We start from the raw sequence: 57,671 nt of genomic DNA on the forward strand, positions 1-57,671 counted from the left end.
ATTTAGAATGAACGGTATTAGGCTATTTTATTTAAGGCTTACTTGGCTTTGATTGCCCAACCACAAGGCTGTGGATATACACGTCTAATTATTTTCTTATTCTGTTTTTTAAGCAAAATATGACAAGTTTCAATAATCAAACCAAAGGCCATCGCAAAATACACATATCCTTTGTTCAAGTGAATCGCAAAACCTTCTGCCATCAACATACCGCCTAGCATAACTAAGAACAATAGTGCCAATGTTTTCAAACCAGGATAACGCATCACGTAATCGTTAATTTTCTCAGCACACAGCACCATCACTACCGCTGACGCTAAAATAGCCGCAACCATTAGTGGTACTTCGCTGGTTAAACCAACCGCAGTGATCACCGAGTCCATTGAGAATACCGCATCGACTGCGACTATCTGCAATAGCACCAGTGCAATACCGGCTCTTACTGTACTTGCTTGTTGCTGATGAGCATGGCTAAAACACATCCATAATTCTTTTAAGCTTTTGGCTAATAAGAATGCACCACCACCAATCATGATCAGATCTCGTCCAGAAAAATCATAACTCAACACATTAATTAATGGTTGTGTTAATGACATTACCCAGCTAATAGAAAACACTAATCCGATACGCGCAGCAACTGCTAATGCAATACCTAAATTACGCGCCATTTTACGCTGATGTAATGGTAGACGTTCACAAAGTACAGAGATGAAGACAATATTATCGACGCCTAATACCACTTCAAGTGCAAATAGGGTCGCAAATATCATTAACGCTTCAGGTTGAAGAAATAACTCTAGCATTGAACAAACTCCATAGAAAAGGAGTTAGGAATTAAAGAACAACTCGTGGGGTCGTCCATATGTGTTTTGATACCTCAATAAAGAATGAGGCTGTATTTGAGCAGTAAATACAGTAAATGAAAACCTCTCAAATGTAACCAAATGTAATGGTTTTTTGCTGGGTCACGCTAAGGATATATATCATGAGAATCTTACCAAAGAGCTAATACACGCATCCTTTGAACTCTATAACCAACATTTCTGATAACTGTATCGATGGGTACGATTTAATCATACCTCCCTGATAAACAAATTGATTCCACTTACTTTGCTGTTTATCGAAATAGTAAATTGGGGCGGATAACGCATGATAACCAGAGCTTTGATAAACTTTCGGCTCATAGGCAAAAAGGAAAGAACAATCAACCCTAAGAGAAAGTAAATGACGGTCAATAGCTGCAAGTACAGCCTTACCTAAACCTTGCCCTCGACATTCAGAGCTCACAGCAATACCACCTACGATACCACCTTTGAAACATTTCTGATTTTGATACATTTCCCGATCATAGCCTAACCCACACGCACAAATACGCCCTGACTGCTCAATTACAACAGCACAACGAAACTCAGGGTTAATGTCAATATGACACTCACCATCAAATATTGACGACAAAAATAACTCTAGATCATCTTTGTACTCGTTGATTTCATCTAAAGTTATGACCGATAATTTCAAGGCTATCTCCATTCGCATCACGCCTGCATAACACGTTTATTACTATGCAATTATACTTAAAATTGACACCCTAAAACGAGAAACACCCGACAACCTGAGATGCCGAGTGTAGTAAATTGTGTTGATGCATTTGTTATATTTATTTCGCATAGCTAACTTTATTATTATTTAGGACAAGTTTCTTATTCTTCTGTAGCCTTAAGATTATTTCATTTACTTCTTTCTCTGATATACCGCCTTGAAATTGAAACATAGCATTAATTGAATTTAATAGTGAGGATCTTTTTGTCGGCTTTAATTTCAGGATTCTCTCCACGGCATAATCATAGTTATTTACTGTAGTACTTTTCGTATTTACTTTAATTGGTTCTTTTGCTGATTCCTTACGCTCAACTACGTCAGTTAACCTATTTATTGGGTGTTCAATTTCCTCTTATCCGTTATCTATTCATCACGTGATCGAGCCTAAAAGATATCAAAGAAAATGTTATACGAAATATTGCATCTTCTTTCTTGTTACTAAAAATAAAATCGTCCCCCCCATTAAACCAGATAATGATCCAATAAGCCCAAGACCAATATACAAATTTATTAAAACACCAAATATAACAACAATATAAAACCCATATATCGCTAGCTTTTTCCACATCCATATATTAATAGCTAAAAATACATTAAATAAGCATACAGATCCTAGTAGATAAGCTAATTCTAACGATATCTTTGGAAATGCTGTTATAATCATGTCTGGATTTACAAAATAAACAAATACAGAAAAAAGATTTGTGAGCATCATAAATACCAAAAATGCCGTTAACCAAAAACCGCGTTTTCTCTCTTTAATCACAGCTACCATTTAATTATCTCCCTCAGATTTTATCAAAACTCATAACAACTTATGGTATTAACAACTTGCCCGCATTTATTCTTTGAATACGTGCCGCATTTTTCTCGCAATAATACAAAAACATTATAAATCTGATGATTTATTACATTTAACATCAGATATAAATCACACAATGGGGATTCATCTTTTAGTTGCCTACTTATTACGAAGACAACGCGCTGATGGTAGATTCCCTATCGCGTTCGTAACCTCACTGTAGGGAATGACGGTGGATGGTTCGCATTCATTGTAAGCACAGAATTGTCAGGACAGCCAAATATTTTAGTTCTTAAATAGAGCCTCTAAAAAACAAACCATTCCACCAGCAACAAACTCTTTGATTATAAAAAATGCAGCTGAAGATTTAAATTCTTTGTTAAATCAATGCTATTTCCATATTTCAGGATCAACAAAACCCACAATCCTGACGGTTATTGCGGTATTTTCATCTCATACTAAGAATCTATGTCTAATTAGGATGTAACTGGTGACTCGCTGATTTCCCTTTGCACCAATGCCCACCTGCATGTTGTTTGAATGCACACATTCGGGACCATTTACCGCTTACATTGGCGTAATGTTCCATAAATTGTTCACTATGCTCAAGCCAAGCATCAAGAGTTATTCCCAATTGTTGCAAAATCTTTGGTTGGCTAGATCCAATAAACCCTTTTTTATCATTTCGAATACAGCGACCAGTCCAATCAATAAGTTCGAGATAATCGGCAAAAGCAAAGTTTATTCCGGCTGTTTTTTCCTGAGGTTCAGCACCAACAAAGGGTAATAATTGAAAATAATAATTGTCAGGACAGCCAAATATTTTAGTTCTTAAATAGCGCCCCAAAAAACAAACTATTCCACCAGCAACAAACTCTTTTACTATAAAAATTACGGCTTATTATTTACATTCGGTGTTAAATCAATGCTATTTCCATATTTCAGGATCAACAAAACCCACAATCCTGACGGTTATTGCGGTATTTTTATCTCATACTAAGAATCTATGTCTAATTAGGATGTAACTGGTGACTCGCTGATTTCCCTTTGCACCAATGCCCACCTGCATGTTGTTTAAATGCACACATTCGAGACCATTTACCACTTACATTGGCGTAATGTTCCATAAATTGTTCACTATGCTCAAGCCAAGCATCAGGAGTTATTCCCAATTGTTGCAAAATCTTTGGTTGGTTAGATCCAATAAAACCTTTTTTATCATTGCGAATACAGCGACCAGTCCAGTCAATAAGTTCAAGATAATCTGCAAAAGAAAAGTTTATCCCTGCTGTTTTTGCTTGATGTTCAGCACCAACAAAGGGTAATAATTGAAAGTGACCTTTATTTGATGGTGATTGTTTAGCGGAGGTTTTCGGTTGCTGATATTCACGAATGCGCTGCTGAATTGAAGTAAAATTTGATTGTTCGAGTGATGGTGTAACACCAGCCCTAATCGGATTTAAATCAACATACATCATGCACGATAATAATGCTTGTTCATCTAGCAATGCTTGAGATTTAAATCGTCCTTCCCAAAACGCCCCTTTACATTGATCTTCTTTATTGGCTTTTCGTGCGATTTCTTCATTAAGACAGCGCATAAACCAGCTAATACTGCCTAATCGTTGCTGCCATTCAGTCACTAGTTTTGATAATGCTTGTTGTTTATCTGCGCCTATTTGCCCTTCTTTTAAGAAATCGACCGCAATAGGATGACCATTAAATAACTGCAACCAACGCGATATTACCGCTTCTTGAGTTAGCTTTTGTTGTTGCTCTGTATCTATTTTTAGCACCAAATGATAATGGTTACTCATCACCGCATAAGCACAAACATCAATACAAAACACAGCAGCTAATTTTTTGATTTTATTTACTATCCAACCACGACGATGGTGATAGTTTTTGCCGTTATACGGATCATTACCACACAAATACGCACGACGTACACAACGATTAATTACATGATAAAAGGGCGTGATTTGAGGCTCTATCAATTTCCGTCTTGAGATTGTCATTTGTTTTACCATAAGCAACTTGAAGCTTAAGTGTAGTTACTCATGGTTTATGTGCAAGGATATGGCTGTCCTTTGTTATCTGTTATTCCCTTGATGATACTCTTGATGATATTCGCGATAATTACTTCTAAAGCGGGTCGGACTTGTTCAATACTTGAATAGGTGTCAGCTGCGTGACACATATCCTTTATCTATTAACTGCGCTTCAAATTAATAATGATAGCGACAGGAGATTACTGTCAAATGTACATCATTAACTACGTACACTAATCGGTTGGTGTCATCAATTCTACGTGACCAAAAACCTGCCAAATTTTCTTTCAATGGTTCAGGCTTACCAATACCGTCGAAGGGAGAACGCTTCGCATCAGTAATTAATCTATTGATGCGTTTCAGCGTTTTATTATCCTGACCTTGCCAATACAAGTAATCATTCCAAGCATCGTCAGTCCAAGCTAACATTCGACTCATTCAAGTAAACCTCTTTCCGTTACTTGACCGGCATTGTATTGAGCAATTGATTTGTTTAGATGAGCGGCATTAGCTGGAGAACGAGATAAATAAATCGTTTCCATTAGGCTATTATAATAATCCATAGACATTACAACGGCATCTTCAGAATCTCGACGAGTAATAATTGTGCAGTCAGCATCATTAACTACGCCATCAAGAACTGATTTAAGACCATTTCGAGCTTCAGTAAAAGAAACTATACGCATAATTACCTCTTTGTTGAGTTGTACTTAATATTGAACAAGTCTAACTCACTAAAACTGAAATGTACAATATATTGCACAGGTAACAAAGAGGCAGTTAGCGCCGCATTAAAGTGGGATCAGCACTTATCTATACTTTAAGCGAAGCGAAAACGGTAAGCGTTACAAATCACTCTTAAATGCTTTATTGAACGAAACCGCCTAATGCGTTAACTACTGATGATCTCAAGTGATACTTTGCTCAATTGATTAAAATCCATTCATGGAGCACCGTCGTAATGGATTGCAAAAGTTATGGGTGTCCTATGTTTTTACCACTATGTTTTTTTAGAATATAACGACTGTCATAAACGGCGCAAAACACACGGCTATACTTGAGCGAAGCGAAAATACCGTGTGTTTGGAGTCCGATTTGATGGCTTTGTTAGTTTTTTGATGCATAAAACTGTTGCTGTTCCCCGCATTTGGTACATAGAAGCGTTAAAGAGTTTTTGTCCGTTTTAATTATGATATCTACTGAACCACAAATTACACAACTAGTGTCTTTGCTGCTTTCTTTTGTTGATTTAGAACTATCAAACATCTTATATAACTCATTATTCCAAAGAACTTCTGGAGACTTATAGAATGCAATATCGTCACCACCACCGATGACAAAATCAAATAACACAATGTTTAACTGAGACCGTTCAGTACTATAAGTACGATTATACTTATAAACGTCCCACCCTTCATTGCTAGCTCTTGTCGCCAAATATAAGATCTTGCTTGGGATCGTATTTACCGCATGTTTGCGACTCTCCGCTTTACCCTTTGCATAAAATAAGTGAGCATTTTCTGTTGCTTTCTTTATAAAATAGTATATTTCTGACACAGAAAACTCATTAAGGATTTCTTTTATAACTTCGTTTGTTTTCTTTGGAGCCTCAGGTAATTGAAGTTGTTCTAGGCAAACATCTAAATATGTTACAACTTCTTCTTCAGCTAGCCTAAATACTAGCTCCTTGAGGTCCTCTTCCCACTCAATCTGTATACCATCGCGTAACTCAACATAAACTAACTTGAATAATTCTCCGAGGCTTAACCTATTAGAACCATCTAGTGAAACATTAACAACCCAAAGTACATCTCGATAATAGAATGATTTAAAGTCGTCTGAGGAATCAAACGCCGAAAAAGGAGAACTTGGATCCACAGCAATCGCACCATCGCGGTGTAACTTTAAAATAATTTCATTGTCGAAATCAGATGTGGGAGATAAATCCACGGCACTGCCAGAATTATTCAACGACTTAATATGATTAAGATCTGACTCTGATTGCATTAAAAACAGGGATAACAAATAGCACTTATGACTAAACGATAGCTTTAAATAACTAAGCATAGCCTTTTTATCAAGGTTATACTCTTGAGAAATTTTCTCAAGATCTGCGGCTAGTTTTGCTCTAACGGCTTCAGCTCTTTTCTCAGAACACGGTAAGCAATTACACTCAAGTGGTCTGTTGTAATGATGACCTTCCTTATGATTGCACTCTATACAAAAGTATTCCATAGAGTATGAGCTGCCCGACTTGCTTTTTCGTTTATAAAATAAAGGCAAAGCACAATATGCACATTCAAGTGATTCATGTATAACAGGTGGAAATAACGACACTAATTTATTAGGATGAGCATCTATCCCATATTCTTCCATGAGCTCTTGGTTTTTCTCACCCGAAATGTACCTTTCGTATAGCTCTTCAAGTTCCTCTAAAGTTAAGTGCTTAACTTCTTCAGCCAATTTGATTTTCATGAGATAGCACCATTAACCATTGATATAATGGGGGATTTTAAATTTTTCACGTTCACAGAGCTCGTAAAAAAACTAACAACTTATTATATTAACAACTTGCCCGAATTTGTTCTTTGAACATGCGCCCGTATTTATCTTTTCATAATATAAAAAGTATTATAAATCAGATACATTTTTAGTTATTAATCCCGATAACCATCACAAAATCGGGCACTTACCTTTTAGTTTTTAGTTTTTAGTTTTTGGTTTTTAGTTTTTGGTTTTTAGTTTTTGGTTTTTAGTTTTTGGTTTTTGGTTTTTGGTTTTTGGTTTTTGGTTTTTCTACTAATAGTCATCACAGTGCAAAAGATCTAAAACTTCAATATCGATATTATTTAATATTTCAACACGCTGAGAGTAGATTCCCTATCGCCCTCGCGGGCATTCACTGTAGGGAATGACGGTGGATGGTTCGCATTCATTGTAGGCAAGGATGTCGGGGGGAAGTTTGGTCGTCATAGTAGAAAATAGCTGGGATATTTATATTTACTGTGCCACTGACATTAAAAATGTCAGCGGAAATGGTCACTCTACAACGCGCTGATAGTAGATTCCCTATCTCGTTCGTAACCTCACTGTAGGGAATGACGGTGGATGGTTCGCATTCATTGTAGGCAAGGATGTCGGGGAGAAGTTTGGTCGTCATAGTAGAAAATAGCTGGGATATTTATATTTCCTGTGCCACTGAGCATTAAAAATGTCAGCGGAAATGGTCACTCTACAACGCGCTGATGGTAGATTCTCTATCGCCCTCGCGGGCATTCACCGTAGGGAATGACGATGGATGGTTCGCATTAATTGTAAGCAAAAAATGTCGGGGGAAGTTTGGTCGTTATAGTAGAAAAATAACGGGGTTGAAGTAGTAATGGTCAAATAACGCCCATAAAAAAAAGAGGCGCTGATAATCAGCGCCTCTCATTAAATATTATCGAGTAGTGATACTACCGAGTTGTAACCTTATTTTTTAAGGTCAAAACGGTCAGCGTTCATTACTTTAACCCATGCATTGATAAAGTCATTAGTGAACTTCTCTTCAGCATCAGCACAAGCATATACTTCAGCAATTGCACGTAGTTGAGAGTTAGAACCAAATACTAAGTCAACACGTGTTGCCATCCACTTCTGCTTGCCTGTCTTACGATCAGTACCTGCGAAGATATCTTGGTCAACAGAGGTTGGTTTCCATACTGTTGCCATATCTAGTAAGTTTACAAAGAAATCATTGGTTAATGTTTCTTTACGGTCAGTGAATACACCGAACTCACTACGCTGGTAGTTAGTATCAAGAACACGCATACCACCAATTAACACTGTCATTTCAGGCGCTGTTAGCGTTAGTAATTGTGCGCGGTCAAGAAGTAATTCTTCTAGTGCTACTGTGTATTTTGCTTTTTCAAAGTTACGGAAGCCATCAGCGATAGGCTCAAGTACAGAGAAAGAATCAACATCAGTTTGTGCTTGAGTTGCATCAGCACGACCTGCTGTAAACGGTACAGATACATCGTTGCCAGCTTTTTTAGCTGCCATTTCAATACCAACACCACCAGCAAGTACGATTAAGTCAGCAAGAGACACTTCTTTTGCAAAGTTAGCCTTAATGCTTTCAAGTACGGTTAATACTTTATCAAGCTGAGCTGGCTCGTTCACTTCCCAATCTTTTTGAGGCGCTAAACGAACACGTGCACCGTTAGCACCACCACGCATATCAGAACCACGGAATGTTGATGCTGATGCCCATGCTGTAGACACTAATTCGTGTACAGATAAGCCAGATTCTGCGATTGCTTCTTTCAATGTTGCAATATCTGCATCATTTACAAGATCATATTCAACTGCAGGGATCAGATCTTGCCAGATGAACTCTTGAGTTGGAATTTCAGAACCCAAGTAACGAGCACGAGGACCCATATCACGGTGAGTTAGTTTGAACCAAGCGCGAGCAAATGCTGCTGCGAATTGTTCTGGATGCTCATAGAAACGACGTGAAATTTCTGCATAAACAGGATCAACAAGTAATGATATATCTGTTGTTAGCATTGTACCTTTATGCATACCTTCACCGAAGGCATCTGGGTATTCATCACGGCCGTCTTTAGCTATCCATTGGTGTGCACCTGCAGGGCTCTTCTCTAGTTCCCACTCATGGCTGAATAAGCTATGGAAGAAACCTGTGTGGTTCCATTCTGCTGGCGTTGTTGTCCAAGTAACTTCAAGGCCACTTGAAATAGTATCAGCAGCATTACCGCTACCGTAGCTTGAAGACCAACCTAAACCTTGTTCTGCAATACCTGCAGCTTCTGGTTCTGCACCAACATGTGCGGCATCACCAGCACCGTGGGTTTTACCAAATGAGTGACCACCAGCGATCAATGCAACAGTTTCTTCATCATCCATTGCCATACGAGCAAATGTTTGACGAATATCATCAGCAGCTAGTAGTGGATCAGGGTTACCATCTGGACCTTCTGGGTTTACATAGATTAGACCCATTTGAACAGCAGCTAACGGATTTTCTAGCTCACGAACTGCGTCATCTTTTTCATAACGAGTATCATCAGCTAACCATGTTTTTTCTTTACCCCAATAAACATCTAGCTCTGGTTCCCAGATATCAACACGACCACCAGCGAAACCGATAGTTTCAAAGCCCATTGATTCTAAAGCAACGTTACCAGTAAGAATGATTAAGTCAGCCCAAGAGATTTTATTGCCGTATTTTTGTTTGATAGGCCAAACTAAACGACGTGCTTTATCAAGGTTAACGTTATCAGGCCAGCTGTTTAGTGGCGCAAAACGTTGGTTACCAGTACTTGCACCACCGCGACCATCAGAAGTACGGTAAGTACCTGCGCTGTGCCATGCCATACGAACAAAGAAAGGACCATAGTGACCAAAGTCTGCTGGCCACCAATCTTGAGAATCAGTCATTAAATCACGAAGATCTTGTTTAACCGCTTCTAGGTTTAATGTTTTAAACGCTGCTGCATAATCGAAATCATCACCCATTGGGTTTGATTTAGCATTATGTTGGTGCAATAAACCTAACTTAAGCTGATTTGGCCACCAATCACTTGGAGAGGTACCATTACCTGGGTTAATTGAAGGATTAACCGCTTGCGTATGATTAAATGGGCACTTTGACATTATTATTATCCTAATTGTTCGTATGATTATTGATAATCACTAAATATCATTCTGGTTATAAACATAGCCTAATAAAAAAATATAGTAACGTTCTTTTTATGGGTAAATTTAAAATCTAATTCTTTAAATATATCCACTGTTACTAGCAGGCTCGTTTATTCGTTAGGCTTAATTTATAGCACTTCAACAAATAAAGATAATATTAGTTTTCTATTAGTTCAATAGACCATATCTATTAAACAATTATGACGATAAATTATTCTTATCGTCATAATTAATAAAATTATTAACATCTAAGGGAGTAGCTTAGGTAAAATAGTTTTTTATAATCAATGACTTTATCTGTGCTACAGATCACAAATCTATTATTGATGTTTCAAAACAGATTCATGGTTCATAATAATTAGGGATAATAATGAAAAAGGCTTGGCTCGCGATCACTACTTGTTTATTAACGGTATCATGTTCATCATCACCAACACCTGATTGTATATATAATTGTGCGCCATCGACGAATGTGAGTGATAGCAATATAAATAACAACAACCATCTAAATGGTAATAATAATCATATCGCTCTTACAGAAACACAACGTCAGGCATTATTAAAATATTTTGAGAGCCAAGTAAAAAAGCAATGGGGTGACGATGATTATTTACAAGCAGGTAAACACCGCTATGTGAAATATTTTGATGGTTATCGTACTCGTGCCCATATTGATTTTGATAATGGTAAGATATATGTCTCAACTGTTGCCAATTATGCTCCCCAAGGCACACTTAAAAAGGCGATTGAAGAAACATTGCTTATGCCAGCCGATCCATCACAAGTAGATCTATTTAGTGACCAATCAGTTCCACTCAGTAATAAGCCCTTTTTATTAGGTCAAGTTAAAGACCATCAAAACCAAAATATTCAATGGCCTTGGCGAGCTGGAAAATATGCTGATTATCTTATAGCCAATAAATTAAAAACCAAAAAACTCCAACAAGGTACTGCGTATTATGTTGAAATTGATATGGTTGATGATCATCTTGAACAACGTGAATATCAATATGCAGATATCATTCGCCAAGCAGCTAAACGTTATGATATTGATGAAGACTTAATTTACGCCATCGTCAAAACAGAAAGTAGCTTTAACCCTTATGCCGTTAGCCATGCAGGCGCTTATGGCTTAATGCAGGTTATTCCTAAAACGGCGGGTGCCGATGTGTTTAATCTGGTAAAAAATAAGCCCGGTATTCCAACCAAAGAATATTTATTTAATCCTGCCAATAATATTGATACTGGCGCAGCCTATTTCTATATTTTAAAAAATCGTTACCTAAAAGAAGTTCAACACTCAACAACCAAACATTACACCATGATTTCTGCTTACAATGGTGGTACTGGTGGTGTATTAGCGACCTTTGATCCAGATAGAAAGCAAGCAATGAAAGATATTAATCACTTACAACCTAATCAGGTTTATTGGGCATTAACCAATAAGCACCCAAAAGAAGAAGCTCGGCGTTATTTAGAAAAAGTGCTCAACTTTCAAAAAGAATTTGAATCAATGTAATTTAATTAAGCCGTTCTATAACGGCTTTTTAATACAACCGTGGGAATGTAAAATTAAACTATTACACACTGAAAAAACCCAGTAGCATAATAACCAATTTTAGTTATTTAGCGAAAAAATGCTGGGTCACACTTTATTATTATTAATAAAACAAAACTATTTAAAAATAAATAACCAGTCATATCTATTATACTAACGGACACCACACTTAAAGATAAAGCTTAAATATATCAATAGTATAAATAAAAAATAACAATATAGTACTTATATTAAAAGCATTCATTTTAATTAACTATTAACTAATGGCTTATAGTTATTTAAATGACCCTGTCCCAAAATCTATTTTAATATGACACAACCATAACAATAAACTCACTGTCGCTGTATACTGTATTAAACTACTCTTTCTGAAAAATGTTTTGGATCATGTATGCCCTCTTTATTAGTATTATTCACTCTATCTTCACTCGCACTGATTATTTCTCTACGTTTATGTCGATTTAATGATAGTCCTAACCAACAATCGGCAATACGCTACCACCATAAAAAAATATAACAATAATGTTATGTAATACATAAAAACACACATCATCCGTTGGTGTGTGTTTATAAATAATATTAACAACAATATTACCTAGCGATTTTTTACAATTGCAGCTCGAATATAGCCTTTATTTTGCTGTAAAAGTGCAGTTGCAGCGACATTATCAATCCCAGTTAATATCATCACAATAGCGGTTTTGCAGTGCCCATTACATGCTGTTAATGCTATTTCTGCTTGTTGACGATCACACTCAGTCGCTTGCATGACAATCTGTTTCTGACGCTCAACCAATTTGGCATTAGTTGCTTCAACATCCACCATCAAATTGCCATAAATCTTACCAATACGGATCATTGCCCCTGTTGTTAGCATATTAAGCACTAATTTTTGCGCAGTACCCGCTTTCATTCGAGAAGATCCTGTCACCACTTCAGCACCCACAACCGGCGTGATCACAATATCAGCCGCCGCAGTCATAGAACTTTGTGGATTACAGCTTACACATGCAACGGTGGCATTGATTGAACGCGCATAAGCCATTGCCCCTAATACATACGGGGTGCGACCACTTGCGGCAATCCCAACCAACACGTCCCTGGCGGAAAAATTGATCGTTTTTAAATCTTCAGCGCCCATCTCTGCGTTATCTTCAGCATTTTCAACTGCTTTTAGAATAGCCTGATGCCCGCCTGCGATTAAGCCCACCACTTGCTCTGGTGCACTACCATATGTCGGTGGACACTCACTCGCATCAAGAATACCTAAACGCCCAGATGTCCCAGCACCGATATAAATTAACCGTCCACCATTTTGAAAGGCATTCGCAATCGCATCGACGGCTTGTGCAATCGCAGGTAATGTTTGCTCTACCGCTAAAGCGACTTTTTTATCTTCATCATTGATGACTTTTAGCATGTCAATCGTGGTTAGCATATCGATTGCTTGACTGGCATTGTTGCGACTCTCAGTCACTAATTCCGTTAAATCAATTTTCATGGTAGCTCTCTAAAATAAACGATGAGTAGTAACAGGATACTGTCATATTTTTGTTATGATAACGGCATAACCTTTTCATACATAAAATCTATGACGATTATTGCTAAAATTGCCAACATAAAACCACAACTGTCACCCAGTGCGCAAAAAATTGCCGCCTTCATATTGCAGCAACCCGCATCCATCGTATCATTATCTTCTCTCCAACTGGCACAGCAAGCGAACGTGGGTCAGTCAAGTATTGTTAAATTCACCCAACAACTTGGTTTTAGTGGTTTTCTGGCTTTCAAAGTTGATCTAAAAGAAGAATTAACTCGCCAACAAGCAATCGGTAATGATCCTCAGCAACTACAAAACCAAATTAGCGATAGTGATACGTTAATAACTATTGCACAAAAATTAGCCCATCAAAAAACGGATGCTATTATTGAAACCACAAAGGCCATTGATGAAAATAATTTCAATAATATTATAAAGTTATTTTATTGCGCACAACGTATTCAGCTGATCGGTTATGGTCATTCGGTCGCGATTGTTAACGATTTTAGGTCTAAATTACTGACACTCGGGATGACTGTCATTACCGAACAAGATAATCAGTTCCAAATTGCAATCGCGAATACTCTCCGATCAGGTGATATTCAATGCCATATTTGTAATAATAGTTACCATCAAGACAGCTTACTTACTGCGCAGAATGCAATAACAAATGGTGCCACAATTGTCGCTTTAACCACTTCTGAAATGAGCCCATTACGACAATTGGCACACTTTACACTTGATACACTAGCCATAGAAACATCAATTCAGATCCAAGATCAGCCCGACAATGATTCCATTGCATCACAGGCAGCACAGCAAACGTTAACCGATCTCTTGTTTATTGCTTTAGCGCAATTAAAAGTAACCACCAATAAGAATAACAATGCATAGATTTTCATAAAAAAAGCATGTTCAATGTGTTTATAGCAATGAAAATACGAAAAACGAATGGAACCACAGACATTGCTGAATGTCACACTGTATACTAGCTACCATAACCTACAGCACCAGCGATAACTATAAGCCAGGTAAAATATGACCATTTTACTGATAATCACTGCTGGATTTATCTTTCATGACCACGGATAGAAACTGAATAAGTAATGACTCAAGATACCCCCAACACCACCCCCAATGTCGGCAAAAAAAAGACATTAAAAAAAGTGGCATTATGGACACTCATTGCACTATTAACGCCTGTCATCACCGTCTCTGGTGTACTGGCTTATGGTGTTAAACTTGATTTAAGTGCTCATCGTAATGAAATTAATCAATGGTTAACAAAAAGCCTTGATCGCAAAACTGACATTAAAGGTAATATGGCGTTAACGCTGTCTTTTAGCCCTGAAATTGAGTTAAGCGATGTCACTATTGCTAATCTTAAATCAATGCCATGGCAACCGATGTTCACGTCAGGTTATATTGCGGCCAAAATTTCGGTATTACCACTACTGCAAAACACCCTTAAAATTGATTATCTTAATCTGAAAGATATTTCTCTAAATCTATTACGTGATCAGCAAGGTAATGAAAACTGGGTATTTAATAAGCACCCCGCACCATCAAAAACATCGTCTTCATCTGCATTTAAGCTGATATTAAGTAATAATATCAATGCAGACAAAGTTCGTGTTGACTATGAAGACCAAACTACAAATGCGTATTACAGCGGTTACCTCGATCACCTTGCCCTGACAAAACCTGATAAATGGCTCTTAGTCGCTAAAGGTGATGCTATGGGCAGTGAATATGATCTTTCACTGACAGGCGACTTACAGAAACTGATTAATAATCAACATGGTCAATTATTTGCGAAAGGCAGTTTTGCTGGGGCTGAATTAGATGTTGATGCCAACATTACCCCTTTCAATAGCGGTGATGATTCGACGGCTAATATCAGTTTACATTGGAATAATACCAACCAAATTGCCAATCTGTTGGATATCGATTTACACCATGTTGCACCGTTATCAATAACCACAGAATTGACGGCCTCTAATAAGGGCTTTGCTTTTAAAGATATTCAAGTTCGTAGCCCTATTACGACGGCCAATGGGCATGTTAACGTTAGTTTTGCCCAAGGTGCTCAGCCATTAAATATCATTGATGGTAAATTAGATATTCCCGAAATCGATCTTCGCCCATGGTTACAGCCACAACCACAAATGATGCGTGGCACCATGTATGCGGCGGCACCACAACAATCGCCACTGCAAAAAGCGTTAGATCAATGGTTAGTAAAAACCCGTACCCATTTCGCCTTAACCATTGGTGAGATTAAAGGGCTCGGTACGCCTGTTAACACTATTTCGCTTAATATTGATGGTGAAAAAGGCAAATTATCAGCACCAATGGCGGCAAACATTGCCAATGTTGCATTCAAAGGTAATGCCAGTATTGATGCCACCGAGTGGACGTCTAAAGTTGACGTAACGTTGGGCGCAAAAGATTCATCATTAGGTGAAATGGCAGGCTGGATTTCAGGCTTACCTAATGCGACTGGTCATCTTAAAAATGCGCAACTGCAATTAACAACCGAAGGCACAAAATTACAACAATGGTTAGATAACAGCCAGCTTGGTCTTACCATTAATGATGCCAATGTCGACTGGGGCGCTAAAGCCTCATTTGCGATTGATAAAGCAACTATCCACTCAGGCATGGAGCAACCTTTTAGCTCACATGTAAGTGGTAAGATAATGAAAATCCCCGTTACAATTACTGCCAAAGCGGGCACATTGTCTGACATTATTAATCATCGTGATTGGTCGCCATCATTGCACTTTGCAAGCCCTGTCATTGATATCAAAGCGCAAGGAAAGTTAGTCAATACTGACTGGAAAAAAGGTAGCTGGTTTGATGTTAATGTCCACAGTAACGATGCTGGAAAACTGAGTCCATGGTTAGGTACTCGTGCTTCAATGCATGGCAAAATCAACTTCAAAGGCAAGCTCACTAATACAGGTGAATGGCTTGATCTTGATATTCCCAATGTGACACTGCTAAACAGTCAGGGAAAAATAAATTTACAGTGGCGACCACAACATGACCGCCAGTTTTTAAAACTTAACAGTCAATTTAATACCCTTGATTTTACCCAGTTAAGCCAGTTTGTTGATAAAGCAGCGTTACCGAAAGTGGAGCAAACAGTACCCACTCAAGGGGTAAATCTTGATGTGCCTATTCTAAGTAATAAAGTCGTTATTGCTGATGCCGATGTCAATTTACATGTCAATAAAATGCTGTGGGCGCAGCAGCAAGTTGATGATATGGCGTTTAAAGGCAAAGTGCGCGATGGCAAATTAAGCACATCACCGTTTAGTGCCCGTTATGCTGGAAGTGTTTACCGTGGTGATATTGCGTTTGATATTAATAATCAGACCATTCATTCACAATTACATTTAGCAGTAAATAAGCCTGATATTGGGCGAATTTTACACCAATTTGATATTGTTAATAATCTTAGTATGAGTCTCGATAGTGCCAAACTCGCGGTATCGTTATCAGGTAGGACTCTGTTAGAGTTAATGGAACAAGCAAAAATTGATGCCCAACTCAATGGCGGTCAATTAAAACTGGCAGATACTTACACTGGCAAAGCCTTTAATATTATCCTTAACCAAGGTCATTTTGTTACCGGCCCAGAGACAGCAACACACCTTACTCTTGATGGACGAGCGGCAAATAAACCCGTTGCGATCACCCTTGATTCGGTGTCATTAAAACAAGCCAATGATGGTCGTCAATCTATTCCTGTTAAACTTAATGCCAATATTGGTGATATTGCCTTTAATGCTCAATCACAGGTTGTATTACCGATTGATCCTAAAAAACTCAACCTTACCTTTGAAGCAACCACGCCCAACTTAAACCGTTTTGATAACTTTACTGGGATCAAATTACCGCCTTATGGGCCAGTTAAAGTTGCCGCATCATTATCAATGGACAAAATTGGTTATCACCTGCGTGACATGCTAATCAATGTCGGTAGCAGTACCCTTAAAGGTCATGGTGATTTCTTACCTCCACTTAAAGGGGATGGTCGCCATCGTCCCGATGTGAAAGTAGTCCTTAATGCGCCTTTTATTCAAATCAATGATTTCAAGCTAAAAAACTGGCAAGCATGGCTACCTGAAAACCAAAAATCGAATAAGATTATTGCCTCTAAAAATAAACCCGTGGACGTTATCAGTCCTCAAGGCTTAAATTTACTTAATGCCGATTTTAAACTTAACGTCGGTAATGTACGCTCAGGTAAAGATTGGTTGGGTGCAGGTAAATTAGATTGGACCTTAAACAATGGTCTATTAACGCTGAAACCATTACACATTCAATTACCCGGTGGTGATATCAATATTGATGGTTCTGTTGCGCCTAAAGGTGATAAATTTGCGATCAAACTTAATGGACTGGTGAAAAATTTCGACTACGGTATTATCGCGCGTCGTATTGATCCCAAAACCGATATGCACGGTAAAATCAGTGCCAAATTTGACCTAACCAGTCTTGCCAATACGCCGGAAAGCCTAATGAATAATGCCAATGGTTTTATTGGATTTGCCGCTTGGCCTAAAGCTTTTCAAGCAAACGTAATTGACCTATGGGCGGTCAGTTTAGCGGATGCAGTGTTACCTACATTTACCACTAAAGATAACTCAGTGCTTAATTGTATTGCTGGCGGGTTTAATGTTAATAATGGCAACATAAAGCAACGAGACCTACTGCTTGATACCTCACGTATTCAAGTTCATGGCGCTTTTGATGCCAGCTATAAAAACCGTGACTTTAATTTGTATTTATCACCACAATCAAAAAAAGCACAGATTTTTAGCTTACAAACCCCTGTCGAAGTCCATGGTACTTTTGAGAAATTTAATCTTGAAATACCCTTATCGGCGATCTTTGCAACCTCAGTCAGGTTTACGACAAGCCCTGTTGTTGCGCCACTACAATGGTTATTTGAAAAACCAATAGCCGCTAATGGTAGCGCTGAATGCCAGCGAATTTGGCAAGCGCAATAACAAATTAACCCCCCTAAAAATTAAAAGATAAATTAAAAGATGGATTTCAGATCCATCTTTTTTTTATCTTTTATTGTTCTTAAATAAAGAATCATGCCTCTCACTGTGATGTGATAAAGACATCAATATTGCTGACATAAAATAAATCACAGTCGCTAGGTTATTATGAATTCAAAACTCAATAATGTATTACTTAATATCGCCCTTAATCTCAGTGCAAATCTCGCCAGTGATCAGCATTATCAACACTTAATTGATGGCATCGACCAAGTATTTCCTTGCGATGCGAGTGCGTTGTTTGTACTTGATAAACAAGGCTTATTAATTCCCGTTGCGGTTAAAGGTTTATCACCTGCGATACTCGGTCGACGTTTTTTCCCTCAAGCGCATCCCCGTTTACAAGCCATAATGGCCAGTAAACACCCAGTAAGATTTGATGCTGATTGCGCCCTGCCCGATCCCTTTGACGGGATCTTATTAAATGAAGATCAAGCGATTGATATTCATGATTGTCTTGGCTGTAGTCTCTATGTTGAAGGACAACTTGTTGGTGTACTGACGCTAGATTCACTAACAGTAGGAGCATTTGATCATATAGAAACCGTTGCTATTGAAACCTTTGCCGCTCTAGCTGCGGCAACATTACGTAATATTGCCCAATTTAATGCCCTTAAAGATCAAAACAAAAAGCAAAAGTCACTCACAAATACGTTGATCCAACAGGCGCGTTCACAACAAGGTGAAATGGTTGGTATTAGCCAAGCAATGCAACGACTACGGACTAATATTGCCACTGTCGCAAAATCTGATTATGCGGTACTAATCAGTGGTGAAACAGGCACAGGTAAAGAGCTGGTCGCCCATGCTCTACATGCTCAATCTGCACGTGCCGACACACCAATGATTTATATTAACTGTGCGGCACTGCCTGAAGGATTAGCTGAAAGTGAACTGTTTGGGCATGTAAAAGGCGCATTCACGGGTGCGAATAGCCATCGAGCGGGAAAATTTGAATTAGCCGATGGTGGCACCTTATTTTTAGATGAAATTGGCGAATTACCGCTACTTTTACAAGCAAAATTATTACGTGTGATCCAGCAAGGTGAACTGCAACGGGTTGGCAGTGATCAACATTTACACGTTAATGTACGTATTATCGCCGCCACCAACCGTCAGCTAGAAACAGAAGTCGAACTCGGTCGCTTTCGCGCTGATTTATACCATCGTCTTAATGTCTTCCCTATCTTTGTGCCATCATTACGTGAGCGTTGTGATGATATTCCCGTTCTCGCCGGTTATTTACTAGAAAAAGTACGCCATCAATTTAATTTACCTAATCTACATATTCATCCAAAAGTATTGCACATGCTAGAAGCAAAGCCATGGCCGGGTAATATTCGTGAATTAGAACATACACTAACCCGCGCAGCATTACGTGCTATACAAGATGAACAAAAGACCATTACTCATCACTATTTTGACTTACCACCAACTAATGATGTTAAAAACATATCACCACTTTTTTCCCTGAACAATCGCAACCGATGCGGCAATTAGTCGAAGATTATCAAAAACAGTTAATTGAGCACACGCTTGAAAAAACAAACAAAAACTGGTCAAAATCGGCTGAATTTTTACAAATGGATCGCGGCAATCTCTATCGAATGGGAAAAAAGTTAGGTATCAATTAAATATTAAATAGCAGAACCATCAAACTAATGATGTCATATTCACAACAATTACGATGTATTTATAACATCATCAATAAACGAGTATTAAAATAAACCCATAAAAACAACAATATAAAAAGTGGCATAGTTAATGCTAAGTAGCGATTAGATAATATTTATAATTAGATAATCAAACGCTGGAGATTTTTAATGTTCTGTATTCAATGTGAACAAACCCTTGAAGCGCCAAAGAAAAAAGGCTGTGCTTATGCCGCAGGTATGTGTGGTAAAACCGCTGAAATTTCAGATCTACAAGATGTATTAGTTTACACGCTACAAGGGGTATCATATTGGGCAGATCTTGCTCATCAATTTAATATTATTGATGATGTAATCAATCATTGGGCACCACGTGCATTCTTCGCCACCTTAACCAATGTTAACTTTGATCGCGATCGTATCTTAGCGCTGACCCATCTTGCTGCAAGTTATAAGGCACGCCTAAAACAAGCGGTTATTACTGCGATGACACTGACACAACAGTCATTACCGCCCCTACCAGCCGTGGCTGAATTTGAATTACCACAAAATATTGATGCTATCTTAGCGTTTGCGCCACAAGTAGCCGTTAACCGCGGTTATGAAACCATTAATGAAGATGTGATTGGTTTACGTTTATTGTGTCTATATGGCCTCAAAGGCGCGGCGGCTTACATGGAGCATGCGCGTGTCTTAGAACAAACAGACAATGCTATTTACGCCCAATACCATCACATCATGGGCTGGCTAGGCACCGATCCAACCGATCTGAATGCCTTACTTGAATGCTCAATGGAAATTGGTCTAATGAACTACAAAGTGATGGAGATGCTTGATTTAGGCGAAACCAACACCTTTGGTCACCCAGTACCCAGTCAAGTTAACGTTAAACCGGTTCAAGGCAAATGTATTTTAGTTTCAGGTCATGACTTACACGATCTTGAAAAAATATTGCAACAAACTGAAGGTAAAGGCATTAATGTTTACACTAATGGTGAAATGTTACCTGCTCACAGCTACCCTGAACTGAAGAAATACCCTCACCTAGTCGGTAACTACGGTAGTGCTTGGCAGAACCAACAGCTTGAATTTGCTAATTTCCCTGGCGCAATCGTAATGACATCAAACTGCCTAATTAACCCTAATGTGGGCCACTATGCCGATCGTATCTTTACTCGCAGCATTGTGGCATGGCCAGATGTAGTACACATTGAAGACGATAATTTTACTCAAGTGATTGATTGTGCATTAGCATTAGACGGCTTTAAGCACACTGAAATCGAACATATGATCACTATCGGTTTTGGCCGTAATGCATTAATGAATGCAGCACCCGCGGTTATCGATCAAGTTAAACAAGGCAATATCAGCCACTTCTTCCTTGTTGGCGGTTGTGACGGCGATAAAGCAGAACGTAGTTACTTTACGGATTTTGCCGCACAAGTACCTCAAGACTCACTGATCTTAACCTTAGCTTGTGGTAAATATCGCTTTAATAAAAATAACTTTGGCGACATTAATGGTATTCCACGACTACTCGATGTGGGTCAATGTAATGATGCTTATTCCGCGATTCAGTTAGCACTCGCATTAGCGAAAGAGTTTGATTGTGGTATTAACGAATTACCGCTGACGTTAGTGCTATCTTGGTTTGAACAAAAAGCAATTGTGATCCTACTGACCTTATTTGCTCTTGGAGTTAAAGGTATTTACACCGGCCCAACGGCACCTGTATTTTTAACTGATAATCTATTGGCTATTATTGCCGAAAAATTCGATATGCGTTCAATCTCAACCCCAGAGGCCGATCTTAAAACTATTTTAGGCGCGTAACTTTAACTTTATTCGTATTCTTTATAAATAAAATAAGCCTCGTCAACAGAGAGGCTTATTTTATTCATTGCAACAATCAATATTTATTATTCGTTATTCATTTGTCAAAATTAAAACGATGATGACCATAAGATGCTTTGGTTTTTAAATAGCCCTCGTTGCCATCTTTTAAATGAACGTTAGTTCCAACAACTTCTACAATATTTATACCGTTTTGTTGTAAATCAAAAATTTTCTTAGGATTGTTCGTCACTAAATGTATATTCTGAATACCAAGAGCAGTAAGCATTTGAGCTGCTTCAGAAAACTCTCGTAAGTCGTCATCAAAACCTAAATAATTATTCGCTTCATAAGTATTCATTCCTTGACTTTGTAGCTTATAAGCATCGATCTTATTATAGAGCCCAATACCGCGACCTTCCTGACGCAAATATAAAATAATACCACCTTGCTCAGTCATTTTTTCAATAGTTTCAACTAACTGCTCTCCACAATCACAGCGTGATGAATGAAAAACATCGCCCGTTAAACACTCAGAATGCATACGAACTAAAGGAACCAATATTTTATCTGCTTCTTTAAAAATAAGTGCTATATGTTCTTTTCCCGATTCAAGACCATTAAACGAAAGCAACTCGGCAGGAATATCACTATTAATACCCACGTTTAAAGGTACTCTTTCCCTAACATTGACCATAATATTCCTAAATATTTCCATGTGAAATAAAGAAGTATTTATTCTCTTTCGATAACAACAAACTTAATCAACGAATATGACTAATATTCATTACTTAATAACTATTCGGTATTGTATTTATAAACGAGTGTAATTAAACACTCGTAACTTAATTTTAATAAACCGTTATATAGTTAAGATTCAACTTGAGCCAAAACATTAACCATCTCAAGTACACTTAATGCAGCCTCTGCACCTTTATTTCCCGCTTTAGTGCCAGCACGTTCAATCGCTTGTTCAATTGAATCAACAGTCAACACACCAAAAGCAACTGGAATATTATAATCTAATGCGACTTGCGCAAGACCTTTATTACATTCACCAGCCACATATTCAAAATGCGGTGTACCACCTCGAATAACAGCACCTAAAGCTATAATTGCATCATAACGATCAGTTTTGGCCGTAAACTGGGCAACAAGAGGTAACTCATAAGCTCCAGGGCAACGAATTATAGTAATATTATCATCGCTAACTTGACCTTGACGTTGCAACGCATCAAGCGCGCCAGATAATAAACTGTCATTAATAAAACTATTAAAACGTGCAATTACAATAGCAACTTTAGCATTAGGTGCTACGGTGGCACCTTCAATTAGCTTCATGGGTACTCCTATAATATTTATAATTAATTTTAGTATAAATAACGGCTAGTCTTATTACTGTATCGAAACTTAATCACACACATACTCAACTATTTCAAGACCGAAACCAGATAATGAATGATAAAGCTGACGACTAGATGATAATAAACGCATTTTTCTAACGCCAAGATCTGATAATATTTGCGAACCTAATCCAACCTGACGTGATTGACTATTAATCACTGGCGTTTCTTGATTACCCAAAGCTAGATTCTGAATTTTACTGATTACAATTTCAGGATCTTCTGGTTTAGTTACTATAACAAGAACGCCATTTTCAGAACTAATACGACTCATCGCGGCGGGTAATGTCCATCGATTCGATCCTGTTTGCAGAATATCTTTAAATGTATCTTGTAAATGCACTCGCACTAAGGTTTGAGAATTCGGCTCAATATTACCTTTTTGTAGCGCATAATGAATTTGATGATTAATTTTATCTCGATAAGTGATCATATTGAATTCACCATATTCAGTCTTCAATTTACACTCAGAAATACGTTCAATCATGGTTTCATATTTATTTCGATATTCAATAAGATCAGCGACAGTACCTAACCTTAAGCCATGCTTATTAGCAAAGACTTCTAACTGCGGCCGTCTCGCCATCGTACCGTCATCATTCAATATTTCAACAATAACACTGGATGGCTCTAATCCTGCTAATCGCGCGACATCACAACCAGCTTCAGTATGGCCTGCGCGAGTTAATACACCGCCATCTTGAGCCATTAATGGAAAAATGTGTCCAGGCATAACAATATCTTCCGATGTCGCCATTGCCGCTACAGCCGCTTGAACAGTGCGCGCTCTATCTTTTACTGAAATACCGGTTGTAACCCCAGAAGCCGCTTCTATAGAAAGAGTAAACGGGGTTGCAAATTTATCGGTATTGTTCTTCACCATCAAAGGTAATTTTAATTGCAGGCAACGGGCTTTGTTTAATGTCAGACAAATTAAACCACGACCGTAAGTTGCCATAAAATTTATTGCTTCAGGCGTGATTTTATCTGATGCAATAATAAGATCGCCCTCATTTTCACGATCCTCATCATCCATTAATATAACCATTTTCCCTTGGCGAATATCCTCAATGATTTCTTGGGCTGTACTTAACGTCATAATCATTCCTTTATTATTTCCTATTGAATAAAAATTACTGAAGTTACAGGTAATATCTTATTAATATTTTTCAAAATCCCTAACAAACATATCAAAAACTTGAACTTAACGTTAATTACAAATTTAGTAATAACTCTATTTATTGAGAGAATAATAATATTACAAACCAAAAAATAGAGTTAAAAATCAATTCATATAAATATAACCTCATAGCGAATTTAAAGTTTTTTTAATTTTTATTAACTTAAATTAAGATCACATATATGCAAAAGCATCAGCAAACATTTTATCAGCATTCGCTTTTTTAAGTGATGTTAATTTTTCTCGAACACTATAAGTCATGCCTTGAGGGCCGCAAACATAAATATCAAAATCTGATAAATCACAAAAATCTTCTATTATTGCATCAATAACATTACCTTTTTTTCCATACCAACTATTATCAAAGTTTTCTAGAACAGGCACGTATTTAACATTACTAAAGTCGCTAGAAAGTGTTTTTAATTGAGTGTCTGCATATAATAAATCAATATTATTAACTCCCCAGTAAACATAAATAGAACGAGGTAAATTCCTATTTACACAATTACTAAGAATACTATTGATATATGATAGTCCTGTACCTCCAGCAATAAGTAATAATGGCGAATTACTGCCCTCACGTAACCAAGCATTACCATGAGGTGCATCTATTTGTATGTCATCGCTATTCACAAAAGCATCTACAAAGTAAGAAATAGATTTAACTGCTGTTTCTTTTACCGAACTTCCAACATGTAACTCTATAAGCTCATTACATGTTGGACAATTAGCAATTGAAAAAGGTAATTTTTTACCATCTAAATACGCTAAAACATATTGCCCAGCTTTGAAATTGAGACACTTATCAGGCTTAATAAATACTTTAAAAATATTACATTCAGAAGCTTCAATTTTAATTATTTTACAATTTAAAATCATACATCTTCCTTATGATCTATTTTAAACCTGATGACATTGATAATGAACACCCTTTTTGTTCTCTGGTATTCAAACGGCGGACGATATCAATCGTAGTACCTTGGAGTGGATCTGGCGCTTTAATAGTATGAATAATACCGATATCATCAGTAACGATAAATGTTGGGTAACTCGTTGATGATGCATCCATATAACTAATAAGACCCTCTTGACCATCTTCAACAGGTTTTAGTGTCACAGGATCAAGTGCACGTGCATAAACCCATGGCGGAACATGCTTACGCTGACGATTATCTTCAAAGAAACAGGTATTTAATTCAACTTGATTAAATGTATCTCGAATCTGACTTTCATGTGCTAAGTGGAAGGTATCCATCAATAGTTGATTAAAATCTTGACGGTTTAGCGCTTGTTTTTGCTTAGTTTTCCAACCACCACCAGTAATAATAAAGATTCGATTACCAGCATTAAACTCAATATCATTCTCTTTCATGTACTGGCATAATAAGTAAATAAAATATGGAGGACCAATGAGACAAATGCCTTTACCTTTATTATAGATTTCTTTTAAACTTTTAATGGTAAGTTCAAAATCTATTTCATCATTATTCACCGTAAATGTGGTTGGATATAATAATTCAACAAGACTCATTACATACTTAAACCAAACATTTTTAGCATTAAAACGATCGGGCCCCATATTAACAAGCTCTAACTGATTTTCATGAAATGAGCCAAGATATTTCATTCCATAATTTACAGAACCCAGTAAACGTTCAATACTTACACGATCACGAGCAATATAACTTTTTACACCACTAGTACCACTACTTGTAAACCAGTCTTCAATGTTAGACTCATCTGCTGTACATATTTTTGCATACTTAAACATTGAAGTCGGAAAAACAGGGATATCGTCAAGTGATGAAATATTTCCGTCAACCCCCTGAGCATTACAGAAAAACTTATAATCTTCATTATTGTTATAATGATAACGAAATGATTCTAATATTAATTTATGCTTTATTCTTTCTTGTTCATCATAAGTAATATCAAGAGGTGAGGATGTAAAAATAATATCGTCGATCTCTGAACTTACAATAATATCTTTTTCGCAAGTATCTAATATAATAGTCATGTTTAATCCTATTTAAGATATAATTAAATATAATGGCAGAACTTTAAATTAGCACTGCCATTATAAGCGGCAATGATTGTAGATTAGATTAGATTGTTATCTTGGCGAAACTTAATAACTTGATTATTAAGTTCTATCATTACTGATTTTTTCTTATTTTTATCTTGCATTGACTCAAAGCAAAGTAAGAAGTCCACAGTATTATTAAATTTACCAGCAAGATTCGCTACATATGACAAACAATCGTTATAACACCCTGTCACATTACTCTGAATAATACTATCAATCGAGCCATTAAAATTACTAGGTTGTGTACATGCTACATAGTTTTCAAAATATAATTTTAGCTCTTCTTTTGCTACAGCTTCTGCCTCATTAACATTGACATGTAACATAAGCTGGTGTCGAACCGAATCTATATTCTGATTATATTTACTTGCGGATGTATTATAGGAACTCAATAATTTAAGTCGTTCCTCGTTTGTATCATCCCATTTAAAAACTAGCGGTAATGCATATTTTGCTGCGCTATCAACTGTGTTTTCACTGGTAGCAAGCACATATAATTTAGACCCTAGTGCAATAAAAGGCGCTAACTTATTATCTTCACTATCTTTCTTTACAAGATAGTGATCATTAATATTAACCACATCATAAATAGATGTATCTTCATCAATAATGCGTAATGTTTCTAACGCATTATTCATCATTTTTGATGACTCTTGTTCGCCTTTACTATAAAAGTTAACGAAGAAAATTCCGTAATTCCATTTATTCATAATAACACCGCCACCTTTATGTTTACGAGCTTGGTAAATTCTTTTGAATTTTCTCATTGACCATATTAATCACGTTTACAACATCATCATGATTTTTCATTGATTCAAAAGAAAGTAATACATTTTTTGAACCTGTACGCTCTAACGCATTTAATGTTGATTCATAGTAATCATTATCAGTACCAATCGCATGTTGGCTAATAAGTTCAGCCATTTTTTGTTGCTGATTTAGATGCGGATATACCTCGGCAATATAACTTGCTAAATAGGTTGTTGCTTCTTGATGAGCAACATCACGATCATGATTTAAATTTACAAGCAGTGGGAACTGATGCTCGACATTAGAAACGTCAATATTATGATTTGCTGCAACGTCTAAATAACGCTTATAAAGAATCTCTTTATCTTCAAGGCTATCGCTCCAACGATATGTCAGTGGCAGCGCTTTTTTAGCCGCCCACTCAACAACACTCACACTAGAAGCTAAAATATATTGCTTCATATTCTCTTTACTCAGGCAATGAGGATTAATTGAGATGCGAGGGAAGTTATAAAAATCATTATTCGCTTGGCAATAATTGGTTGTGATTGCTTCATTAATGATCTCATAACAAGCTTCAAATTGTAGCTGCTGTGAATCACGCTGACGTTTAAAGAAATCCATCTCAAAATCATTAATACAATCACTTAAACCTAGAATAAAACGACTATCTGACATTTGGTCAAGTAAACTTGCTTCTTCTGCAATACGAACCGGGTGATGAGTTGTAATAACTTGATTTAAAGAACCAATGTGTAAACGTTCAGTTAACCCTAATAGGAAGCTCGCAGCAGTGATCGGGGCACCGACAATACCATTTTTAGAAAAATGGTGCTCATTGACTAAAATAGTTGTAAAGTTTTTATAATCTTTATCAACCAGAGACACCATATTGATCATATTATCTAAAACAGTTTCTGACGATGTGTTTTCAGGCTGAAAGTTGAGGAAGAATAATCCAAAATTCATGTTATATTCCTTATATTATTTATTAACGTTAATCTAAGTGATTTATTTTGGATCTTTTAAGAATGGTGCAACTTGTGTCATGAAACGTTTCATAGAGGCAATGATTTCTTCCTCTGAACCATTCGCTTCAAAACCAAGGGTAATATTAGTAATACCTGTTGCATCAATATCACGTTGAATAATTTCAATACATTTTTCAGGTGTACCGACAGGGTTTAAATCGTGGCTATAGTCAACTCGACGTTTCGTATTAGTATGTCCCTGAAGAACGAAATCTTTCCATTGACCTTTATGATAATCATAACCACGAGTCTGGTTACTTTCACTAAAGATATTGGTCGCATTTACGTATGAGTCATACCAATTTCCCAAAAACTCACGGCATACATCTTCAGCTTTTTTAGCATCTTCATCTACAGAACAGATGAGGGTCATACTGTGATCAACGTTTTTAATATACTCTTCACTGTAACCACTATCTCTAGCAACAGCATTATAGAGTTCCATTTGAGCTTTCTTTTCACTGGTTGTAATAATCCAGCTAAGCACCATCGGTAAACCACGCTCAGCAAGCCAAGTCGTTGTTACTGCTGATTCCGCAGTCATACATGTTGGAATTTTATCTAAATACGCCTCTGGATAAACGTTAACATCTGGGAACTCGATGTTTTTCCCATCAGTATGAAGTGTACCCGTTTTTGTGCCATCCATAATCATGGTATGAAAATCTTCAGTAATGGCACGAGAATCTTCCATTGTTACACCAAAGACGCGAAAATCTTTATGGTACAAGCCACGTACAACACCAAAATTAAAACGACCTTTTGACATTTGATCTAAAAGTAGTAAGTCTTCCATTTGACGCGCAGGGTGAGCAGTAGGAAGTACAATTCCCATTGTGCCAACATGTAATTTTGTGGTTCGACCAAGTAAGTTAGCACAAGCAACAAAAAGGTTACCTGTTAGACCAAATTCAGTAAAATGATGCTCTAGAGTCCAGTAAGTATTAAAATTTAGCTCTTCTGATGCAACACCTAAACGAACAAAGCGATCCATGACTTGTTTATGTGACTCACCTGGGGGCTGATATGAGAAACAAATATTTCCAAATTTCATAATATATTCCTTTGGTTGGTTTATGTATCAGTTGTAATTAAACTAATGACTTACTTTTTATTGTGTTTTTCAAGCGGCGTTCATTTACTGTAGCAATTGTAAGAGCTTCAAATTGTGGCTCAACAATCTCACTCGCTAACCCTAATAAATTACTATCTAATGCAATCGCAGCTTTCGTAATTGATTGATAGAAATTTCTTAGCACTATTAGATTTTCACCTAAATCATGTGATGAACCTATTAAAGAGTAAATCTTGGTTTTATCTGAATTAATATTATTCATTAATTCTTCAACTTCGTGCTGTTGTACCCAACTGTCATCATTGGCGACAAAAGCGATAAAAGGGAAATTTAAATTCTTCGTTTTATTTATAGTTGAATCTAATGTATCCCAGTTATTTTCAAAGCAATCTGTAACAAATACTTTTGAACCTAAATTATATCCATCAAAATTTAGATCTTCTGGTATTTCATCAATTTCCATCTTCAAGTAATCATATTTAAGTGCTTGTTCAAGAGTGTTTCGTAAATTAACCACACCAACGGCGGTAATTAAAAAAGACAAATTAACATCAGCAACAATATCATAAGCAATTCGAGCAGAAAGGCTTGATGCAATTAAACCAATTTGATCAATACCATGCTCTGATTTCAACCAATCAATAACGGTTAATAAACTTTTCTTGCCGACTGACATTGAGAACTGATCAATTTCACCGCTACTTAATCCAACATGATTAAGTGAATCATACCGAATAACATGAAATCCATTGGTCGATAAATATTCTGCTAAACCTGCAAAATGGTCCATTCTTCGAGCAAAACCAGAAGCAATAACAATAGTATTATTTCTTTTATCACCTTGATTTTTAGGGATTGTTTCCCAAACACGTATATATTGGTCATTATCAACTTTTATAACATGATCAATTGGCACAGAATTGTTTTCACTTTTCATATTAATTCCTTTTTATGGTACAAAGACTAAAAACTTATCTTCTTCTAGGTAACGTGTTTGTTCGATTTTTACTGCCACATCTTTGGTTGTATATGTAGAAGGTCTTTCATGTGAAATATATTTAACTAAACGTTGAAGAGGCCTCATACCATCATGCGCACCACCGACACGGAAGATATTATTCATCCCAGATTCAACAATACGCTCTGCACCATGAGAGGCTAGAACATCTCTATATTTAAATGATGACTCCCAAGGAGTAACAGTTACAGTTTGAGTAATTCTGTTTTCTATATAAGGCGTTATTTCTGATATATCCGAGACGTGATGAATATATGTAGATCTAGCTAATGGTTGATTACCAAAAGATCCTAGCGGTGATTTAACCAATAACCAAGATTGATTATCACCTTTTTCAACTTTATATTTTGCGAATTGACACTCTTTTTCAATTAATGAAAATGATGCCTTTTCATCAAATGTTTGATCGCCTTTTGGTAATATCTCCATATATATATCTAATTGTTCTACAAGCTCATCAAAAAACGCATCAATGTTATCGCCTATATAATAGATATCTTGGGTTGAAAAACAGGCCTGCTGATCATAAAAACAAATATCATGAGCGACGCCAATAGCAGAAGCTGTAATATCTACAGGATCATCAACAATCGCAATACTTTTCTTCGGCCCAAATTTTAATATGTCGACGTTTACTGGTGTATGTTCTGTTGCCCATTTAATTGCATCATGTCCACCCCAACTAACAACAACATCAGCACAATTCATAATTTGTTGTGGGATTACAATATCTTCGCTATGAGACCAATACATTACCGACATTGAACGACTAATTGGATGGTGCTCATCTGTATCAATAAAACTTGAAGCTAATGCTATTGCCGTAAATGGATCAGCCGATGATGTTTTAATGATACATTCATTTTTAGTCAAAATTGCTCTAATAATAGAAGTAACACCAGATAGAGGCACATTACCTGCTAACAAATGAACGGATTTTCCTTTTGACATAGCCTTGACATAACAATCCCCCTGAGGTAACCATTCATCTACAATATGACGAGAACCTAAATCTGTTTCAACAATATCGTATAAGGCACTTTTTGAACTCAAGATCATTGAGATCCAGTTGGCTTCTAGTTTGGCCATTTCAGAAGAATATCCGAGAAATCTTATCAAATCTCGAATATAGGTGAGTCGACGAGAATAATTCTCACTTTTCCATTTTTGGCCAACAGTGTATAAGAAGTTTACTATCTGATTGATATTTAAGTTATTTTCAACGTTTTGTGATTTAATCGCCTCAACATCATCTTGATTTATGATAGGTATACTAACTTTATAGCTATTGAGTGTGAGCTCACGATATTCATGTTCTGAAGTATCCCTCTCTGCGCCACCAATAATCATTGGGATTTTCTTTATCATACAATCTCCTTAAATTACCCTGCTGCACATACCCAGCAAGCATACAAACCTGCTTCATAAGCATGTACATAGCCTAGCTAATTTTTATTGGGCATGTAAGGTTAATATGTAAAGTATTCACGCATTATTAATTTTATGAGGTAAATATCACACTTTTAGCATCTAACTTTGTTATTTATTAATTTATAACTATTTTTAAACATCTAAAAATATAAAACAGGAGCATTTTATTACATATAATATTAGAAGTTTAGATTTCAAGTAAAATAATAAATATTACAATGAAAATTGGTCAACAAGTAAATTTGGACATTATAAATAGATAAAAAATCAATAATACATAAAAATCAGTATAAATATAAAACAGTAATCATTAAGTATACATTTTCTTATAAATCATCTTCTTATCAAGCATAGACTGTAATTAAAAACATCAATTTAAATATAAATATTTAAATGAAACAAACAAAAACAGAACTTAAAAATCAATAATTTATTTATTAAAAACAGATTTAAAATCAAAAAACATTATTTACTGTTGAATTTTATTTTTTTACCACTAGACTAATTAAAAAATGAATAACTTCATTTAAATAATATTACCTACAGAAGGAGATTATTATGTTCAAAGGTATAGTTCAGGGAACTGGAATTATTAAAAAAATATCAAAAAATGATGAGACCCAAAGGCACGGTATTATCTTTCCAAAAAACGTCTTGGATTTAGTTGAAAAAAACACTGTAATGCTCTTAAATGGATGCTCCGTAACTGTTGTACGCATTACTGGTGATGTCGTTTATTTTGATATAGATCAAGCACTTAATACAACAACATTTGATTCGTTAGACGTTGGTAACCATGTAAATTTAGAAATACATCCAAAATTTGGCGTAACCGTTGGGAGAGGAGGCTTAACTGGAAAAATAAAAGGTGTTGCTATTGTTGAAGATATTATTGAAGAAGGAAATTTTCTTAAAGTTTATATTAATATACCAAAAACTTTAACAGAAAACATTTCAGAAAGAGATGACATTGGAATTAATGGGATGTCTAGTTATATTGAAGAAATTTCAGGTGATATTATTTGCATTAGTTATAATAAAGATTTATTTAATACTACCAACCTTAATACTTTAACAAAAAACTCCCCAGTCAACGTTGAAATATTAAATGAATGGTAATAAAAATAATGTATAGATAGCAATACATCTCATGTATAAACACGAGTTAACTTAACGCTACTCGTGTTTATTATCATATAAAAACCCACTATATAAACCACCACTTATATTATGTATCATCTACCACTCTCTATATTTTTATTGTCATAAATAACACTGACATATACATTAAAACAAGAAATAATATATAAAACTCTATCTATACTTATATATACAACATAATAAATACCAGACTTCGCATTAAATTTATTTATTATATAAATATCATCACTATTAGTCACAAAAATAGTCTTTTTTTATAATCACAACCAATATCCCTAAAAATTAAAAGGAATAAGCTTAAGCATTTCAGGACAAATTCATATGACATCGCATTGCTACATGCTACATGCTACATGCTACATGCTACATGCTACATGCTAATAGTGGTGGACTATAAATAGATGTATGAGCAAAATATCTAGCCTCAAATTTTCGATTAATGACACTATCAAAATATTGGCAGTAGCGATATTATGCATCAATATCAAGGACAAGCACTGAACAAAAAATTATCCTACTGTTGGTAATCTGCATCATTAACTATTCGTTTTATTTTAAAGTAGCTAACAGTATTTTATTTACCTCTATATTAGAAAAAAGTCTAATTCATATAAAAATAAATCATAACCAAGGTAAATAATTACTCTCTCCTCCCCCTTATAATATATATATAAACACAGCTAAAACTTAATAATTACGTTCAAAAAACTCATATTATCGAATAGTTATTAATTACAAACAAAGATTTCATACTAAAATAAACATCCAATCCATCAAAATAAAATATTGATTGCAAAACAACAGAATTAAAATAAGCTACTGATTTAAATCAATTAAATAAAAACAGGCATTCAGCAGCAACTTAATAAATCAATAATTAAATAACAAAAAATACTACGTATAACAAATACTCATTAATCTTTAATTTGCATAGCTAACCTATTTTATGTATTTTTAATAGCCATAAATAATTTCTTAGTTAAAAGCTACTGTTCAGACAATAAGGGAGATTCAATGTCTACTTACTATATCGTGTTAGCGATTTATTTTTGTATAATATTCGCTATCGGCATAGTCGCAGCGAGAAAAACCGAAGGAAATTCAGATTATGTTCTTGGAGGACGAAGTTTAAGCCCCGGTGTTACCGCACTTGGTGCTGGCGCTTCAGATATGAGTGGTTGGTTATTACTAGGCTTACCTGGCGCTGTCTTTGTTTCAGGCTTAGATCAAATCTGGCTACCGATTGGTTTAACTATTGGTGCTTATTTAAACTGGCATTTTGTCGCAAGAAAACTGCGTATTTATACTGAGAATGTCGGAGATGCATTAACAATCCCCTCTTATTTTTATGCCCGATTTGGAAGTGGTAATCGCACCCTCAGATTAATGACTGCATTAGTTATCCTTATTTTCTTTACACTTTATGCTGCTGCTGGTTTTGTGAGTGGTGCTTTCTTAATTCAAACCTTATTCCATATTCCTTATACACAAGCGGTATGGATCGGTGCCATCTTTTTAATGGTTTATACCTCTATTGGTGGATTCTTAGCGGTAAACTGGGTCGATTTCTTTCAAGGTTCATTGATGTTCTTTGCACTCTTAATTACGCCAATAGTAACGTGGTACAACCTCGCTCCCAACATTGACCAAAGTGTATTACCGATCCATTATTTTTCTGTTATTAGTGACAACACCAGCACGATTGGCGTGCTGTCATTACTTGCTTGGGGACTGGGTTATTTTGGTCAACCACATATCCTCGTACGTTTTATGGCGATTGGTGATGTAAAAGGGATGAATGTCGCTCGTAAAATTTGTATGAGCTGGATGGTGGTTTCTTTAGTCGGTGCATTTGCTGTCGGTATTACTGGTGCAATGTACTACTCAGGAGCAAATCATAACTTCGATAATGAGATGATCTTTTTAGAGTTGGCAAAAGGCTTATTCCCTACCTGGATTGCAGCGATACTAATAGCGGCAGTTCTCTCTGCTGTCATGAGCTCAGTTGCGGCACAATTATTAGCATCATCAAGTGCATTAACAGAAGATGTGGCCCATTTCTTTGATATCAAACTCACTGAGAAATCCCAAGTTCTTCTTGGCCGTTTAGCCGTTGTGGTGGTGTCATTAGTAGCAATGATTTTTGCCAGCAACCCACAAAGTACGATTTTATCTATTGTAGGACACGCTTGGGCGGGTATGGGCGCAGCATTTGGACCCGTCGTTTTATTCTCATTGTTCTGGCGTCGTTGCAGTGCGCATGGTGCTATCGCCTGTATGATTGTCGGTGCCGCCGTTGTACTTGGTTGGATTGCCGCTCATTCAGCATGGCCAAATTCAACCCTCTTTAGCCTCTATGAAATCATTCCAGCCTTCTTACTGGCCTCAATTACATTAGTTGTGGTTAGCTTAAAAGGCGAACAACCGAATGAAAAAACATTACATCATTTTGATGAGGTGAATGAGCACTGTAAAAAACTACATCTACAGCAACAAAAATAAACCATAATCGTTAAACGTTACGGATAAACAAAACCCGCATGGCACTCTTATCATAAGAGAACCAATGCGGGTTTTTTATCATCTGTCATTATTTACAGCATTTACAGCGATTAAATTTCTTTCATCGCTGATACTACTGATGGATCATTAATCAAGTTAAATAATAAACTCTTAGCAGCCGTTCTCTGAGCATCAGACAATACTTTCTTAGGGTTTTCTCTTGATTGAATCAGGATATTTGTGATGAATTTACTATTGGTTCCCGATAATTCATAGACAAATCGAAGCGTATCAAGCAACTCATTTTGCGGCAAGCTGTAAACCGCCATCTCACAACTAAGACCATCCATCGCCAGAAAGTTATTCACGATAGCTTTACGCTCAGCCTTAAATATTTCTTTCGCTTTAAATCCGTCAATAAGTGCCTGTACTCTATCAGCGATAGCAACAGGTACTTCCATTGTTTTAGTTTCATGAGTCATTATTGCTTCCCCTGTTTTATTCATCTATTTGATTAATATGTTGTTACATACCACTTAATCACGAACGACGATTACACTTACACCGTCAATTTAGCATTTTGTTTTAATCATAAGCTAAATTACATATTAAGTACTCTAGCATAATAATGTCCCCCAATGCGCTAGATTATGTATACAATGAAGAAAAATCACCAGTCATGGCCGAACATCATTTAAATTCAATAATATCAACACGTTAAACTTTAATTTTTAATGAAAAACCCTCATTTTGTGTTGTTCTTTTCAAAAAGCATACAAAAATATGTGTACATCAGCAGCATAACTGTTATTATCCGTCTCGCTCTGTTGTTTAAGAGTTATTAAATGCAACACCAAGTAAAAGTTAAACTAAAGTTACATTGACGTTTTCGTTTTGTGTCTCTGTGTTTCCCTTGTATTGGCAGTATCATTAATAATTTAACCACGTAGCACATCGCATTTTAGCGGTTAATTAATCTCAACTAATAAGGGACATCACATGTCTAATCAAACAACTGGTCTAGTAAAATGGTTTAACGAAGAGAAAGGTTTTGGTTTTATTACTCAAGACAACGGCGGTGCTGACGTATTCGTTCACTTCCGTGCTATCGCTTCTGAAGGTTTCAAAACTCTTGCTGAAGGCCAAAAAGTGTCTTTTGAAGTAGAGCAAGGCCAAAAAGGTCTTCAAGCTGCAAACGTTGTAGCTATCTAATTTATCATTCTTTGATAAGTTAAGAAAAATGCTGGCTTAGGCTGGCATTTTTTATGTCTGTAATTTAGTAAAAGAACGAAAAAAGCCAACTATCAAATAGTCAGCTTAAATATCATCACTTCGACAACACTATTCTAATGTTTATACAATTCACATCCGTTGTTACCGACGTAACGCATTAAGTTTACTTTGGACTAAACCAAATACCGTATCTGATGGATAAAATCCTTGATCTGCCTCTATGCCCACAGGGTTCCCCGTAAATATTTCAATCGCCTGTGATACATGGCTAATCGCCCAAATTTGGAACTCACCTTTTGAAACAGCTTCAACAATATCTTTACGTAACATTAAATTGTGCACGTTAGACTCAGGTATAATCACGCCTTGCCCTGCCGTTCTACCTTTAATGCCACACACATCAAAGAAGCCTTCAATTTTCTGATTTACGCCACCGATCGGCTGCGCTTCACCAAACTGGTTCATTGAACCTGTAATCGCAATATCTTGTCGTAGTGGTAAACCAGAAAAAGCTGAAATAATTGCACAGACTTCTGCCATTGACGCACTATCACCATCAATACCTCCATACGATTGCTCAAAAGTAAGATGCGTGGTTAACGGTATGGTTGCAGTCTTACCAAACACAGACGCTAGATAAGCAGATAAAATCATCACCCCTTTTGAGTGAATATTACCGCCTAGCTCAGCACTACGTTCAATATCAAACACTTCACCACTACCATAAGCGGTGGTGGCCGTAATACGGCTTGGTGCACCAAACTGATAATCAGAGGTTGCGATCACTGACAGTGCATTCACTTGTCCAACAGCATGGGAATGAACATCAAGTAAAGTAGTACCCGTCACAAAACTTTGCATCACATGATCTTTTAAACGGCTCACCCGTAGCTCTTGATTTAGCATCGCTTGTTCAACATGACTACAGCGGATCATAGTGGCATTAGACGCACGCGCGACATAATTAGTTTCACGTAATAAATTGGCAATATCCGCTGAGTGTAGCGACAATTTATTTTGATCATCAGCTTGGCGTGAACTGTATTCAATAATTCGCGCTATTGCTTTACGATCACAATGGAGCATATCGTTATCATGCACAATACTGGCAATAAACCGAGCATATTGTTCTTCTGATATATCAGTGCGTGGCATATCATCTTCAAAATCAGCAGTAACACGGAACAATTCTTTAAATTCCGGATCATAGTGTTGCAGTAACTGATAGGTTTGATAATCACCAAATAAAATGATTTTTACATTTAATGGAATCGCTTCTGGCTCTAGGGAAATAGTGCCTGAAAGAGTAACTTCTCGCTCAAGTGAGCTTAAATTGAGCTTTTGGGCGCGTAAAGCACGTTTTAATCCATCCCACACATAGGGACGTTCAAGTACTTTTACAGCATCCATCATCAATACCCCACCATTAGCACGATGAAGACTACCCGCTCGAATTAAAGAAAAATCGGTAAACACGGTGCCTTTATAGGTCGCGTTTTCAACATAACCAAAAATAGAATGGTAGCTTGGGCTTTCTTCAACTTCGATAGGAAACTTACAAGTATCAGATTGATGTACCAATACGTTCACTTGGTAACGGCGCGGCATTTTTTTATCTAATGACGCATACGCAAGTGCGACTTGTTCTTCATTTTCCTCAAGGAAGATATCAATATTGTCTAAAATATCCGCATACATATCGGTTAAATAGGCTTTTACATCAACCACTTTTTTATATTTCAGTTGAAGATCTTTAATGCAATGACCAACAACTTCTTGAGCAATATTTTCATCAAGCTTTTGCTGCTTGTCTGAATATTGTTCTTCCCATTCAGTGAGTTTACGTACAATGCCTCGAAGCTCAACTTCCAGCGCATTAATGGTATTCTCAAATACCTGTTGATCATTAGCAGACAAGGCAGCAAAACTATCTTCACTGTGCGGCTCTTCACCATTCATTGCCACTAACTGATAATCACCTTGAGTTGTGATTGAGACACTAATACCACGCTCTTCAGCACTTTTCGTTAACGTCTTTAATGTTGTTTCTTGTTTTGTGGCTAACTCTGATTTTAATTTTTCAGCGCGTGAATAATAAAGCTCATTATCAAACGCCAATGGAAACGCTTTAACTAACCGTTTCATTAGATTTTCAATGTCTTTTTTAAAACCACTTCCTTCTCCCACCGGGAGTTTTAGCACTTTCGGACAGCGCGTATCGCCAAAGTTCGACACATAACACCAATCATACAATGTATGACTATTACCATTAGTCTCGTGGCGGTTTAAATAACGCATCACCATGGTACGTTTACCTAGGCCATTACGGCCAATGGCATAAATATTATAGCCTTTTTCTTTTATCGACATCGCAAACTCAACCGCATGTTGAGCGCGTTCTTGTCCTACTATTTCATCTAATGGTGTAAGGTGCTTAGTTGACTTACACGCATCACTCAATCCGTTTAGGGCTGCAGTACGATACAGCTTGTCACTGGTTAGAGGCGCTAAAGGCATAATCGATCCCTCTTGTTTATGACACTTATATTAAGTCTACGCACAAATAACTGACTATTAAGTGATATAACTAGATTTAGTGCGAAATCTCTCATTATTGCTGTTTTTTTGATGAAAATTTAACCACAAAAAAAGCCCAACCTGATATTATTCCTAAAAATAAATACCACATTGAGCTTATTTTTTATCGCTTAATCAGTTATAAAAGCGGAAAGTTAACCTTTAACCTTTAACCTTTAACCTAAGGTAACCATCGCACCTTTACCTACACCTTCGTAAGCAAAAACATCTAAACTATCAGTCGCCGCTAATTGTGGTTTTATTTGATCCGCAATATAAGAAGCTAATAATTCTACCGTTGTATCGGTAGCTAAAATCTCAGTCACTGATTTTGTGATCGCTAATTCAAACTCGCCTTGTGGGGCGGTATAACGAAAACCGTAATGGGTTTCATCATTAATATTTGCCGCTGCCGCACTTAAATTTAATTCACCGACACTGATCACATCTTCTTGTGAGCCTAAGTAAATATCCTCCCAACGATGTGCCCATTGCTGCTCTAATTCAGCATTGCGTTGACCATTAACCACTAACTCAATCGGTGAGCGGTGTCCGTGCGCGATACGCTGACAATTACCATCATGTTTTTTCAAACCATGGCTGTAATGATAAAACGCGCCATCAATGTTTTCATGGCGTAAGGTTATTTCTAGCCCTTGTACATTGGCAGGTAAATTACCAAGCAGCACTTGCTCTACATGTTTAGTGACACTTTCAACAGTGATAGCTTCTGCATCAATAAAACAAAATGCTTGTTCTGGGCTGTGTAAGTGGATTGCATGTTGATCACTGACTAAATCAACTGTCATATATTCCGCTTTAGTGGTAGCGGTTTGAATAGCCGTTGATGCTGTCGGAATCAATAACCGGTGATCAACATATTGATCAACAAGTTGTTTAATTTGTTTTTTTACGCGGCTGAAATCAAGCACCATGCTCATTTCATTCAACTCACCCGACATCACCACATCAAGAATCCAACTCTCACCCACCATTCCCCGTTGTGGGCACAAGTAAGATGCGTCAATTACAGTGAGATCTCTAACGAATAGCTTCAAGGTGAAGTCCTTTATTGATAATGGTTGTCGTTTACTAGGGGGATGCATTATACGCGGCTAAACGGGTGAGTAAACCTTCAGTTTTCTCACCGTCTAAGAAAATGGCTCAACGTGGCAATTGCACCCATTAATTATAATGCTAGCCACCTTGATACATGATTGAAACATAACCCTAGAAACGGTAATTCAGTGATACATATCCCGTCGAAATACTTTTTATTTGTGAGGCAACTTTATTTGATGACCATGGTTTAACATCTTCACCTTGTGTCGCAGTATGTCGTAACCCAATTTCAGCCGAAATATGATTGGAAATGCGCCAAGCGACACCTGCCTGAATACCAAGTACTTCACCTGACTGACTATTTGAACCATACCCCTCGCCTTTAGTGTCAGATATCATGTAACCTAAATGCGCACCAATAAACGGATTGATGGTTTTACCTGCACGGAAAATATAATCGGCATTTAATAAATGTAACGTCACATCTGTTTCAATCGCCTTAGCGCCATCTAAATCAGACTGAGCACTCATTTTTTGCCAGCTGTAATAAATACGTCCTGCACCACCAGCGGTATAAAAACCCAGATCAGCCCCTACAAATCCTGCCGCATCAGGCGATGAAAAATGATTGCTCAATGTGTTGTTATTGCCATTAACGGTACCGGCTGTCATGCTGATATCACTGCTTCCTCCCGTAACACCAACAAAATAATGGGTACTATCATCAAATTTAATTAACGGTGCCGCAAGAGTGCTATCACTCACAGGTTGTAATACTAAAGATTCAGCGGCTTGTGCAGAATTTGATAATAATAGCGCGGTAAACGCACTGATAATGACGGTTTTATTGTTCATGGTTTAGCTTAATCCTTTCGTTGCTATAAAGTGGCATTATATCACTGATATTTATTGTGAATTTTTCTTATGAAGAATACTTCAATAATGCATCAGTCCTGAGTCATAACGGCCATAAAATCACCGACTACAGGATAGATTCGTTCATGTTATTATTAATAAAAACCCAATAAGGAATAAAACTGAAAAATAATTATACCTATTATAGATATATAAAAGTGACATTCCTCACAAAACGACGTTAATTTTCCCCGTATAACTAGTTACTTATCTCATCAACTAATTAAAAAAAATGAAAAAAATAACCTTTTTAGCATCAGCGGTAACAGCAGCATTAACCGCAGTAATTGCTTTACCTGCAAGTGCTTGTACAACCATTCTAGTCGGTAATCAAGCAACAACGGATGGCTCTTATATTATTGCTCGTAATGAAGATTACCAAGCAACCAATGCTAAACATTTTGTCTTTCATCCTGCAGAAAAAATGCAGCAAAGTGACTTCCATGGTAACGCAAATAATTTCAGTTACCCAGCCGCTAAAGACGCATTGCAATACACTTCAATGTCTGATTTTGATACTCATAATAAAAGCATGGGCGAAGTAGGCTTTAACTCTGCGGGCGTAGGCATGTCGGCAACCGAAACTATCTATAATGGTGCAAAAGCACTAAAAGCCGATCCGTATGTAACTAAAACGGGTATTGGTGAAGATGCCATTGAAAATGTGATTTTACCGCGTATTCACTCTGCAAAAGAAGGCGTAGAGTTACTTGGTAAAATCATTGAAACTCAAGGTGCGGCAGAAGGTTTTGGGGTTGCATTTGTTGATAATACCGGTATTTGGTATTTAGAAAGTGGCAGCGGTCACCAATGGATGGCAGAGAAAATCCCTGCGGATAAATACTTTGTTTCAGCAAACCAAGGTCGATTAAGCACTTACTTACCGAATAACCCTAATTATATGGCATCGCCAACGTTAGTAAGCTTTGCCGAACAACACGGTTTATACAAAGCTGAAGCAGGTAAACCTTTCAACTTCCATGCTGCTTACTCACAAGATACACCTAACGACGTAACGTATAACTATCCACGCGTGTGGACGTTACAGCATATGTATACTCAAGGTTTAACCACCAAGATCGACCAAGGGACCACTTTCCCTGTTTTCTTAAAACCAACCAGAAAACTTAGCGTTGCCGATGTTGAACAAGGCTTGCGTAATCATTACCAAGGCACATCACACGACCCTTATGCAACCCAAAACCCGAAAGAAGCTTACCGCCCTATTTCAGTATTCCGCACTCAAGAGTCACACGTATTACAAGTGCGTCCTAATTTACCAACTGCGATTGGTGATGTGGAATATATCTCATACGGCATGAGTGCTCTCGGGGTTTACTTACCTTATTACCAAGGTATGACGGAAGTACCGCATGCATTAACCATTGGTACTAATAAAGCAGACAGTGCATCGGCTAATTGGGCATTCCGTAAAGTGCAAACATTGGCAATGACAAATTGGAAAGTATTCTCTCCAATCGTACAAACGGCTTACCATAAGTTTGAAGTACAGACTGCATCTAAACAACGGGAACTTGAAAAGAATTACCTTAAAATTTACAAGCGCCAGCCTAAAAAAGCACAGGCGTTGATCAATGATTTTGAGAAGACTACCGTTGCAGATGCATTAGCATTGGCAGACCAATTAACCAATACCTTATTCACTAAAATGACTTATACCACAGATATGACGTATCATTTTGAAGGCGCATAAGGTTTATTGCTAATTAACCGTAATTAATCATCTGTTAAAACAAGAAGATCACTATTGGTCTTCTTGTTTTTTTTATCATAAATGCACTGGTTAACTTTTTGCTATTGTCGTTAGCGTATGTTTTATCCAATAAAAGGCTAATACCATCGGCGCGAGTAAAATAATTATCGCAACACCATAACTGACAACCGCAGGTAAACCAATTCCCCACGCTAATGCAAACGCAATTCCACCAATGGCAGCTGTTATCATTTTTAATAATGAATGCTGGCTAATAAGCAGTGGTAGCCACGGTAAAATCAATATCCCGACACCGATACTCACTACATTTATTTTAGTACTTTGTTTGAACATCTAATTCACCACATTTAAACACTGTTTTATTGTTAAAGGTATTGATCCATTTCGCAATAGAAATAATGACTCAGATTCAAATATCGACACGATTAACGCAATCACCAATATATTATTACTATTACGTAAAAGTAATTTGAGTATTAACCTCATTATCATTGACTGAAAATTCATTATAATTACGCCAACACAACATTAACCTCTTTAATGTTATTAACCTCAATTTCCTGTGTATTCCTGATTGCTCATCAGCAAACCTTTCCTATTGGAGGACACAATGAATCAACAACGCGCAGAGAACCTTTATTACTATTTAAGAGAAAAAAACACACCACAAAAAGAAATGAACGTGGTAATAAAACAATTAATTGATAATTATAACATTAATTTATATCCACTCGATCGACGTTACCGTTATCGTATTGGTTACTCCCCTAATCGCTATGATATAAATAGTTATGGTACTGCTGGTTCACGTACAATGAATCAAACCCGTGGCATGCAAAAAACACATTAATGATCAATAAAAAACCCCAATAATCGACAACGATTATTGGGGCAATACAATAACATCAGAATATTAACGCTAGCTTGCTGCTGGCGATATTAAAGACATCAACCTTTGAGGCGATCAACAATCAAAGGCACCACAGAGGTATAAATATACCACCCAGCCGCCGCAATAATAATTGTCCACACAATACGAGAAAACCATTGGTTTCGCTGCATATGACGTGAAGGATCTGGCTCACCACAATGTGGGCAAAAATGGGCACGACGAGAGACCATACCATCACAAGCAGGGCAATCTGTTAAACGCTTAGAACGAGGTTTTATCATCGTTTCCATCACTATCGTATCATTAACCACATCAGAGCTAGATGCTGGTTGACTAAAATCAGGGGTATTCGCCGGTGGCGCTTTATGCCCAGAACGTTTTTCTGCGTGTAATGAAAACGACATATTCGGTTTATCATTGTCATCATCAAGTGCAGAAAATTCAGTTGTTTTCACTGTTATTCACCATTTGATTAGTTTCTGTACACAGAATACGCAATATTAAAATAATAGTCTCGATCAATATCATTACAAGCACAATATTGATACCAAACTCACTAAGGCTACAGCGTCATATTAATAACCAAAAGCCGATCATTATTGCTATAACCTCGTGTGATACATGGCGAAACATCATCCCTGACACTACACTATCAATGTACACTCAATTTAATATGAAGGGCAAAGGAGAGCCATTATGTTGAAAGTCATCACTGCTTTATTGATTAGCATTATCGTTGCTATTCCAACCACAGTAACTGCAAACACGATTGAAATAGAACACCCATGGTCAAAAGCAGTGCCACCCACTTCAAATGTTGCCGCTGCTTTTTTATCCATTATCAATCACAGTAATACTGATGACACGCTTATAGCCGCACGTTCACCCATTGCTGAAAGTGCCGAATTGCATATTTTAAATAATGGTAATGAGTTAATGCAAATGCGAAAAGTTGATACCATTAACATTGCAGCAGAACATCAACAACAATTAGCCCCTGGCGGCTTTCATGTGATGTTATTTAATCTCACCGAAGTACCCATTATTGATTCACATTTTCCGCTAACATTAACCTTTAAACATGCCGGTGAAATAACAGTGAATGTTGCCGTTAAACCCGCGACATACAGCGGTGAGCATCATGATATAGCTCATGATATAACTCACGATGACAGCCATGCTCTTCAGCATCATTAGCAAGCAATACTATATCGGTTACGCCGACTATCATTCTCATGTTAATTGTTGCTCCAGCGTACGTGATATCGGTACGCTGGGGCGTAGTCTGTTCATTTGAATCTATTAATTAACACCCATTAAGGTCTTATATTTCATCACCGCTTGCTGACAAAAATCGCGTTCGTCATCATCTTCAATATTATTAGTTAACTCAGCAAAGGCCTCATAACCGACTTTACCATTTTTTACTTTCCAAACCGTGTATGAAGCTTGTTTATCTAACTCTATTCGCATTCTTTCACTGTCTGATAATTGGGTTAAATTATACATAGTATTCTCTAGTGACTTTTTTTGTTAATTCTACCCAAGATCATGTCCAAGACAAACCTGTTTCAATATTCATTCTTTGATAACTATTTTTATCATTTAAAAGCCACCAATTGTGATTTTCACCAATGTAATCGATTACACTTTTACGCGTATATTTTTTTTAGAACTTGATAACAAAAACCGTCAGTTAAAAATAAAAATATTAATTATCAATAAATTAAATGTGACTATTATTAAAAATCACTAAATTCAGCAATTAATTAACCACAAAAAAGAAAACGATACCCTTCACGTTTTCAACAGATTTAGTAATCAATATTATTAGTTCAGCAAAACAGCCCTGTTTTTGTGACACAGATCTCAAGAATTGAATATTTTATTCCATAAACTACGACCATAAATTGAAGCATGAATCTTGCTTCTGAATAACTCATAAACCTAGGAGCACTTCATGGCTACTCCACATATCAACGCTGAAGTTGGCGATTTTGCAGAAACAATTTTAATGCCGGGTGATCCCCTACGTGCGCAGTTTATTGCAGAAACTTACCTAGAAAACGTAAAACGTGTGTGTGATGTTCGCAGCATGTACGGCTTCACTGGTACTTACAAAGGTAAGCCAGTATCCGTTATGGGCCATGGTATGGGTATTCCATCTTGCTCTATTTATGTTCATGAGCTAATCAAAGATTTTGGTGTTAAAAATATCATTCGTATCGGTAGCTGTGGTGCGGTTCATGATGACGTTAAATTAATGGACGTTATCATTGCAATGGGTGCGTCAACGGATTCAAAAGTTAACCGTATTCGTTTTGCTAACCACGATTTCGCAGCAATTGCTGACTACCACTTACTTGAAACAGCCGTAAACCAAGCACGTGCACAAAATGTTGCTGTACGTGTAGGTAATGTATTCTCTGCTGATTTATTCTACAGCCCAGAAGTAGGTCTGTTCGATAAGATGGAAAAACTAGGTATCCTAGGTGTCGATATGGAAGCTGCAGGTATTTATGGTGTTGCAGCAGAGCTTGGTGCTAAAGCGCTAACTATTCTGACTGTTTCTGACCACATTAAACGTGGCGAGAAATTAAGTGCGGAAGCACGTCAACACTCGTTCAACGAAATGATGAATGTAGCGCTAGAAACTGCAATCAACCTATAGTTTCTTCCAATGCTAATACAACGCGAGTCATAATGCGTTTGTAGTGAAAGACAAAAGAAAGTGAAAAACGTGTCTTACCGATGCGTTTTTCACTTTTTTATACTCAATAAGATTTATCTCATTCAAAAAAGTAATAATATTCCAGCATCATCATTGCGCTTAGGTATAATCCTATTTACTTAAAACACAATCAGGCGATGCTCCATGACTTTATCCTCAACACTCACGACTCTGGATCAGTTGCCACCTGCTTGTGATAATATTCAGTTCAATTATTGTAAGACGGTTGCTTGTGTCAATTTTAGTCGCACCGATCCACAATTATATGTACTGCAAAACAGTAATCTCCAACGTCCGGTATTGATTTGCCGCGAATGTGGTGCCTTTCCCCCGGTACTCAGTAATCATGATGTTATTGCAGAAAAACAGCGCCTAACGCTAGAACAAAATAGTGGTTTAGCCGCCTGTTCAAACGATACTTGCCCACATAATGGCTTCCCTGTTCTCACCTACCGTCAGTTTTATCATGCCTTTGGTTTTAGTGGCGAACGTCAACGCTACCGTTGCAAAGCCTGTCAGCATACGTTTGTCGACCCGTGGTCAAACAGTAATAACAAGCATCAATTGCAGCAAAAATTATTAGCGTATTTATTTACAGGGCATACGGTACGAGAAATTTGCCGACGTCTCGCGATGAACCCAAAAACTTTTTATGATCAACTGAATAATATTGCGGCACGTTGTCGTCGCCAACTGACGATTTTTGATGCGCGACTCGGCAAGCAATCACACTCCCATCATCTTGCTACTGATTTTACGCCGTTACAGCCTAACAGTAATAATGGCGTGTTATGGATAGCCACTGCCGAGGCAGATTCAGGCTATGTCATTAGCCAACATGTGAATTATCAAACGCAAGCTGCTGCCTCTTACGTTGATCACCACGATGCCTATCAGGTCGATACCCGTTTTATCGCACCACATAGTTATCATCATCCTCACGATCAACCAACAACATCACAAGGGTTATTAGCCCATATTGATGCCACTTATCGTCAAATTTTAGCCCGTAAAAATATGGAAAATCCACTGAGTGGTGAAGTTACCATTAACTATCCGACCAAAGGTTGTTTGATCCGCCCTCAATATACGGTCTATGGTCATTTTTTATATTTACGCAAATTACTCAATCCAAGTATTGCTAGCTTTGCCGTCTTTATGCCTCAAGAAACCTTATTACGCTCAGCTTGTCTGTCTGTTTTTATTGATCGGATTAATAACCATACTATTGATCCTCTTTATGTTGTTGAAGATAACAGCTGGCAACACGGACAGCAGGTTGAAAAAATTGATATCGTATTAATGGGATGGTGGCGAGATCGGTGGGCATTTAGTCGTAATAACAGCAGTAATAAAGGCATTTGTCATCTTGGCGGCAATAAAAAACAGCAACAACATTGGTTAACGATTGCCACCCACCAAGCAGCAACCGTATATCAGCAACGTTTTCATGATCAATTTAGTCATATGGTTAATGAACCACGGCGTAAACTGCGTCCTGCCAGCTTATTACCGTTATTGGATATCTATCGAGCTTGGCATAACCTTTGTCATCAAAATAAAGCAGGTGTAACACCCGCACAAGCACTGGGGTTGATGTCCTCACCAATGACACTTGAACAATTATTACAATAACGGTGCGGTTTTGACGTTAACATCAAACGCCATCAAGACGATGGCTGTATTAAGAGCAATCACATGAATCGACACTCTGATTTCATTCAGGCAAGGTCATGTGAACTACCCACCACTAAATTTATTTCCTTATTTATATAGTGGGGGCTTCGCTAGAACGTTGTTACAACGCAGGTGAATGACTCTCAGATAGGCATACTGCATAACATTGTCTTACTTCTAATCTTTTTCTAGTTAAAACCATACATTGATAACGTGGGCGTATTCATTACGCCCCCTCGATACTAGATTTACATCCTCATATCCTGCTTTACGACATATATTTGCAGAACCATTAAGGTCTGCACTAATCAAGCAATAACTGACTTTACACCCTATCTAAATTCTCCTACTTAGGCTCGAAAGTTATATATGGAGAATTACGTCAATTTAATTAAAAACACTTAGCTATATATGAAAAATATTATTCATTTTGATTAAGCTATATCATCAAAACATCAAAGACGTTAAGACGTTTTTTGACGGTGAAACCACTGCTGAATAATTTGTAATGCTATCTCTGAAGGCGCTGAATTTTTCTTGCCTCTGATTTGATCAATAACCATCCCTTTACCATCAGGTAAACAATTAATCCCTATTGTTAATCGCTCGGGGTTGTGCATAGAAAATGCCATGTAATGTTGACTCGCAATTCTATCATGATAGGCCACAATACAATGTTGTTGTTGCGTAGATTCTTCAAGTAATGCATCATAATTTCTAATCGCATAAATACCCAATTCTGGAGCGTCAGCCCAATAGACATGATAACCTTCATCGGCATTACTTGGCCGACAATCCTGCAGTTTGATCCGCTGTTGTGTCCAGTTATCATGCAAACGTACCAGATGGTCATAATCATTCAGATCACTCACAATACGATCAGAACCAATGATCGCTAACTGATGACCTAACGCAATCGTGTCTCTAATGTAACTAATGGTGGACCAAGTATTTTTTAATGACTCTGATGATAGTGCAACACCCAATTTAGTACCGGTTAATTCGCTGATCTTTTCATCTAAAAAAATACAAAAATCATTAACGCATTGATAGTGTTTAAAGCGTAAATAATGTTTATCATCAGGAGCTAAATATTTACGCAGCAAATACATCGCTTGGCCTAAATTCGGACTAAATTGAATTTTATCTAAAAAATTAAGTGCCGCTTTACTATTATCTAACCCTAAATGCGACAGGATCTCTCGCTGCCCCATATTAACCACTTTTAATGCTTGTTCATTATCCGTTTTATAGTGATCACAAATCAGCGCTAACAATAAACAACGTTGTTGTAATAATTGCTTTGCGGCATATGAATGTGCCACCAACCATAGTATTTGATATTGATACTCACCATAAGTGGCTGACAAGGAAATGTAATAAGAGGGAATTTGTGCTAACCATTCACTACCTTGGCTATAAGTATACAATAAGTCTAAATTGACCCCGAGATTGCCTTCCATTACTTCGAGGCGATTATCATGATACTGTCGGTAGCCATCAAAGCCATTCTCCCAACTGTTAATAATAATATCGAAATCATACCCTAGCATGGTAACTGGGATAGTTAATGCATCTGGTTTGATCATCATGGGCTCCATTAATTATTGATGATTTATCATAACTCACACGTCAGTTTAGCCGCTTACTAAACACGCATTTATGCTAACAAATTTGTTAGCGCTAAATATATATTAAACAATGATATGGTGTTTTTATTATTTAATATTTAGGTAAAAATAAAATACTCTTTTTGTCCTATCTTGTTATAAACATTTTAACCATTCTTGAAGTAATAACTTGGATTTCCAGTAAAGATCATAATGTCCGATTATTGGGACTTCATGTGTTCTAAAAGCACTTTTACCTGAATTTTCACGAAAGACAGTACAATTCCGCACCTTCTCAATCAATCGACACTAACAGCAAGAATCTTTTTTTCTCTTATTGATAAAAATCACTGTACAAAAAAAGAACACCTGTTATTATATGCCTCGCTCTGTTGTTTAGAGAGTTATTAAATGCAACACCAAGTAACAGTTAAACCCTCAGTTACATCAACGTTATCGTTTTGTACTTCAGTGTTTCCCTTGTATTGGCAGCAACATTAATAATTTAACCACTTAGCACATCGCATTTTGGCGGTTAATTAATCACATTTAAAAGGGACATCACATGTCTAATCAAACAACTGGTTCAGTAAAATGGTTTAACGAAGCGAAAGGTTTTGGTTTCCTTTCTCAAGATAACGGCGGTGCTGACGTATTCGTTCACTTCGCTGCTATTGCTTCTGATGGCTTCAAAACATTGGCTGAAGGCCAAAAAGTATCTTTTGAAGTATCTGAAGGACCTAAAGGTCTTCAAGCTGCAAACGTTGTAGCTCTATAATTTATCTTTACTGATAAATAATAAAAATGCTGGCTATGGCCGGCATTTTTTATACCTGTAATTTAACCACTTCGCTATGATCGCTCGACAGCACCTTAATCTGAACACTCACTACGCTTACTGTTATTAAGCCCCTTCTCCCCTCAGAGACATTCATACCCTCAGCGCTATTTGAGGACAATTTTATTACCTTTTTAATATTATTTAACATTCCTGACATCTTATTTCTACTATATTTACCCTTTCATCCTCAAAACAAACCAAACAAATGATCAACAGCCAGATCAAATGCTCAGCTCATAAAAAGCAAAAAAATACCTCACCTCCTCAACCAAACAACATATAAAATCTAAAACAGCTTTTATTGCGATCTTAATCTGATTTATTCCCATTTTGAATTGACAAAAAAGGCAAAAAAGACAATTATCAACACATCAAATGCTCTTGCACAGTCCATCCGCTCACTCGGTGAGTTAATGGTTATAACAAATGTGGTTAAGAGTCAGTATGAATTGTTTTGAACATGAGGGCATTTCAGGCTATAACTGATGCCATCATGACATAAGCCCTATACATAAGGTCGATCGATATGAGCACAAAACTAGAACAACTACGCGCACTAACTACTGTTGTTGCTGACACTGGTGACATTAAAGATATCAGCAAGTACCAGCCTGAAGATGCGACAACAAATCCATCATTGATCTTAAAAGCAGCACAAATTGCTGAGTACGCACCTCTAATTGACCAATCAATTGCTTACGCAAAAGCACAAAGCAATGATAAAGCACAACAAATCCAAGATACTTGCGACATGCTTGCAGTAAACATTGGTAAAGAAATCCTAAACGTTGTTCCTGGTCGTATCTCAACTGAAGTTGACGCTCGTCTTTCTTTTGATACTGAAGGCAGCGTAATTAAAGCACGCCACCTAATCAAACTTTATAATGATGCGGGTATCACTAATGACCGTATCCTTATCAAGTTAGCATCAACTTGGGAAGGTATCCGTGCTGCTGAAATTCTTGAAAAAGAAGGCATCAACTGTAACCTAACACTACTATTCTCTTTCGCTCAAGCACGTGCATGTGCTGAAGCTGGCGTATTCCTAATCTCACCATTCGTTGGTCGTATTATGGATTGGTACAAAGCGAAAGAAGGCCGTAGCTTTGAAGCACAAGAAGATCCAGGCGTTATCTCTGTAACTGGTATCTACAACTACTACAAAGAGCACGGCTATAAGACTGTTGTTATGGGTGCAAGCTTCCGTAACATTGGTGAAATCCTTGAATTAGCAGGTTGTGACCGTCTAACAATCAGCCCACAACTTCTTCAAGAACTTGAAGATGCAACAGGCGTTGTTGAGCAAAAACTAGTAGCGACTACTGAGCTAAAAGATCGTCCAGCTGCAATGACGCACTCAGAGTTCCTATGGGATCACAACCAAGAAGCAATGGCTGTTGAGAAACTAGCTGAAGGTATTCGTAACTTCGCAGTTGACCAAGGCAAGCTAGAGACAATGATCGCAGATCGTCTTTAATAGCTAATACACTATTTCAGAAAGCGGCTCATGTAGCCGCTTTCTTAAGTTTACATTTACCTAAATATTTGGTGAAAATACTATGGAACGTAAAATGTTAGCGAACGCTATCCGTGCTCTAAGCATGGACGGTGTACAACAAGCAAACTCTGGTCACCCTGGCGCACCTATGGGCATGGCTGATATCGCAGAAGTACTTTGGCGTGGTCATATGGACCATAACCCACAAGACCCTAAATGGGCTGATCGCGACCGTTTTGTATTGTCAAACGGCCACGGCTCTATGCTTATTTACTCTCTACTTCACCTAACAGGTTACGACCTATCAATTGACGATCTTAAAAACTTCCGTCAACTGCATTCAAAAACACCAGGTCACCCAGAATACGGTTACGCGCCTGGTATTGAAACAACGACTGGTCCTCTAGGCCAAGGTATTACTAACGCTGTTGGTATGGCACTTGCTGAAAAAGCAATGGCTGCACAATTCAACCGTGAAGGTCATGATATCGTCAACCACAACACTTACGCTTTCATGGGCGACGGTTGTATGATGGAAGGTATCTCTCACGAAGCATGTTCTCTAGCGGGTACGCTAGGTCTTGGTAAGCTAGTTGCTTTCTGGGATGACAACGGTATTTCTATCGATGGCGAAGTAGAAGGTTGGTTCGCTGACGATACTGCTAAGCGTTTTGAAGCTTACAACTGGCATGTTATCCGTCACGTTGATGGCCACGATGCTGCTGCAATCAATGCGGCTATCGAAGAAGCAAAAGCTGAAACAACTAAGCCTACGTTGATCTGTTGTAAAACAATCATCGGTTTTGGTTCACCAAACAAAGCAGGTTCTCACGACTGTCACGGTGCTCCACTAGGTGCTGAAGAAATCAAAGCAGCACGTGAATTCCTTGGTTGGAACCACGGCCCATTTGAAATCCCTGCTGAAATTTATGCAGAGTGGGATGCAAAAGAAGCAGGTAAAGCGAAGCAAGCATCTTGGAACGAGAAGTTTGCAGCATACACTGCGGCATTCCCTGAACTAGCGTCTGAGTTTACTCGTCGTATGACGGGTGGTCTACCTGCTAACTGGGAAGCTGAAACAAGCAAAGTTATTGCTGATCTACAAGCAAACCCAGCTAACATTGCATCACGTAAAGCCTCTCAAAACGCACTTGAAGCATTTGGTAAACTATTACCTGAATTCATGGGCGGTTCTGCTGACCTTGCACCATCAAACCTAACTATGTGGTCTGGTTCTAAGTCAATCACACCAACTGATGCTTCAGGCAACTACATTCACTACGGCGTTCGTGAATTTGGTATGACTGCAATGATCAACGGTATGGCACTACACGGTGGTTTCGTTCCTTACGGCGCAACATTCCTAATGTTCATGGAATACGCACGTAACGCACTACGCATGGCTGCACTGATGAAAATTCAGAACATCCAAGTGTACACACACGATTCTATCGGTCTAGGCGAAGATGGTCCAACTCACCAACCTGTTGAGCAAGTATCATCACTACGTCTAACACCAAACATGAGCACATGGCGTCCATGTGACCAAGTTGAATCTGCTGTTTCTTGGAAGTACGCGATTGAACGTAAAGATGGTCCAACATCTTTAATCTTCTCTCGTCAAAACCTAACTCAACAAGATCGTACTGCTGAGCAAGTTGCTAACATCGTTAAGGGTGGTTACATCCTTAAAGATTGTGCTGGTAAGCCAGAGCTAATCTTGATCGCTACTGGTTCTGAAGTAGGTATCGCAGCAGAAGCATACGCAGAGCTAACAGCCGCTGGTCGTCAAGTACGTCTAGTTTCTATGCCTGCTACTGATTTGTTCGATAAGCAAGATGCTGCTTACCGTGAAAGCGTATTACCTGCAGATGTTACTGCTCGTATCGCTATCGAAGCGGGTATTGCTGACTACTGGTACAAGTATGTAGGTCTTAACGGTCGCATCATCGGTATGACAACATTTGGCGAATCAGCACCTGCTGAAGAGCTATTCAAAATGTTCGGCTTTACTGTTGAAAACATCGTTAACAATGCTAACGAACTACTAGCATAAGTGTTTATCCATAGAACGATATTGATTGTTCTTAAATAACGAATCTAAAAATGGTCTAACATCAGTTAGGCCATTTTTTTTACTGCAACCACAACTGCAACTACAACTACAACTACAACTACAATTAAAATAACAAATTAGCGATAATTAACCATTCTATTTATTACTGCTGTTACTCATTCTGCACCTCATATCCTTATCTGCCCAAATAAATAATCACATAAAAATACACAGTGTTTGCTTTTCAGATACATACTTATAGTGATCATCGTCCATCATTTACTCGCTAACAAAATAATTAATAGGTACGGGTTTACCATTGATAATGGTATCAACGGTGCAAGAGACAGATTACTTCAACATTTAACAAGGTAGCTGAACCTTCGTCAAAACAACGGATATTGCGTTCGTGGCGATTTAAATCAAGAACTAATTCACTCATGCTTGGAGACAACCAATGTCCGACTTGACCAATACGGTAAAAACCAACAAAAATCACCAGTCAGCGGCTCAAAATTTCGGTCTTACAAATCCTGTGCTCTGGTTAAGTGGTGGATTTATTGCGTTATTTATTGGCTTGGCGCTCTATGATAGTGTTTTATTATCAAGTTTAATTAATACAGGCTTTAATTGGGCAATTAAGATTTTTGGCCCTTACTGGCAACTTTTATTGTTACTGACGTTTATTATCGGATTAGTGCTCGCGTTAGGCCGCACAGGCAATGTTAAGCTCGGTAATCTTGATCAACCAGAAATAGAAACAATACGTTGGATCCCAATTCTACTGTGTACACTTCTCGCTGGCGGAGGGGTATTTTGGGCTGCAGCAGAACCAATTGCCCATTACATTACTGTACCACCACTATATGGCGAAGTTGCATCACCATGGCAACGTGCCGTTAATGCCCTGGCGCAATCATTTATGCATTGGGGATTTTTAGCATGGTCAATTACCGGCTGTTTAACCGCCATTATTTTTTCTCACCTGCATTACGACAAAGGCTTACCTTTACAACCACGAACTTTGCTTTATCCATTATTAGGTGATCGCGCCCTTAAAGGTCCTATCGGTGCTATTGTTGATGCCTGCTGTGTTATTGCGGTTTCCGCAGGCACCATCGGTCCCATTGGTTTTTTAGGCTTACAAATTAGTTTTGCGCTTAATTCCCTTTTTGCTATTCCTGATGGTTTCACCACCCAATTTATTGTTATTTTATTCGCCATTGCCATCTATACCCTCTCGGCATTAAGTGGCCTTGATCGTGGTATTCAAATACTCAGTCGTTGGAATATCATTCTCGCCGTTGTACTAATGGCGTATATCTTAATAGTGGGACCAACCGGATTTATTATCAGTGGTTATTTACAAGGTGTCGGCACTATGATCGATAACCTTATTCCAATGGCAACTTATCGCGGTGATGAACATTGGTTAAGTTGGTGGACAGTTTTTTTCTGGGGCTGGTTTCTGGGTTATGGACCCATGATGGCGATTTTCATTACACGTATTTCACGCGGGCGTACCATTCGTCAATTAATATTAACGCTGGGTATTTGTGCTCCACTGATCACCTGCTTTTGGTTCACCATTGTCGGTGGCACAGGTGTCGCATTTGAAATTGCCGAGCCGGGCTCCGTCAGTAAAGCATTTGAAGGCTTTAATCTTCCAGGAGCATTATTAGCGATCACTCAGCAACTGCCATACCCGACTATTGTTTCCATCTTATTTTTGATCTTAACCACGATTTTCATTGTTACAACTGGCGACTCGATGACATATACCATCAGTGTGGTGATCAGCGGCACGACAGAGCCTAACGCCTTAATTCGCGCTTTTTGGGGTATCGTTATGGGGATAACTGCCATTATTTTAATTTCTTTAGGCTCTGGTGGCGTATCGGCATTGCAATCTTTTATAGTGATCACTGCCGTACCAGTGTCTTTAATTTTATTACCTTCATTATGGGATGCACCGCGTATTGCTATGCGCATGGCCAAAGCACAAGGCTTATAAAATACAGACAAAATCTCTGAGCAATAATGAAAACGTAATAATCACGTTATTACTGAAAAATCTCTAACAACAATATTGTTAGAGATTTTTCTCATAAAAAACGTACATCTTTCTTAATGCATTTTATGCTTAGGTGCAGGTGTAATCTCTTCTTTATGGCTATGATCCTGTTTGTTCAATTTAGGATGTGAATGCTGTTTTTCTTCTAACGTAGTTTTTGGGGCATTAACTTTTTCTTCACGATGATTGTGATGAGAATGTTCTGCATGATCTGAACGTTTATCAACCATAATAAATACCTATTAATTAATTTAAATATCGGATGCCGCTAATAATCCTCTTATTAATAAGCAAATAAATGTTTATTTTTAATAGCTATGTTTTCATTTTTACAATCAATACAACAGCATTTCATTATAGGTTTAATTAAAACACACCTCGCAGTATATTTTTGCTTAATATACCTTTTTTAAAGGTTCGGCAATTATCAAAAATAGAATATTTGATTATAAAAAAGAATATTGTTCAAATTTAAAATAAGCGTAAATTAAACCCCATAGACAGACACCAACTTATTATTAACGCTGTTTATTGAAGGATTAAGATATGAGTCATAATAGCCAAGAGCATAAAGGTTCACAAAAAGGTCATCAACACGGCGCTGAATTCGAACATGAAAAAATGGAACGTCGTTATGATGATGGTGCAGAGCACAAGCATAACCGCGACCATCATGAAGATCGTGAACATGAAAAAAGCCACCCACATACTCAACACGGTGGCGATCCTAAAGGCCATAAACATCCAGAACAAACTCATGGCGATCGTCACGAACATGATGAGCATCGTCATCACAAAACTAAAGAGCATGATCATAAAGAATCATCTCGTGAGCATCACAAAACTTCAACTAAATAATTAATTATTTAAATTTACGTTGTTATAAGTGATATTCTAAAAGCCGATTTAATAGTGGTAATAATTTTATTATCCATTTAAATCGGCTTTTCGTTTAATACTATAAATAATACGGTAAGTTTATTATTATTTTTTTAATAAATACGGCGATATAAAATCAAAAACCTCTTGCTCACATAACCCCACAGTCACCTCTATTCCTGCTTGCTTTAAAACATCTATCCCTTTGCCGCTATTACGTGGATCAGGATCAAGTGTCGCAACCACCACTCGTTTAATCCCCTTTTCAACCAATGTATGTGCACAAGACGGTGTACGCCCCACAAATGAACAAGGCTCTAACGTTACATAAGCTGTTACCTCATTTAAGGGGCAATCATAATTAGCTAATGCCATCGCTTCTGCATGATGTAATCCTGGTGGCTGTGTAAATCCTTCACTTACAATCTGTCCTTC

General features: G+C 37.4%; 47 protein-coding genes and 1 pseudogene (1 of these 48 cut by a window edge). 18 read left to right on the forward strand and 30 right to left on the reverse strand.

The annotated features are described in order from the left end of the window. Positions 1-38: 38 nt before the first annotated feature. The 9 genes from BTO21_RS15785 to katG form a co-directional block, all read right to left on the reverse strand. Positions 39-803 carry a TerC family protein gene (locus tag BTO21_RS15785; protein WP_045028429.1) on the reverse strand — a complete coding sequence of 255 codons (765 nt, stop codon included), beginning with the start codon at positions 801-803 and terminating at the stop codon, positions 39-41. Positions 804-1,005: 202 nt separating this feature from the next. Next, complete coding sequence (locus BTO21_RS15790) at positions 1,006-1,518, reverse strand: GNAT family N-acetyltransferase (protein ID WP_045028432.1); 513 nt, start codon at positions 1,516-1,518, stop codon at positions 1,006-1,008. Positions 1,519-2,005: 487 nt separating this feature from the next. Further along, the gene (locus BTO21_RS15795) at positions 2,006-2,374 is read right to left on the reverse strand and encodes a hypothetical protein (protein WP_105026906.1); all 369 of its coding nucleotides are present in this window, start codon (positions 2,372-2,374) and stop codon (positions 2,006-2,008) included. 499 nt (positions 2,375-2,873) lie between these two features. Then, positions 2,874-3,248 (reverse strand): hypothetical protein, encoded by a 375-nt coding sequence (locus tag BTO21_RS15800; RefSeq protein ID WP_105026907.1) that lies wholly within the window; start codon positions 3,246-3,248, stop codon positions 2,874-2,876. Between the two features lie 163 nt (positions 3,249-3,411). After that, the gene (locus BTO21_RS15805; protein ID WP_105026908.1) at positions 3,412-4,419 is read right to left on the reverse strand and encodes a transposase; all 1,008 of its coding nucleotides are present in this window, start codon (positions 4,417-4,419) and stop codon (positions 3,412-3,414) included. Positions 4,420-4,629: 210 nt separating this feature from the next. After that, entirely contained in the window at positions 4,630-4,890 is a 261-nt protein-coding gene (locus BTO21_RS15810; protein WP_045028354.1) for a Txe/YoeB family addiction module toxin, read from the reverse strand. After that, positions 4,887-5,138, reverse strand: a complete 252-nt coding sequence (locus tag BTO21_RS15815) for a type II toxin-antitoxin system Phd/YefM family antitoxin (protein WP_045028353.1) — start codon at positions 5,136-5,138, stop codon at positions 4,887-4,889. Before BTO21_RS15815 ends, BTO21_RS15810 begins: the two co-directional genes overlap by 4 nt. Positions 5,139-5,559: 421 nt before the next feature. After that, positions 5,560-6,927 carry a hypothetical protein gene (locus tag BTO21_RS15820; RefSeq protein ID WP_045028351.1) on the reverse strand — a complete coding sequence of 456 codons (1,368 nt, stop codon included), beginning with the start codon at positions 6,925-6,927 and terminating at the stop codon, positions 5,560-5,562. Positions 6,928-7,923: 996 nt separating this feature from the next. Next, positions 7,924-10,110 (reverse strand): catalase/peroxidase HPI, encoded by a 2,187-nt coding sequence (katG, locus tag BTO21_RS15825; RefSeq protein ID WP_045028349.1) that lies wholly within the window; start codon positions 10,108-10,110, stop codon positions 7,924-7,926. Between the two features lie 415 nt (positions 10,111-10,525). Here katG and mltC point away from each other — a divergent pair, with 415 nt between their 5' ends. Further along, entirely contained in the window at positions 10,526-11,674 is a 1,149-nt protein-coding gene (gene mltC, locus BTO21_RS15830; protein WP_045028348.1) for a membrane-bound lytic murein transglycosylase MltC, read from the forward strand. A 634-nt stretch (positions 11,675-12,308) separates the two neighbouring features. On the opposite strand, the gene murQ is transcribed toward mltC, so the two are convergent. Beyond that, positions 12,309-13,214: an N-acetylmuramic acid 6-phosphate etherase gene (gene murQ / locus BTO21_RS15835; RefSeq protein ID WP_045028346.1), complete on the reverse strand. Its 906-nt coding sequence runs from the start codon at positions 13,212-13,214 to the stop codon at positions 12,309-12,311. A gap of 90 nt (positions 13,215-13,304) precedes the next feature. Here murQ and BTO21_RS15840 point away from each other — a divergent pair, with 90 nt between their 5' ends. The 4 genes and pseudogenes from BTO21_RS15840 (at position 13,305) to hcp (ending at position 21,819) form a co-directional block, all read left to right on the forward strand. Beyond that, complete coding sequence (locus BTO21_RS15840; RefSeq protein WP_045028344.1) at positions 13,305-14,147, forward strand: MurR/RpiR family transcriptional regulator; 843 nt, start codon at positions 13,305-13,307, stop codon at positions 14,145-14,147. Between the two features lie 212 nt (positions 14,148-14,359). Beyond that, positions 14,360-18,277: an AsmA family protein gene (locus BTO21_RS15845; RefSeq protein ID WP_045028343.1), complete on the forward strand. Its 3,918-nt coding sequence runs from the start codon at positions 14,360-14,362 to the stop codon at positions 18,275-18,277. A 165-nt stretch (positions 18,278-18,442) separates the two neighbouring features. Then, positions 18,443-19,968, forward strand: a pseudogene (norR, locus tag BTO21_RS15850) (nitric oxide reductase transcriptional regulator NorR). Positions 19,969-20,157: 189 nt separating this feature from the next. Next, positions 20,158-21,819, forward strand: a complete 1,662-nt coding sequence (gene hcp / locus BTO21_RS15855; protein ID WP_045028341.1) for a hydroxylamine reductase — start codon at positions 20,158-20,160, stop codon at positions 21,817-21,819. Between the two features lie 97 nt (positions 21,820-21,916). Here the strand turns inward: hcp and BTO21_RS15860 are convergent, their stop codons facing one another. The 10 genes from BTO21_RS15860 to luxC form a co-directional block, all read right to left on the reverse strand. Then, positions 21,917-22,516, reverse strand: coding sequence for a GTP cyclohydrolase II (locus BTO21_RS15860; protein ID WP_045028339.1), 600 nt, complete (start codon positions 22,514-22,516; stop codon positions 21,917-21,919). 173 nt (positions 22,517-22,689) lie between these two features. Beyond that, positions 22,690-23,160 carry a 6,7-dimethyl-8-ribityllumazine synthase gene (ribH, locus tag BTO21_RS15865; RefSeq protein WP_065207663.1) on the reverse strand — a complete coding sequence of 157 codons (471 nt, stop codon included), beginning with the start codon at positions 23,158-23,160 and terminating at the stop codon, positions 22,690-22,692. A gap of 69 nt (positions 23,161-23,229) precedes the next feature. Continuing rightward, entirely contained in the window at positions 23,230-24,321 is a 1,092-nt protein-coding gene (ribBA, locus tag BTO21_RS15870) for a bifunctional 3,4-dihydroxy-2-butanone-4-phosphate synthase/GTP cyclohydrolase II (protein WP_045028338.1), read from the reverse strand. A gap of 255 nt (positions 24,322-24,576) precedes the next feature. After that, on the reverse strand, positions 24,577-25,281 hold the full coding sequence (gene luxG, locus BTO21_RS15875; protein ID WP_045028335.1) for a flavin mononucleotide reductase LuxG: 705 nt from the start codon (positions 25,279-25,281) through the stop codon (positions 24,577-24,579). A gap of 16 nt (positions 25,282-25,297) precedes the next feature. Continuing rightward, positions 25,298-26,419, reverse strand: coding sequence for a long-chain-fatty-acid--protein ligase LuxE (gene luxE / locus BTO21_RS15880; RefSeq protein ID WP_045028333.1), 1,122 nt, complete (start codon positions 26,417-26,419; stop codon positions 25,298-25,300). Between the two features lie 83 nt (positions 26,420-26,502). Continuing rightward, complete coding sequence (locus BTO21_RS15885) at positions 26,503-27,198, reverse strand: LLM class oxidoreductase (RefSeq protein ID WP_045028332.1); 696 nt, start codon at positions 27,196-27,198, stop codon at positions 26,503-26,505. Positions 27,199-27,220: 22 nt separating this feature from the next. Then, positions 27,221-28,207, reverse strand: a complete 987-nt coding sequence (gene luxB, locus BTO21_RS15890) for a luciferase subunit beta (protein ID WP_045028330.1) — start codon at positions 28,205-28,207, stop codon at positions 27,221-27,223. A 42-nt stretch (positions 28,208-28,249) separates the two neighbouring features. Beyond that, the gene (gene luxA, locus BTO21_RS15895) at positions 28,250-29,323 is read right to left on the reverse strand and encodes a luciferase subunit alpha (protein WP_045028328.1); all 1,074 of its coding nucleotides are present in this window, start codon (positions 29,321-29,323) and stop codon (positions 28,250-28,252) included. Positions 29,324-29,360: 37 nt separating this feature from the next. After that, positions 29,361-30,281, reverse strand: a complete 921-nt coding sequence (gene luxD, locus BTO21_RS15900; protein ID WP_045028325.1) for an activated long-chain acyl hydrolase LuxD — start codon at positions 30,279-30,281, stop codon at positions 29,361-29,363. A 12-nt stretch (positions 30,282-30,293) separates the two neighbouring features. Further along, positions 30,294-31,730, reverse strand: a complete 1,437-nt coding sequence (gene luxC, locus BTO21_RS15905) for a long-chain-fatty-acyl-CoA reductase LuxC (RefSeq protein WP_045028323.1) — start codon at positions 31,728-31,730, stop codon at positions 30,294-30,296. A 621-nt stretch (positions 31,731-32,351) separates the two neighbouring features. Here luxC and BTO21_RS15910 point away from each other — a divergent pair. Beyond that, on the forward strand, positions 32,352-32,912 hold the full coding sequence (locus tag BTO21_RS15910; protein ID WP_105026910.1) for a hypothetical protein: 561 nt from the start codon (positions 32,352-32,354) through the stop codon (positions 32,910-32,912). A gap of 1,056 nt (positions 32,913-33,968) precedes the next feature. After that, positions 33,969-35,456, forward strand: coding sequence for a sodium/proline symporter PutP (putP, locus tag BTO21_RS15915; protein ID WP_045028320.1), 1,488 nt, complete (start codon positions 33,969-33,971; stop codon positions 35,454-35,456). 110 nt (positions 35,457-35,566) lie between these two features. On the opposite strand, the gene BTO21_RS15920 is transcribed toward putP, so the two are convergent. Beyond that, positions 35,567-35,938, reverse strand: a complete 372-nt coding sequence (locus tag BTO21_RS15920) for a hypothetical protein (protein WP_045028363.1) — start codon at positions 35,936-35,938, stop codon at positions 35,567-35,569. 517 nt (positions 35,939-36,455) lie between these two features. Between BTO21_RS15920 and cspE (BTO21_RS15925) the strand changes: the two genes are divergently transcribed. Beyond that, positions 36,456-36,668 (forward strand): transcription antiterminator/RNA stability regulator CspE, encoded by a 213-nt coding sequence (cspE, locus tag BTO21_RS15925; RefSeq protein WP_045028318.1) that lies wholly within the window; start codon positions 36,456-36,458, stop codon positions 36,666-36,668. Positions 36,669-36,830: 162 nt separating this feature from the next. On the opposite strand, the gene BTO21_RS15930 is transcribed toward cspE (BTO21_RS15925), so the two are convergent. The 3 genes from BTO21_RS15930 to BTO21_RS15940 all read right to left on the reverse strand — a co-directional run bounded on the left by BTO21_RS15930 (position 36,831) and on the right by BTO21_RS15940 (position 41,183). After that, on the reverse strand, positions 36,831-39,206 hold the full coding sequence (locus BTO21_RS15930) for a Lon protease family protein (RefSeq protein WP_045028316.1): 2,376 nt from the start codon (positions 39,204-39,206) through the stop codon (positions 36,831-36,833). 236 nt (positions 39,207-39,442) lie between these two features. Next, positions 39,443-40,324 (reverse strand): 6-carboxytetrahydropterin synthase, encoded by an 882-nt coding sequence (locus tag BTO21_RS15935; protein WP_045028315.1) that lies wholly within the window; start codon positions 40,322-40,324, stop codon positions 39,443-39,445. A 172-nt stretch (positions 40,325-40,496) separates the two neighbouring features. Then, on the reverse strand, positions 40,497-41,183 hold the full coding sequence (locus BTO21_RS15940; protein ID WP_045028313.1) for an outer membrane beta-barrel protein: 687 nt from the start codon (positions 41,181-41,183) through the stop codon (positions 40,497-40,499). Between the two features lie 292 nt (positions 41,184-41,475). Here BTO21_RS15940 and BTO21_RS15945 point away from each other — a divergent pair, with 292 nt between their 5' ends. Further along, the gene (locus BTO21_RS15945) at positions 41,476-42,957 is read left to right on the forward strand and encodes a C69 family dipeptidase (RefSeq protein ID WP_045028311.1); all 1,482 of its coding nucleotides are present in this window, start codon (positions 41,476-41,478) and stop codon (positions 42,955-42,957) included. 90 nt (positions 42,958-43,047) lie between these two features. On the opposite strand, the gene BTO21_RS15950 is transcribed toward BTO21_RS15945, so the two are convergent. Further along, complete coding sequence (locus BTO21_RS15950; protein WP_045028309.1) at positions 43,048-43,311, reverse strand: hypothetical protein; 264 nt, start codon at positions 43,309-43,311, stop codon at positions 43,048-43,050. Positions 43,312-43,588: 277 nt separating this feature from the next. Between BTO21_RS15950 and BTO21_RS15955 the strand changes: the two genes are divergently transcribed. Further along, positions 43,589-43,828, forward strand: coding sequence for a hypothetical protein (locus BTO21_RS15955; RefSeq protein WP_045028307.1), 240 nt, complete (start codon positions 43,589-43,591; stop codon positions 43,826-43,828). A gap of 98 nt (positions 43,829-43,926) precedes the next feature. Here the strand turns inward: BTO21_RS15955 and BTO21_RS15960 are convergent, their stop codons facing one another. Next, positions 43,927-44,325, reverse strand: a complete 399-nt coding sequence (locus tag BTO21_RS15960; protein ID WP_232573120.1) for a hypothetical protein — start codon at positions 44,323-44,325, stop codon at positions 43,927-43,929. Between the two features lie 241 nt (positions 44,326-44,566). Between BTO21_RS15960 and BTO21_RS15965 the strand changes: the two genes are divergently transcribed. Then, the gene (locus tag BTO21_RS15965) at positions 44,567-45,067 is read left to right on the forward strand and encodes a copper chaperone PCu(A)C (RefSeq protein ID WP_052672619.1); all 501 of its coding nucleotides are present in this window, start codon (positions 44,567-44,569) and stop codon (positions 45,065-45,067) included. A gap of 105 nt (positions 45,068-45,172) precedes the next feature. Here BTO21_RS15965 and BTO21_RS15970 read toward each other — a convergent pair whose 3' ends face one another. Beyond that, positions 45,173-45,379, reverse strand: coding sequence for a DUF3283 family protein (locus BTO21_RS15970; RefSeq protein ID WP_045028306.1), 207 nt, complete (start codon positions 45,377-45,379; stop codon positions 45,173-45,175). A gap of 451 nt (positions 45,380-45,830) precedes the next feature. Here BTO21_RS15970 and deoD point away from each other — a divergent pair, with 451 nt between their 5' ends. Together deoD and BTO21_RS15980 are read left to right on the forward strand one after the other, a co-directional pair. Next, positions 45,831-46,541: a purine-nucleoside phosphorylase gene (gene deoD / locus BTO21_RS15975; protein ID WP_045028304.1), complete on the forward strand. Its 711-nt coding sequence runs from the start codon at positions 45,831-45,833 to the stop codon at positions 46,539-46,541. A 204-nt stretch (positions 46,542-46,745) separates the two neighbouring features. Next, positions 46,746-48,236 (forward strand): hypothetical protein, encoded by a 1,491-nt coding sequence (locus BTO21_RS15980; RefSeq protein WP_045028303.1) that lies wholly within the window; start codon positions 46,746-46,748, stop codon positions 48,234-48,236. Positions 48,237-48,742: 506 nt separating this feature from the next. Here BTO21_RS15980 and BTO21_RS15985 read toward each other — a convergent pair. After that, positions 48,743-49,867: a PcfJ domain-containing protein gene (locus tag BTO21_RS15985; RefSeq protein WP_045028301.1), complete on the reverse strand. Its 1,125-nt coding sequence runs from the start codon at positions 49,865-49,867 to the stop codon at positions 48,743-48,745. Positions 49,868-50,453: 586 nt separating this feature from the next. Between BTO21_RS15985 and cspE (BTO21_RS15990) the strand changes: the two genes are divergently transcribed. The 4 genes from cspE (BTO21_RS15990) to BTO21_RS16005 all read left to right on the forward strand — a co-directional run bounded on the left by cspE (BTO21_RS15990) (position 50,454) and on the right by BTO21_RS16005 (position 56,297). Continuing rightward, positions 50,454-50,666, forward strand: coding sequence for a transcription antiterminator/RNA stability regulator CspE (cspE, locus tag BTO21_RS15990; RefSeq protein ID WP_045028300.1), 213 nt, complete (start codon positions 50,454-50,456; stop codon positions 50,664-50,666). A gap of 589 nt (positions 50,667-51,255) precedes the next feature. Then, positions 51,256-52,206, forward strand: coding sequence for a transaldolase (tal, locus tag BTO21_RS15995; protein WP_045028298.1), 951 nt, complete (start codon positions 51,256-51,258; stop codon positions 52,204-52,206). Positions 52,207-52,288: 82 nt separating this feature from the next. Then, the gene (gene tkt, locus BTO21_RS16000; protein WP_045028296.1) at positions 52,289-54,283 is read left to right on the forward strand and encodes a transketolase; all 1,995 of its coding nucleotides are present in this window, start codon (positions 52,289-52,291) and stop codon (positions 54,281-54,283) included. A 457-nt stretch (positions 54,284-54,740) separates the two neighbouring features. Then, complete coding sequence (locus BTO21_RS16005; protein ID WP_045028295.1) at positions 54,741-56,297, forward strand: BCCT family transporter; 1,557 nt, start codon at positions 54,741-54,743, stop codon at positions 56,295-56,297. A gap of 113 nt (positions 56,298-56,410) precedes the next feature. Here the strand turns inward: BTO21_RS16005 and BTO21_RS20110 are convergent, their stop codons facing one another. Continuing rightward, complete coding sequence (locus BTO21_RS20110; protein ID WP_156728360.1) at positions 56,411-56,587, reverse strand: hypothetical protein; 177 nt, start codon at positions 56,585-56,587, stop codon at positions 56,411-56,413. A gap of 316 nt (positions 56,588-56,903) precedes the next feature. Here BTO21_RS20110 and BTO21_RS16010 point away from each other — a divergent pair, with 316 nt between their 5' ends. Further along, positions 56,904-57,215, forward strand: coding sequence for a hypothetical protein (locus tag BTO21_RS16010; protein ID WP_045028293.1), 312 nt, complete (start codon positions 56,904-56,906; stop codon positions 57,213-57,215). 126 nt (positions 57,216-57,341) lie between these two features. Here BTO21_RS16010 and BTO21_RS16015 read toward each other — a convergent pair whose 3' ends face one another. Next, positions 57,342-57,671 carry the 3' portion of a bifunctional diaminohydroxyphosphoribosylaminopyrimidine deaminase/5-amino-6-(5-phosphoribosylamino)uracil reductase RibD gene (locus BTO21_RS16015; protein ID WP_045028291.1) on the reverse strand. 111 nt of this gene lie beyond the right edge of the window, so 330 of the gene's 441 nt are visible here — the last part of the coding sequence; its start codon lies off the right edge, out of view — the gene reads right to left on this strand; its stop codon occupies positions 57,342-57,344.

The organism is Photobacterium phosphoreum (genome assembly GCF_002954725.1).
Taxonomy (GTDB): domain Bacteria; phylum Pseudomonadota; class Gammaproteobacteria; order Enterobacterales; family Vibrionaceae; genus Photobacterium; species Photobacterium phosphoreum.

Coding starts and splice junctions, on each gene's coding strand:
- BTO21_RS15785 (WP_045028429.1), bottom strand. CDS start 803: ATGCTAGAGTTATTTCTTCAACCTGAAGCGTTAATGATATTTGCGACC.
- BTO21_RS15795 (WP_105026906.1), bottom strand. CDS start 2,374: ATGGTAGCTGTGATTAAAGAGAGAAAACGCGGTTTTTGGTTAACGGCA.
- BTO21_RS15805 (WP_105026908.1), bottom strand. CDS start 4,419: ATGACAATCTCAAGACGGAAATTGATAGAGCCTCAAATCACGCCCTTT.
- BTO21_RS15810 (WP_045028354.1), bottom strand. CDS start 4,890: ATGAGTCGAATGTTAGCTTGGACTGACGATGCTTGGAATGATTACTTG.
- BTO21_RS15815 (WP_045028353.1), bottom strand. CDS start 5,138: ATGCGTATAGTTTCTTTTACTGAAGCTCGAAATGGTCTTAAATCAGTT.
- BTO21_RS15820 (WP_045028351.1), bottom strand. CDS start 6,927: ATGAAAATCAAATTGGCTGAAGAAGTTAAGCACTTAACTTTAGAGGAA.
- katG (WP_045028349.1), bottom strand. CDS start 10,110: ATGTCAAAGTGCCCATTTAATCATACGCAAGCGGTTAATCCTTCAATT.
- mltC (WP_045028348.1), top strand. CDS start 10,526: ATGAAAAAGGCTTGGCTCGCGATCACTACTTGTTTATTAACGGTATCA.
- murQ (WP_045028346.1), bottom strand. CDS start 13,214: ATGAAAATTGATTTAACGGAATTAGTGACTGAGAGTCGCAACAATGCC.
- BTO21_RS15840 (WP_045028344.1), top strand. CDS start 13,305: ATGACGATTATTGCTAAAATTGCCAACATAAAACCACAACTGTCACCC.
- BTO21_RS15845 (WP_045028343.1), top strand. CDS start 14,360: ATGACTCAAGATACCCCCAACACCACCCCCAATGTCGGCAAAAAAAAG.
- hcp (WP_045028341.1), top strand. CDS start 20,158: ATGTTCTGTATTCAATGTGAACAAACCCTTGAAGCGCCAAAGAAAAAA.
- BTO21_RS15860 (WP_045028339.1), bottom strand. CDS start 22,516: ATGGTCAATGTTAGGGAAAGAGTACCTTTAAACGTGGGTATTAATAGT.
- ribH (WP_065207663.1), bottom strand. CDS start 23,160: ATGAAGCTAATTGAAGGTGCCACCGTAGCACCTAATGCTAAAGTTGCT.
- ribBA (WP_045028338.1), bottom strand. CDS start 24,321: ATGACGTTAAGTACAGCCCAAGAAATCATTGAGGATATTCGCCAAGGG.
- luxG (WP_045028335.1), bottom strand. CDS start 25,281: ATGATTTTAAATTGTAAAATAATTAAAATTGAAGCTTCTGAATGTAAT.
- luxE (WP_045028333.1), bottom strand. CDS start 26,419: ATGACTATTATATTAGATACTTGCGAAAAAGATATTATTGTAAGTTCA.
- BTO21_RS15885 (WP_045028332.1), bottom strand. CDS start 27,198: ATGAATAAATGGAATTACGGAATTTTCTTCGTTAACTTTTATAGTAAA.
- luxB (WP_045028330.1), bottom strand. CDS start 28,207: ATGAATTTTGGATTATTCTTCCTCAACTTTCAGCCTGAAAACACATCG.
- luxA (WP_045028328.1), bottom strand. CDS start 29,323: ATGAAATTTGGAAATATTTGTTTCTCATATCAGCCCCCAGGTGAGTCA.
- luxD (WP_045028325.1), bottom strand. CDS start 30,281: ATGAAAAGTGAAAACAATTCTGTGCCAATTGATCATGTTATAAAAGTT.
- luxC (WP_045028323.1), bottom strand. CDS start 31,730: ATGATAAAGAAAATCCCAATGATTATTGGTGGCGCAGAGAGGGATACT.
- BTO21_RS15910 (WP_105026910.1), top strand. CDS start 32,352: ATGTTCAAAGGTATAGTTCAGGGAACTGGAATTATTAAAAAAATATCA.
- putP (WP_045028320.1), top strand. CDS start 33,969: ATGTCTACTTACTATATCGTGTTAGCGATTTATTTTTGTATAATATTC.
- BTO21_RS15920 (WP_045028363.1), bottom strand. CDS start 35,938: ATGACTCATGAAACTAAAACAATGGAAGTACCTGTTGCTATCGCTGAT.
- cspE (WP_045028318.1), top strand. CDS start 36,456: ATGTCTAATCAAACAACTGGTCTAGTAAAATGGTTTAACGAAGAGAAA.
- BTO21_RS15930 (WP_045028316.1), bottom strand. CDS start 39,206: ATGCCTTTAGCGCCTCTAACCAGTGACAAGCTGTATCGTACTGCAGCC.
- BTO21_RS15940 (WP_045028313.1), bottom strand. CDS start 41,183: ATGAACAATAAAACCGTCATTATCAGTGCGTTTACCGCGCTATTATTA.
- BTO21_RS15945 (WP_045028311.1), top strand. CDS start 41,476: ATGAAAAAAATAACCTTTTTAGCATCAGCGGTAACAGCAGCATTAACC.
- BTO21_RS15950 (WP_045028309.1), bottom strand. CDS start 43,311: ATGTTCAAACAAAGTACTAAAATAAATGTAGTGAGTATCGGTGTCGGG.
- BTO21_RS15955 (WP_045028307.1), top strand. CDS start 43,589: ATGAATCAACAACGCGCAGAGAACCTTTATTACTATTTAAGAGAAAAA.
- BTO21_RS15965 (WP_052672619.1), top strand. CDS start 44,567: ATGTTGAAAGTCATCACTGCTTTATTGATTAGCATTATCGTTGCTATT.
- BTO21_RS15970 (WP_045028306.1), bottom strand. CDS start 45,379: ATGTATAATTTAACCCAATTATCAGACAGTGAAAGAATGCGAATAGAG.
- deoD (WP_045028304.1), top strand. CDS start 45,831: ATGGCTACTCCACATATCAACGCTGAAGTTGGCGATTTTGCAGAAACA.
- BTO21_RS15980 (WP_045028303.1), top strand. CDS start 46,746: ATGACTTTATCCTCAACACTCACGACTCTGGATCAGTTGCCACCTGCT.
- BTO21_RS15985 (WP_045028301.1), bottom strand. CDS start 49,867: ATGATCAAACCAGATGCATTAACTATCCCAGTTACCATGCTAGGGTAT.
- cspE (WP_045028300.1), top strand. CDS start 50,454: ATGTCTAATCAAACAACTGGTTCAGTAAAATGGTTTAACGAAGCGAAA.
- tal (WP_045028298.1), top strand. CDS start 51,256: ATGAGCACAAAACTAGAACAACTACGCGCACTAACTACTGTTGTTGCT.
- tkt (WP_045028296.1), top strand. CDS start 52,289: ATGGAACGTAAAATGTTAGCGAACGCTATCCGTGCTCTAAGCATGGAC.
- BTO21_RS16005 (WP_045028295.1), top strand. CDS start 54,741: ATGTCCGACTTGACCAATACGGTAAAAACCAACAAAAATCACCAGTCA.
- BTO21_RS20110 (WP_156728360.1), bottom strand. CDS start 56,587: ATGGTTGATAAACGTTCAGATCATGCAGAACATTCTCATCACAATCAT.
- BTO21_RS16010 (WP_045028293.1), top strand. CDS start 56,904: ATGAGTCATAATAGCCAAGAGCATAAAGGTTCACAAAAAGGTCATCAA.